This window comes from Streptomyces sp. NPDC048057 (genome assembly GCF_040653095.1).
GTDB lineage: Bacteria > Actinomycetota > Actinomycetes > Streptomycetales > Streptomycetaceae > Streptomyces.
The window spans coordinates 1-56,320 of sequence record NZ_JBEZNF010000038.1; the positions used below are offsets into that span (position 1 = coordinate 1).

50 protein-coding genes (1 of these 50 cut by a window edge) are annotated in these 56,320 nt (G+C 73.4%); 23 read left to right on the forward strand and 27 right to left on the reverse strand.

Annotated features, from left to right (window positions below; translation table 11 throughout):
* Together AB0E05_RS32365 and AB0E05_RS32370 are read left to right on the forward strand one after the other, a co-directional pair.
* Positions 1-1,118: transketolase C-terminal domain-containing protein (locus AB0E05_RS32365; RefSeq protein WP_361970430.1), on the forward strand; the 1,118-nt coding region annotated here is incomplete at its 5' end.
* A gap of 159 nt (positions 1,119-1,277) precedes the next feature.
* Positions 1,278-2,798, forward strand: a complete 1,521-nt coding sequence (locus AB0E05_RS32370; protein ID WP_361970432.1) for an amino acid permease — start codon at positions 1,278-1,280, stop codon at positions 2,796-2,798.
* Between the two features lie 398 nt (positions 2,799-3,196).
* Here the strand turns inward: AB0E05_RS32370 and AB0E05_RS32375 are convergent, their stop codons facing one another.
* From AB0E05_RS32375 to AB0E05_RS32400, 6 genes are all read right to left on the reverse strand, one after another.
* The gene (locus tag AB0E05_RS32375) at positions 3,197-3,574 is read right to left on the reverse strand and encodes an NTP pyrophosphohydrolase (protein ID WP_361970434.1); all 378 of its coding nucleotides are present in this window, start codon (positions 3,572-3,574) and stop codon (positions 3,197-3,199) included.
* 68 nt (positions 3,575-3,642) lie between these two features.
* Positions 3,643-5,769, reverse strand: a complete 2,127-nt coding sequence (locus AB0E05_RS32380; protein WP_361970436.1) for a 3-hydroxyacyl-CoA dehydrogenase NAD-binding domain-containing protein — start codon at positions 5,767-5,769, stop codon at positions 3,643-3,645.
* On the reverse strand, positions 5,766-6,983 hold the full coding sequence (locus AB0E05_RS32385) for an acetyl-CoA C-acyltransferase (protein ID WP_361970437.1): 1,218 nt from the start codon (positions 6,981-6,983) through the stop codon (positions 5,766-5,768). Before AB0E05_RS32385 ends, AB0E05_RS32380 begins: the two co-directional genes overlap by 4 nt.
* Before the next feature lie 407 nt (positions 6,984-7,390).
* A complete protein-coding gene (locus AB0E05_RS32390; RefSeq protein ID WP_361970439.1) occupies positions 7,391-8,674 on the reverse strand; it encodes a ribonuclease D in 1,284 nt (427 codons plus the stop codon).
* An 89-nt stretch (positions 8,675-8,763) separates the two neighbouring features.
* Positions 8,764-9,429 carry a response regulator transcription factor gene (locus AB0E05_RS32395; protein ID WP_361970441.1) on the reverse strand — a complete coding sequence of 222 codons (666 nt, stop codon included), beginning with the start codon at positions 9,427-9,429 and terminating at the stop codon, positions 8,764-8,766.
* A gap of 314 nt (positions 9,430-9,743) precedes the next feature.
* The gene (locus AB0E05_RS32400) at positions 9,744-10,433 is read right to left on the reverse strand and encodes a DUF3000 domain-containing protein (RefSeq protein ID WP_361970443.1); all 690 of its coding nucleotides are present in this window, start codon (positions 10,431-10,433) and stop codon (positions 9,744-9,746) included.
* A 91-nt stretch (positions 10,434-10,524) separates the two neighbouring features.
* Between AB0E05_RS32400 and hemE the strand changes: the two genes are divergently transcribed.
* On the forward strand, positions 10,525-11,604 hold the full coding sequence (gene hemE, locus AB0E05_RS32405; RefSeq protein WP_361970445.1) for a uroporphyrinogen decarboxylase: 1,080 nt from the start codon (positions 10,525-10,527) through the stop codon (positions 11,602-11,604).
* Between the two features lie 411 nt (positions 11,605-12,015).
* Here hemE and AB0E05_RS32410 read toward each other — a convergent pair whose 3' ends face one another.
* A complete protein-coding gene (locus tag AB0E05_RS32410) occupies positions 12,016-13,392 on the reverse strand; it encodes an FAD-dependent oxidoreductase (protein WP_361970446.1) in 1,377 nt (458 codons plus the stop codon).
* Positions 13,393-13,419: 27 nt separating this feature from the next.
* Positions 13,420-14,388: a DUF4349 domain-containing protein gene (locus AB0E05_RS32415; protein WP_361970448.1), complete on the reverse strand. Its 969-nt coding sequence runs from the start codon at positions 14,386-14,388 to the stop codon at positions 13,420-13,422.
* A gap of 185 nt (positions 14,389-14,573) precedes the next feature.
* Between AB0E05_RS32415 and hemG the strand changes: the two genes are divergently transcribed.
* The gene (gene hemG, locus AB0E05_RS32420; RefSeq protein WP_361970450.1) at positions 14,574-16,040 is read left to right on the forward strand and encodes a protoporphyrinogen oxidase; all 1,467 of its coding nucleotides are present in this window, start codon (positions 14,574-14,576) and stop codon (positions 16,038-16,040) included.
* The gene (hemQ, locus tag AB0E05_RS32425; RefSeq protein ID WP_361970452.1) at positions 16,037-16,750 is read left to right on the forward strand and encodes a hydrogen peroxide-dependent heme synthase; all 714 of its coding nucleotides are present in this window, start codon (positions 16,037-16,039) and stop codon (positions 16,748-16,750) included. Before hemG ends, hemQ begins: the two co-directional genes overlap by 4 nt.
* A gap of 175 nt (positions 16,751-16,925) precedes the next feature.
* Here hemQ and AB0E05_RS32430 read toward each other — a convergent pair whose 3' ends face one another.
* From AB0E05_RS32430 to AB0E05_RS32455, 6 genes are all read right to left on the reverse strand, one after another.
* A complete protein-coding gene (locus AB0E05_RS32430; protein ID WP_361970454.1) occupies positions 16,926-18,548 on the reverse strand; it encodes an alpha/beta hydrolase in 1,623 nt (540 codons plus the stop codon).
* 132 nt (positions 18,549-18,680) lie between these two features.
* Positions 18,681-19,676, reverse strand: coding sequence for a TIGR04222 domain-containing membrane protein (locus AB0E05_RS32435; protein ID WP_361970456.1), 996 nt, complete (start codon positions 19,674-19,676; stop codon positions 18,681-18,683).
* Between the two features lie 129 nt (positions 19,677-19,805).
* Complete coding sequence (locus AB0E05_RS32440) at positions 19,806-20,792, reverse strand: TIGR04222 domain-containing membrane protein (protein WP_361970458.1); 987 nt, start codon at positions 20,790-20,792, stop codon at positions 19,806-19,808.
* 2 nt (positions 20,793-20,794) lie between these two features.
* Positions 20,795-22,108, reverse strand: a complete 1,314-nt coding sequence (locus AB0E05_RS32445; RefSeq protein WP_361970460.1) for a DUF692 domain-containing protein — start codon at positions 22,106-22,108, stop codon at positions 20,795-20,797.
* A 139-nt stretch (positions 22,109-22,247) separates the two neighbouring features.
* Positions 22,248-23,081, reverse strand: a complete 834-nt coding sequence (locus tag AB0E05_RS32450; protein ID WP_361970461.1) for a DUF4142 domain-containing protein — start codon at positions 23,079-23,081, stop codon at positions 22,248-22,250.
* A 155-nt stretch (positions 23,082-23,236) separates the two neighbouring features.
* Positions 23,237-23,893 carry a peptidyl-tRNA hydrolase gene (locus tag AB0E05_RS32455; RefSeq protein ID WP_361970523.1) on the reverse strand — a complete coding sequence of 219 codons (657 nt, stop codon included), beginning with the start codon at positions 23,891-23,893 and terminating at the stop codon, positions 23,237-23,239.
* A 165-nt stretch (positions 23,894-24,058) separates the two neighbouring features.
* Here AB0E05_RS32455 and AB0E05_RS32460 point away from each other — a divergent pair, with 165 nt between their 5' ends.
* The 3 genes from AB0E05_RS32460 to AB0E05_RS32470 are packed head-to-tail and all read left to right on the forward strand — an operon-like array spanning position 24,059 to position 26,252.
* Entirely contained in the window at positions 24,059-24,733 is a 675-nt protein-coding gene (locus AB0E05_RS32460; RefSeq protein WP_361970463.1) for an AIM24 family protein, read from the forward strand.
* A complete protein-coding gene (locus AB0E05_RS32465) occupies positions 24,733-25,593 on the forward strand; it encodes an ATP-binding cassette domain-containing protein (RefSeq protein WP_361970465.1) in 861 nt (286 codons plus the stop codon). Before AB0E05_RS32460 ends, AB0E05_RS32465 begins: the two co-directional genes overlap by 1 nt.
* Positions 25,590-26,252: an ABC transporter gene (locus tag AB0E05_RS32470; protein ID WP_361970467.1), complete on the forward strand. Its 663-nt coding sequence runs from the start codon at positions 25,590-25,592 to the stop codon at positions 26,250-26,252. Before AB0E05_RS32465 ends, AB0E05_RS32470 begins: the two co-directional genes overlap by 4 nt.
* A gap of 304 nt (positions 26,253-26,556) precedes the next feature.
* Here AB0E05_RS32470 and AB0E05_RS32475 read toward each other — a convergent pair whose 3' ends face one another.
* Entirely contained in the window at positions 26,557-27,414 is an 858-nt protein-coding gene (locus AB0E05_RS32475) for a polysaccharide deacetylase family protein (protein ID WP_361970469.1), read from the reverse strand.
* Positions 27,415-27,555: 141 nt separating this feature from the next.
* Here AB0E05_RS32475 and AB0E05_RS32480 point away from each other — a divergent pair, with 141 nt between their 5' ends.
* Positions 27,556-28,068, forward strand: a complete 513-nt coding sequence (locus AB0E05_RS32480; protein ID WP_361970471.1) for a cupin domain-containing protein — start codon at positions 27,556-27,558, stop codon at positions 28,066-28,068.
* Positions 28,069-28,210: 142 nt separating this feature from the next.
* Here AB0E05_RS32480 and AB0E05_RS32485 read toward each other — a convergent pair whose 3' ends face one another.
* The 3 genes from AB0E05_RS32485 to zapE form a co-directional block, all read right to left on the reverse strand.
* Positions 28,211-29,572 (reverse strand): alkaline phosphatase PhoX, encoded by a 1,362-nt coding sequence (locus AB0E05_RS32485; protein ID WP_361970473.1) that lies wholly within the window; start codon positions 29,570-29,572, stop codon positions 28,211-28,213.
* Positions 29,573-29,834: 262 nt separating this feature from the next.
* Complete coding sequence (locus AB0E05_RS32490) at positions 29,835-30,260, reverse strand: OsmC family protein (RefSeq protein ID WP_361970475.1); 426 nt, start codon at positions 30,258-30,260, stop codon at positions 29,835-29,837.
* Between the two features lie 78 nt (positions 30,261-30,338).
* On the reverse strand, positions 30,339-31,412 hold the full coding sequence (gene zapE, locus AB0E05_RS32495; protein ID WP_361970478.1) for a cell division protein ZapE: 1,074 nt from the start codon (positions 31,410-31,412) through the stop codon (positions 30,339-30,341).
* A 37-nt stretch (positions 31,413-31,449) separates the two neighbouring features.
* Here zapE and AB0E05_RS32500 point away from each other — a divergent pair, with 37 nt between their 5' ends.
* The 7 genes from AB0E05_RS32500 to AB0E05_RS32530 all read left to right on the forward strand — a co-directional run bounded on the left by AB0E05_RS32500 (position 31,450) and on the right by AB0E05_RS32530 (position 37,979).
* Positions 31,450-32,244, forward strand: a complete 795-nt coding sequence (locus AB0E05_RS32500; RefSeq protein ID WP_361970480.1) for a pyrimidine reductase family protein — start codon at positions 31,450-31,452, stop codon at positions 32,242-32,244.
* Positions 32,245-32,369: 125 nt separating this feature from the next.
* Positions 32,370-32,822, forward strand: coding sequence for an indole-3-glycerol phosphate synthase (locus AB0E05_RS32505; protein ID WP_361970482.1), 453 nt, complete (start codon positions 32,370-32,372; stop codon positions 32,820-32,822).
* Between the two features lie 59 nt (positions 32,823-32,881).
* Positions 32,882-34,282 carry a UDP-N-acetylmuramate--L-alanine ligase gene (gene murC / locus AB0E05_RS32510; RefSeq protein ID WP_361970484.1) on the forward strand — a complete coding sequence of 467 codons (1,401 nt, stop codon included), beginning with the start codon at positions 32,882-32,884 and terminating at the stop codon, positions 34,280-34,282.
* 13 nt (positions 34,283-34,295) lie between these two features.
* Positions 34,296-34,703, forward strand: coding sequence for a peptide-methionine (R)-S-oxide reductase MsrB (msrB, locus tag AB0E05_RS32515; protein ID WP_361970486.1), 408 nt, complete (start codon positions 34,296-34,298; stop codon positions 34,701-34,703).
* A gap of 318 nt (positions 34,704-35,021) precedes the next feature.
* Complete coding sequence (locus tag AB0E05_RS32520) at positions 35,022-35,675, forward strand: nucleoside/nucleotide kinase family protein (protein WP_361970488.1); 654 nt, start codon at positions 35,022-35,024, stop codon at positions 35,673-35,675.
* Between the two features lie 78 nt (positions 35,676-35,753).
* On the forward strand, positions 35,754-36,764 hold the full coding sequence (locus tag AB0E05_RS32525; RefSeq protein ID WP_361970490.1) for a hypothetical protein: 1,011 nt from the start codon (positions 35,754-35,756) through the stop codon (positions 36,762-36,764).
* Positions 36,765-36,833: 69 nt separating this feature from the next.
* Positions 36,834-37,979, forward strand: a complete 1,146-nt coding sequence (locus tag AB0E05_RS32530; protein ID WP_361970492.1) for a M24 family metallopeptidase — start codon at positions 36,834-36,836, stop codon at positions 37,977-37,979.
* A 438-nt stretch (positions 37,980-38,417) separates the two neighbouring features.
* On the opposite strand, the gene AB0E05_RS32535 is transcribed toward AB0E05_RS32530, so the two are convergent.
* The 3 genes from AB0E05_RS32535 to AB0E05_RS32545 form a co-directional block, all read right to left on the reverse strand.
* A complete protein-coding gene (locus tag AB0E05_RS32535) occupies positions 38,418-39,416 on the reverse strand; it encodes an aldo/keto reductase (protein ID WP_361970493.1) in 999 nt (332 codons plus the stop codon).
* Between the two features lie 51 nt (positions 39,417-39,467).
* Positions 39,468-41,231 (reverse strand): malto-oligosyltrehalose trehalohydrolase, encoded by a 1,764-nt coding sequence (treZ, locus tag AB0E05_RS32540; RefSeq protein ID WP_361970495.1) that lies wholly within the window; start codon positions 41,229-41,231, stop codon positions 39,468-39,470.
* Positions 41,232-41,466: 235 nt separating this feature from the next.
* Entirely contained in the window at positions 41,467-42,372 is a 906-nt protein-coding gene (locus AB0E05_RS32545) for a GNAT family N-acetyltransferase (RefSeq protein WP_361970497.1), read from the reverse strand.
* 314 nt (positions 42,373-42,686) lie between these two features.
* Here AB0E05_RS32545 and AB0E05_RS32550 point away from each other — a divergent pair, with 314 nt between their 5' ends.
* Positions 42,687-43,250, forward strand: a complete 564-nt coding sequence (locus AB0E05_RS32550; protein ID WP_361970498.1) for a DUF1707 and FHA domain-containing protein — start codon at positions 42,687-42,689, stop codon at positions 43,248-43,250.
* A 33-nt stretch (positions 43,251-43,283) separates the two neighbouring features.
* On the opposite strand, the gene treY is transcribed toward AB0E05_RS32550, so the two are convergent.
* Positions 43,284-45,620, reverse strand: coding sequence for a malto-oligosyltrehalose synthase (gene treY / locus AB0E05_RS32555; RefSeq protein ID WP_361970500.1), 2,337 nt, complete (start codon positions 45,618-45,620; stop codon positions 43,284-43,286).
* A gap of 90 nt (positions 45,621-45,710) precedes the next feature.
* A complete protein-coding gene (gene glgX, locus AB0E05_RS32560) occupies positions 45,711-47,858 on the reverse strand; it encodes a glycogen debranching protein GlgX (protein WP_361970502.1) in 2,148 nt (715 codons plus the stop codon).
* A 374-nt stretch (positions 47,859-48,232) separates the two neighbouring features.
* Between glgX and AB0E05_RS32565 the strand changes: the two genes are divergently transcribed.
* On the forward strand, positions 48,233-49,468 hold the full coding sequence (locus tag AB0E05_RS32565) for an SAV2148 family HEPN domain-containing protein (protein WP_361970504.1): 1,236 nt from the start codon (positions 48,233-48,235) through the stop codon (positions 49,466-49,468).
* Positions 49,469-49,531: 63 nt separating this feature from the next.
* Positions 49,532-50,254, forward strand: coding sequence for an exonuclease domain-containing protein (locus AB0E05_RS32570; protein WP_361970506.1), 723 nt, complete (start codon positions 49,532-49,534; stop codon positions 50,252-50,254).
* A gap of 282 nt (positions 50,255-50,536) precedes the next feature.
* On the opposite strand, the gene AB0E05_RS32575 is transcribed toward AB0E05_RS32570, so the two are convergent.
* Complete coding sequence (locus tag AB0E05_RS32575; protein WP_361970508.1) at positions 50,537-50,875, reverse strand: hypothetical protein; 339 nt, start codon at positions 50,873-50,875, stop codon at positions 50,537-50,539.
* 148 nt (positions 50,876-51,023) lie between these two features.
* A complete protein-coding gene (locus AB0E05_RS32580) occupies positions 51,024-51,890 on the reverse strand; it encodes an aminoglycoside phosphotransferase family protein (RefSeq protein ID WP_361970510.1) in 867 nt (288 codons plus the stop codon).
* Between the two features lie 237 nt (positions 51,891-52,127).
* Between AB0E05_RS32580 and AB0E05_RS32585 the strand changes: the two genes are divergently transcribed.
* The 4 genes from AB0E05_RS32585 (at position 52,128) to AB0E05_RS32600 (ending at position 55,812) form a co-directional block, all read left to right on the forward strand.
* Positions 52,128-52,994 (forward strand): sugar ABC transporter permease, encoded by an 867-nt coding sequence (locus AB0E05_RS32585; RefSeq protein ID WP_361970524.1) that lies wholly within the window; start codon positions 52,128-52,130, stop codon positions 52,992-52,994.
* Between the two features lie 110 nt (positions 52,995-53,104).
* Positions 53,105-53,902, forward strand: coding sequence for a carbohydrate ABC transporter permease (locus tag AB0E05_RS32590; RefSeq protein WP_361970526.1), 798 nt, complete (start codon positions 53,105-53,107; stop codon positions 53,900-53,902).
* A gap of 14 nt (positions 53,903-53,916) precedes the next feature.
* Entirely contained in the window at positions 53,917-55,224 is a 1,308-nt protein-coding gene (locus tag AB0E05_RS32595; protein ID WP_361970527.1) for a sugar ABC transporter substrate-binding protein, read from the forward strand.
* A gap of 36 nt (positions 55,225-55,260) precedes the next feature.
* Complete coding sequence (locus AB0E05_RS32600) at positions 55,261-55,812, forward strand: DUF1697 domain-containing protein (RefSeq protein WP_361970512.1); 552 nt, start codon at positions 55,261-55,263, stop codon at positions 55,810-55,812.
* Positions 55,813-55,820: 8 nt separating this feature from the next.
* Here AB0E05_RS32600 and AB0E05_RS32605 read toward each other — a convergent pair whose 3' ends face one another.
* Together AB0E05_RS32605 and AB0E05_RS32610 are read right to left on the reverse strand one after the other, a co-directional pair.
* A complete protein-coding gene (locus tag AB0E05_RS32605) occupies positions 55,821-56,012 on the reverse strand; it encodes a DUF4236 domain-containing protein (protein ID WP_361970514.1) in 192 nt (63 codons plus the stop codon).
* 102 nt (positions 56,013-56,114) lie between these two features.
* On the reverse strand, positions 56,115-56,320 hold the end of the coding sequence (locus tag AB0E05_RS32610; protein WP_361970516.1) for a sirohydrochlorin chelatase. It continues 751 nt past the right edge of the window; 206 of the gene's 957 nt are visible here — the last part of the coding sequence; its start codon lies beyond the right edge, outside the window — the gene reads right to left on this strand; it ends in the stop codon at positions 56,115-56,117.

The following is a 56,320-nucleotide window of genomic DNA, read 5'->3' on the forward strand; positions in this document are numbered from 1 at the left end:
TCGGCGGGCCCGTGATCGTGCACTGCCTCACCGAGAAGGGCCGCGGCTACCAGCCCGCCCTCCAGGACGAGGCGGACCGCTTCCACGCCGTGGGCAAGATCCACCCCGACACCGGTCTGCCGATCGCCAGCTCCGGCCTCGACTGGACCTCCGTCTTCGGCGAGGAGATGGTCAAGCTCGGCGAGGAGCGCCCCGACGTCGTGGCCATCACCGCGGCCATGCTCCAGCCCGTGGGCCTCGACAAGTTCGCCAAGGCGTTCCCCGACCGCGTCTACGACGTGGGGATCGCCGAGCAGCACGGCGCGGTCTCCGCGGCCGGGCTCGCCACCGGCGGCGTCCACCCGGTGTTCGCGGTGTACGCCACCTTCCTCAACCGCGCCTTCGACCAGGTGCTGATGGACGTGGCCCTGCACGACTGCGGCGTCACCTTCGTGCTGGACCGCGCCGGCGTCACCGGCACCGACGGCGCCTCCCACAACGGCATGTGGGACATGTCCATCCTCCAGGTCGTCCCCGGTCTGCGCATCGCCGCACCGCGCGACGCCGACCAGGTCCGCGCCCAGCTCCGCGAGGCCGTCAGCGTCGACGACGCCCCCACCGTGGTCCGCTTCTCCAAGGGCGCGGTCGGCCCGTCGGTCAAGGCCGTCGGACGGATCGGCGGCATGGACGTGCTCCGCGAGCCCGGCACCGACCGGCCCGACGTGCTCCTGGTCTCCGTCGGCGCGCTCGCCCCGATGTGCCTGGAGGCCGCCGACCTGCTCGACGCGCAGGGCATCTCCACCACCGTCGTCGACCCCCGCTGGGTCAAGCCCGTCGACGAGGCCCTCGCCCCGCTCGCGGACACCCATCGCGTCGTCGTCACCGTCGAGGACAACGTCCGCGCCGGCGGCGTCGGCTCCGCGGTCGCCCAGTCGCTGCGCGACGCCGGCGTCGACGTGCCGCTGCGCGACTTCGGCATCCCGGCGCGCTTCCTCGACCACGCCTCGCGCGCCGAGGTGATGGCGGAGATCGGCCTGACCGCCCCGGACATCGCCCGCCAGGTCACCGGCCTCGTCTCCCGGCTCGACGGCCGCTTCGGGGACACCACCAGCGAGGCCGTGGAGCCCGTCCGCGACTGATCCCGCTCAGGGCCGTGCGGCCCGCCGCCGGACACGGGCCGGAAGGACACCCTGGACGGGTGGACCTTCCGGCCCATTCGCGTGAAACCCACCCGTATGGACCCCTGCGGCCCGCACCGCTTCCCGATCATGTCGGGACGACGAGTGTGGAGGTCCACGGTGAGCACAGAGACAGGCCCCGAGTCCAGGACGAGCGCCTTCCGTACGAAGAGCGTCGAGCAGTCCATCCGGGACACGGAGGAGCCGGAGCACGCACTCAAGAAGTCCCTCTCCGCACTGGACCTCACGGTCTTCGGCGTCGGCGTCATCATCGGCACCGGCATCTTCGTCCTCACCGGCGCCGTCGCCAAGGAGAACGCCGGACCGGCCACCGCCCTCGCCTTCGTCGTCGCCAGCGCCGTGTGCGGGCTCGCGGCGCTGTGCTACGCCGAGTTCGCCTCCACCGTCCCCGTCGCCGGCTCCGCGTACACCTTCGCGTACGCCTCCCTCGGCGAACTTCCGGCCTGGATCATCGGCTGGGACCTGGTCCTCGAATTCGCCCTCGGCACGGCCGTCGTCGCCGTCGGCTGGTCCGGCTACCTGCGCTCCCTGATCGACAACGTCGGCTGGCACCTGCCCCCCGAGCTCTCCGGTACGAACGACGTCACCGGCTTCGGCTTCGACCTGCTGGCGTTCCTGCTGGTCCTGGCGCTCACCGTGGTCCTCGTCATCGGAATGAAGCTGTCCGCCCAGGTCACCTCGCTGATCGTCGCCGTCAAGGTCGTCGTGGTGCTCATCGTGATCGTCGCCGGCGCGTTCTTCGTCAAGGCGTCCAACTACGACCCGTTCATCCCGCCGTCGGTCCCGGCGACCGGCGAGTCCGGGCTCCAGCAGCCGCTGGTCCAGGTGCTGTTCGGCTACGCGCCCACCAACTTCGGCGTGATGGGCATCTTCACCGCCGCGTCCATCGTCTTCTTCGCCTTCATCGGCTTCGACGTGGTCGCCACGGCGGCGGAGGAGACCAAGCTCCCGCAGCGCGACATGCCGCGCGGCATCCTCGGCTCGCTGTTCATCTGCACGGTGCTCTACGTCGCGGTGTCGATCGTGGTCACCGGCATGCAGAAGTACACCGAACTGTCCATCGACGCACCGCTCGCCGACGCGTTCAAGGCCACCGGGCACCCCTGGTACGCGGGCGTCATCAGCTTCGGCGCGGTCATCGGCCTGATGTCCGTGTGCCTGATCATGCTGCTGGGGCAGACCCGGGTGTTCTTCGCGATGAGCCGAGACGGGCTGCTGCCGCGGTTCTTCTCCGTCACGCATCCGCGCTTTCGCACGCCCTACCGGGCGACGGTGCTCCTGGGCGTGGTGATCGCGATCATCGCCGGCTTCACCAACATCGAGGAACTCGCGGTCCTGGTGAACATCGGCACGCTGTTCGCGTTCGTGGTCGTGGCCCTCGGCGTGATCTTCCTGCGCCGCACCCGCCCCGACCTCCCGCGCGCCTTCAGCGCCCCCCTGGTGCCCTGGCTCCCGATCGCCTCGGTGGCCGCGTCGCTCTGGCTGATGCTCAACCTGCCGACGGAGACGTGGCTGCGGTTCGGGGTGTGGATGGCGCTGGGGGTGGTGGTGTATTACGCGTACGGCCGCAGCCACAGCCGCGTGGGCCGCGCAGAGCGCGGCGACGACCTGGGCGCGTAGGGGGTCGCCCCGCGCCTTCGCCGTGCGGCGGGCGTTGGGGGGCGTCTGCGGCCCGTGTGCGCCGGAGGGCGTGGGATGCCTCCGGGCCCCTGGACACGCGCGCCGTAGCCCTGCGGGTGCGTTGGTTTCCGCGGGCCGTTGGTGGTTTGTCGCGCAGTTCCCCGCGCCCCTGATGTGCTTCCCCCACCCTTCGGCTGCGGGCCAAAGTGCCCGACAACCCGCAGTCGAACGACGGCAGGTGCATTGAGGGGCGCGGGGAACTGCGCGATCAGCCATGCATGGTCCGCAGGGACCAACGCACCCCGGGGCTACGGCGCGCGTGTCCAGGGGCGCTGAAGGTGCCCCGTGTTCGCAGGGCACAGGAGGCGGAACCGGGGCGCCGGGAAGGCGCGCGGCGCTCAGGGGGCGTACACCGTGCGGGGGCCCAGGTGCGTCGCGCCCGTCACGGCCACGCGGGCGCGCAAGCCGCGGTCCGCCGTGACCACCGCGCACGCGCGTCCCTCGCGCCCCGCCTCCGACGCCAGCTCCGCGATCAGGTCGTCGCCGCTGCCGGACGCCTCCTCGATCCGTACGCCGTCCACGGGCGTCACGCCCCGCGCCGCGCCCTCCACCACCAGGACCACCTCCAGGGGCCCCGGCAGGCCGGGGACGCCCGCGGCGGCGAGCGGGGCAAGCCGGTCCCGCAGCCGGCCGGCTGCGGCGCGACGGTCGCGCCACCAGCCGTCGGGCACGGAGCCCACGACGTTCGCACCGTCGACGATCAACAGGGTCCGCATCGTCGTCTCCTCGTCGAGGGAAGGGGGCCGTACGGAACGATTCCGTACGGCCCCCTTCGTACACCACGTCAGGCGGGGACGCTCGCCACCCCGTTCGCGAGGAACGGCTTGCCGTTCACCCGCTCCGAGACGCCCTCACGGTCCAGGTACGGCGTGATGCCGCCCAGGTGGAAGGGCCAGCCCGCGCCGGTGATCAGGCAGAGGTCGACGTCCTGCGCCTCGGCCACGACGCCCTCGTCCAGCATCAGGCCGATCTCCTGCGCCACGGCCTCCAGCACCCGTGCCCGCACCTGCTCCTCGGTCAGGACGGCGTCGCCCTGCACCAGCAGCGCGGCGACCTCGGGGTCCAGCTCCGGCCTACCGGAGTCGTACACGTAGAAGCCCCGCTTGCCCGCCTCGACGACCGCCGCCAGGTTCGGCGAGACCGTGAAGCGGTCCGGGAAGGCGCGGTTCAGGGTCTCGGAGACGTGCAGCCCGATCGCCGGACCCACCAGCTCCAGCAGCACCAGCGGAGACATCGGCAGGCCCAGCGGCTCGACCGCCTTCTCCGCCACCGCCACCGGGGTGCCCTCGTCGATCACGTTCTGGATCTCGCCCATGAAGCGGGTCAGGATCCGGTTCACGACGAACGCCGGGGCGTCCTTCACCAGCACCGCGGTCTTCTTCAGCTTCTTCGCCACCCCGAAGGCGGTGGCGAGGGAGGCGTCGTCCGTCTTCTCCCCGCGGACGATCTCCAACAGCGGCAGCACCGCGACCGGGTTGAAGAAGTGGAAGCCGACGACCCGCTCGGGGTGCTTCAGCTTCGAGGCCATCTCGCTCACCGAGAGCGAGGAGGTGTTGGTGGCCAGGATCGCGTGCGCCGGCGCGACCGCCTCGACCTCCGCGAACACCTGCTGCTTGACGCCCATCTCCTCGAAGACGGCCTCGATGACGAAGTCCGCGTCGGCGAAGCCCGCCGCCTTGTCCAGCACACCGGTCACCAGCCCCTTGAGGCGGTTGGCCTTGTCCTGGTTGATCCGGCCCTTGCCGAGCAGCTTGTCGACCTCGCCGTGGACGTACGCCACGCCCTTGTCGATGCGCTCCTGGTCGATGTCGGTCAGCACGACCGGCACTTCGAGGCGGCGCAGGAACAGCAGCGCGAGCTGCGAGGCCATCAGGCCCGCGCCGACGACGCCGACCTTGGTGACCGGGCGGGCCAGGTTCTTGTCCGGCGCGCCCACCGGCCGCTTGCCGCGCTTCTGCACCAGGTTGAAGGCGTAGATGCCGCTGCGCAGTTCGCCGCCCATGATCAGGTCGGCCAGCGCCCGGTCCTCGGCGTCGAAACCGGCCTGGAGGTCGCCGTCCTTGGCCGCGGCGACGATGTCCAGCGCGCGGTACGCGGCCGGGGCGGCGCCGTGCACCTTGGTGTCGGCGATCGCCCGGCCGCGCGCCACGGCGGCGTCCCAGGCCGCACCGCGGTCGACCTCGGCGCGCTCCACCGCGGTGGCGCCGGTGAGCACGGACGCGGTCCACAGCAGCGACTGCTCCAGGAAGTCCGCGCCCTCGAAGACGGCGTCGGCGATCCCCAGGTCGTGGACCTGCTGGCCCTTCAACTGGCGGTTCTGGTTGAGCGAGTTCTCGATGATCACGGACACGGCGCGGTCCGCGCCGATCAGGTTCGGCAGCAGCGCGCAGCCGCCCCAGCCGGGCACCAGACCGAGGAAGACCTCGGGCAGCGAGAAGGCCGGGATCGCCCGCGAGACGGTGCGGTACGTGCAGTGCAGACCGACCTCGACGCCGCCGCCCATCGCCGCGCCGTTGTAGTACGCGAAGCTGGGCACCGCGAGGGAGGCCAGGCGCTTGAAGACGTCGTGACCGCTCCTGGCGATGGCGAGCGCGTCCTCGTGGCGGGCGACCCGCTCCACGCCCTTGAGGTCGGCTCCGACGGCGAAGATGAACGGCTTGCCGGTGATGCCGACGCCGACGATCGAGCCCTCGGCCGCCTCCCGCTCGACCTGGTCGAGCGCGGCGTCCAGGTTGGCCAGCGACTGCGGGCCGAAGGTGGTCGGCTTGGTGTGGTCCAGGCCGTTGTCCAGGGTGATCAGCGCGAACCGGCCGGCCCCCGGCAGGTCCAGATGACGTACGTGCGCGCTGGTGACGACCTCGTCCGGGAAGAGTTCGGCCGCACCCTTCAGCAGTTCAGCGGTGGTGCTCACTTGTCCCCCTCGAAGTGCGGGTTCTCCCAGATGACGGTCGCGCCCATGCCGAAGCCGACGCACATGGTGGTGAGGCCGTAGCGGACCTCGGGCTGAGCCTCGAACTGGCGGGCGAGCTGGGTCATCAGCCGGACGCCGGAGGAGGCCAGCGGGTGGCCGTAGGCGATGGCCCCGCCGTACTGGTTGACCCGCGGGTCGTCGTCCGCGATGCCGTAGTGCTCCAGGAAGGCGAGCACCTGGACGGCGAACGCCTCGTTGATCTCGAACAGGCCGATGTCCTCGATGGACAGGCCCGCCTGGGCCAGCGCCTTCTCGGTCGCCGGGATCGGTCCGTACCCCATGACCTCCGGCTCGACGCCGGCGAAGGAGTACGCCACCAGGCGCATCTTGACCGGGAGGCCGTTCTCGCGCGCGAAGTCCTCGGAGGCGATGACGGCGGCGGTGGCGCCGTCGTTCAGCCCGGCGGCATTGCCGGCGGTGACCCGGCCGTGGGTGCGGAAGGGGGTCTTCAGCCCGGCGAGGTTCTCCATCGTGGTGCCGGGCCGCATCGGCTCGTCCTGGGTGGCCAGGCCCCAGCCGGTCTCCCCGCCTTCGGGGGTGGTGCGGCGGATCGCGATCGGCACCAGGTCCTGCTGGATCGTGCCGTCGGCGTACGCCTTGGCCGCCTTCTCCTGGGAGCGGACGGCGTACTCGTCGGCGCGCTCCTTGGTGATGGAGGGGTAGCGGTCGTGGAGGTTCTCCGCGGTCATGCCCATGAAGAGGGCGGACTCGTCGACCAGCTTCTCGCTGACGAAGCGGGGGTTGGGGTCGACGCCCTCGCCCATCGGGTGGCGGCCCATGTGCTCCACGCCGCCGGCGATGACCACGTCGTACGCCCCGAAGGCGATCGAGCCGGCGGTCGTCGTCACGGCCGTCAGCGCACCGGCGCACATCCGGTCCACCGAGTAGCCGGGGACGGACTGCGGCAGACCCGCGAGGATGCCGGCGGTACGGCCGATGGTCAGGCCCTGGTCGCCGATCTGGGTGGTCGCGGCGATGGCGACCTCGTCGATCTTCGCGGGGTCGAGGGCCGGGTTGCGGCGCAGCAGCTCCCGGATCGCCTTGACGACGAGATCGTCGGCGCGGGTCTCGTGGTAGATGCCCTTCGGGCCCGCCTTGCCGAACGGGGTGCGGACGCCGTCGACGAAGACGACGTCCCTGACGGTACGAGGCACGATGGCTCTCCTCCAGGGTGCGGGATGGCACTGCTGCGGGGCGCGTGCCGAGCGTGGCTAAGCGCGCGCTTCCTCCTCATGCTACTTACGGGTAACCCTAGTGCCCACCCCTCACGCGTCGAGCGGCGAACGTCACACCCCCGCGGACGCGCTGGCGGGACGTGGTGAGTGCGGGCTCCCGTGCCATCTGTGCCATCTGGACGTGCTCGCCGTGGCCCCTGCGGGCGGTATGGGCCCGTCCTGCGGGCGGTGGGGATGCCCACGGGCCCCAGAACGCCCGGTAGGGCGCTCCAGGGGCGTGGGGAACTGCGCGACAAGCCACCCACCGGCCGGTGGGGACCCGCACTCCCGCGGGGGCACGGCGGGTGCATCAGGGGCGGGGCGCCCCGCGCACGTTCGGCGCGGGGCTACTTCGGGGTGGACAGGGCGCGGGAGAGCGGGGGGGCGACCAGCGCCGCCTGCCACGCCCGTGCCCCCAGCAGCCGCAGCGCGGACGTCACCGACTCCGGCGAGCGATCAGCCGGCGGCTCCCAGCAGATCCGCCGCACCGTGTCCGGCGAGATCAGGTTCTCCTGGGGCAGGTGCAGCTCCTCCGCCAGCGCCGAGACCGCCGCCCGCGCAGCGGACAGCCGGGCCGCTGCGACGGGGTCCTTGTCCGCCCAGGCGCGCGGCGGCGGCGGTCCGTTCAGCGGCTGCCCCTGCTGCGGCAGCTCCAAGTCCGGCAGCGCCTTCGCCCGGTCGATCGCCGACTGCCACTGTTCCAACTGCCGACGGCCCATCCGGTGGCTGAAACCGGTCAGTCCGCTCAGCGCGTGGACGTGCGCCGGCAGGGCCAGCGCCGCCTCGACGATCGCGGCGTCGCTCAGCACCTTGCCCGGCGAGACGTCCCGCCGCTGGGCGATCATGTCGCGCGTGGTCCACAGCTCCCGTACGACCGCCATCTGCCGGCGTCGGCGCACCTTGTGCATGCCGGAGGTGCGGCGCCAGGGGTCCTTGCGGGGCGCGGGCGGCGGGGCGGAGGCGATCGACTCGAACTCCTGGTGCGCCCACTCCAGCTTCCCCTGCCGGTCCAGCTCCATCTCCAGGGCGTCCCGCAGGTCGATCAGGAGCTCCACGTCGAGTGCGGCGTACCGCAGCCAGGGCTCGGGGAGCGGGCGGGTGGACCAGTCGACGGCGGAGTGGCCCTTCTCCAGCGCGTAGCCGAGGACGGACTCGACCATCGCGCCCAGGCCGACCCGCGGGAACCCGGCGAGCCGACCGGCCAGCTCCGTGTCGAAGAGCCGGCTGGGAACCATGCCTATCTCCCGGAGGCAGGGCAGGTCCTGCGTCGCGGCGTGCAAGATCCACTCGGTGTCGCCGAGCGTGCTGCCGAGGACGGAGAGGTCGGGGCAGCCGACGGGGTCGATCAGCGCGCTGCCGGCGCCCTCGCGGCGCAGCTGGACCAGATAGGCCCGCTGACCGTAGCGGTACCCGGAGGCCCGCTCGGCGTCCACCGCGACCGGGCCGCTGCCCGCCCCGAAGGCGGCGACGACCTGGGCGAGCGCCTGGGTGTCGGCGACCACGGGCGGAATGCCCTCACGGGGCTCCAACAGGGGGATCGGGGCCTCTTCGGCTGCGACGCCGGCGTCCGGGGGAGCGCCCCCGGCGGTTCGCAGTGCGGTCTCTGCTGCGGTGTTTCGGGCGTCGGTCACGTGTCAAGGGTATCCGTGAACGGCGTGCGCCTGTCGACGGAAACGATCCGTCGACAGGCGCACGGGGGAAGCGCGGGGGAGCGGGCGGGTCAGTGGATGATGCCGGTGCGCAGCGCCACCGCGACCATGCCCGCCCGGTCACCGGTGCCGAGCTTGCGCGCGATGCGCGCGAGGTGGCTCTTGACGGTCAGCGCGGACAGGCCCATGGAGACGCCGATGGCCTTGTTCGACTGGCCCTCCGCCACCAGCCGCAGGACCTCGACCTCGCGGCCCGACAGCTCCCGGTAGCCGCCCGGGTGGCTCGGGGCGCCCGGGGGACGGCGGTGGCCCAGCCTGGCGGCTGCGGACCCGATGGGGGCTGCGCCCGGGCGGGTCGGGTGGCCGATGTTCGTACGGGTGCCGGTGACGACGTAGCCCTTGACCCCGCCCGCGAGGGCGTTGCGCACGGCGCCGATGTCGTCGGCCGCGGAGAGCGCGAGACCGTTCGGCCAGCCCGCGGCGCGGGTCTCCGACAGCAGGGTCAGCCCCGAGCCGTCGGGCAGGTGGACGTCGGCCACGCAGATGTCGCGGGGGTTGGCGATGCGGGGGCGGGCCTCCGCGATGGACGACGCCTCGATGACGTCCCGTACGCCGAGGGCCCACAGGTGGCGGGTGACGGTGGAGCGGACGCGCGGGTCGGCCACCACGACCATGGCCGTCGGCTTGTTCGGACGGTAGGCGACCAGACTTGCGGGCTGCTCAAGAAGGACGGACACCGGGCTCCTCCTGGGGGGAAGGTGCGGGGACGGGGCCGGCTCGGGGATGAAGCCGGGGCGTTCCGTGAAGGTAGGGTCACTGACCTCTTCGGCAGCCCGACGGGCGTCCTTTAGGGAATGATCACGATTTGGTGAGTAACAATTAGTGCAATTCGGACGCGTGATCGATCATCCTACGAGTGAGCTGACGGTCCGTCGGGTGGCGGTTCGGGCAGTGCGGGATGGACGGCCCACCGCGGCCCTGACAGCGGTGCGGCCCGGGACCAGTGTCCCGGGCCGCACGAGGCGCCGCGCACCGCGTGCGCGGGCGGGCATCAGCGGTGCTGCGGTCCCCGCCGCTGCGGAAGCGTCACCACGCCGGTCGCCATGTCCGCCGCCCCCACCGGCGCCGGCGGCAGCCCCGCGATCTGACACAGCAGGTCACACCAGGCGGCGAGGTGCGCCGCCGCGTCCGGTGTCCCGCAGTGCGCCTCCCTCGGGGTCCACGAGGCGCGGATCTCGATCTGCGTCGCCGGGCGCCGCTGGGCGAGTCCACCGAAATAGTGAGAGCTCGCCCGGGTGACGGTGCCGCTCGGCTCCCCGTACGACAGGCCGCGCGCCTCCAGCGCACCCGTCAACCACGACCAGCACACCTCCGGCAGCAGCGGATCCGCCGCCATCTCCGGCTCCAACTCCGCCCGCACCAGGGTCACCAGACGGAAGGTGCCCTGCCAGGCTTCGTGTCCGTCGGGGTCGTGCAACAGCACCAGCCGGCCGTCCGCCAGGTCCTCGCCGTCCTCGACGACCGCCGCCTCCACGGCGTACGCGTGCGGGGCGAGCCGCTGCGGGGGGCGGGCCGGGTCGAGTTCGACCTCGGGGCGCAGCCGCGCGGTCCGTAGCGCTTCGACCGCCAGCCGGAACGCCCGGGGGACGGCGTTCTGCTCGGCGCCCGACGACGAGTCGGCGCTCCCTGGAGGTCCAGCATGTTCAGCATGATCGGAAAAACGTCCCTGAGCCGCAGCCATGCGGGGAAGACTAGGCGGAACGGGGCGTGCGTGCAGGGAAGGACACCCCGCACCCGACGGCCGCTTTCCGGGCACGTGCGAAGATTTGGGCGTGAGCGCCAACGACCGCCCCTCGGGCCCCCAGCCGAAGACGCACGACTCCGCCTTCCTGAAGGCGTGCCGACGAGAGCCGGTGCCCCACACCCCGGTGTGGTTCATGCGCCAGGCCGGGCGCTCGCTGCCCGAGTACCTCAAGGTGCGCGAGGGCATCCCGATGCTGGAGTCCTGCATGCGGCCGGAGCTGGTCAAGGAGATCACGCTCCAGCCGGTGCGGCGCCACGGGGTCGACGCGGCGATCTTCTTCAGCGACATCGTCGTCCCGCTCAAGGCCATCGGCGTCGACCTCGACATCAAGCCGGGCGTCGGGCCGGTCGTCGCCCAGCCGATCCGCAGCCGCGCCGACCTGGACCGGCTGCGGGAGCTCACCCCGGACGACGTCCGGTACGTCACCGAGGCGATCGGGCTGCTGACCGACGAACTGGGCGCCACCCCGCTGATCGGCTTCGCCGGCGCGCCCTTCACGCTCGCCAGCTACCTCGTCGAGGGCGGCCCCTCGCGCAACCACGAGCACACCAAGGCGCTGATGTACGGCGACCCGGAGCTGTGGGCGGACCTGCTGGACCGGCTCGCCGAGATCACCTCCGCGTTCTTGAAGGTGCAGATCGAGGCGGGGGCGAGCGCGGTCCAGCTCTTCGACTCCTGGGTCGGCGCGCTCGCCCCGGCGGACTACCGGCGCTCCGTGATGCCGGCGTCCACGAAGGTCTTCGACTCCGTCGCCGGCTACGGAGTGCCCCGCATCCACTTCGGCGTGGGCACCGGTGAACTCCTCGGCCTCCTCGGCGAGGCCGGCGCGGACGTGGTCGGCGTCGACTGGCGCGTCCCCCTCGACGAGGCGGCCCGCCGCGTGGGGCCGGGCAAGGCGCTCCAGGGCAACCTCGACCCCGCGGTCCTGTTCGCGCCGACGGCGGCGGTGGAGGAGAAGACGCGGGAGGTGCTGACTGCGGCGGAGGGGCTGGAGGGGCACGTGTTCAACCTGGGCCACGGTGTCCTCCCGACGATGAACCCGGACGCGCTGACCCGCCTGGTGGACTTCGTCCACACGCAGACGTCGGGCGGCCCGACCCCCGCGTGACGCCCTGCGGCGCGCTCTCGACCGTTTTCGCCGTAGCCCTGCGGGTGCGTTGCCCTGCGGCCCGGTGGGGCGTGTTCGCGCAGTTCCCCGCGCCCCTAGGGCCTGTCTTACGGATCTTGCTGGGCTCGCGTGCCCTGGCACCATGCCTCTCCACGTTGTCGTCGGTCGCCAATGCTCCGCATTGGCTCCCTCCTCCGCCTTGAGATCCACGGCACCAGACCCCGCTCCCTGATCCAGCCTGATCCGTAAGACAGGCCCTAGAAACCTCCGCCGTCGACCGGCCGTGGGTTGCCAGACACTCCGGCCCGCACACAACGGACGGGGAAAGCCAATCAGGGGCGCGGGGAACTGCGCGAACAGCCCCCGCCGGGCCGCAGGGACCAACGCACCCGCAGGGGCGCGGCGGAAACGTCAGGGGCGTTCGGAGAGGCGCTTCGTGGCGCGGCGGGCCGCCACCAGGACCGGGTCCCAGACCGGGGAGAAGGGCGGGGCGTAGCCGAGGTCGAGCGCGGTCATCTGCTCGACGGTCATCCCCGCCGTCAACGCCACCGCCGCGATGTCGACCCGCTTCGCCGCACCCTCGCGGCCCACGATCTGGAGGCCCAGCAGCCGCCCCGTGCGGCGCTCCGCGATGATCTTGACGGTCATCAGGCCGGCGTCGGGGTAGTAGCCGGCGCGCGCGGTGGACTCGACGGTGGCGGTGACGTACTGGAGGCCCACCGCGGACGCGTCCTTCTCCCGCAGTCCGGTGCGGGCGATCTCCAGGTCGCAGACCTTGCTGACGGCGGTGCCGACGACGCCGGGGAAGGTGCCGTAGCCGCCGCCCACGTTCGCGCCGATGATCTGGCCGTGCTTGTTGGCGTGGGTGCCCAGCGGGACGTGCCGCTCGCGCCCCGAGACCAGGTCCAGCACCTCCACGCAGTCGCCGCCGGCCCAGATCGCGTCCTGTCCGCGCACCCGCATCGACAGGTCGGTGAGCAGCCCGCCGTACGCGCCGAGCGGCAGCCCCGCCGCGCGGGCCAGTTCCGTCTCCGGCTCGACGCCGATGCCCAGCACCACCACGTCCGCCGGGTACTCGGCGTCCGCGGTGGTGACCGCGCGCACCCGGCCGTCGGGGCCGGTCAGCACCGCGGTGACCTCGGCACGGTCGACGGTGGTGATGCCGAGCCAGTCCATCGCCGTGTGCACCAGCCGGCCCATGTCGGGATCGAGCGTGGCCATCGGCTGTTCGCCGCGGTTCAGGACGGTGACCTCGAAGCCGCGGTTGAGCATCGCCTCCGCCATCTCGACGCCGATGTAGCCGGCGCCCACGACCACCGCGCGGCGGCCCTCGGTGGCCCCGATCGTGTCGAGGAGCGCCTGGCCGTCGTCGAGGGTCTGGACGCCGTGGACCCCGGGCGCGTCGATGCCGGGGATCGGCGGGCGGATCGGGCGGGCACCGGTCGCGACGACGAGCTTGTCGTACCCCGTCCAGACCTCCGCGCCGCTCTCCAGGTCGCGCGAGCGGACCCGGCCGCGGGCGGTGTCGACCTCGGTGACCTCGGTGCGCATCCGCAGGTCGATCGCGCGCTCGCGGTGCTCGGCGGGCGTACGGGCGATCAGGTCGTCGCGCTCGGCGACCTGGCCGCCGATCCAGTACGGGATGCCGCACGCCGAGAAGGAGCTGAAGTGGCCGCGTTCGAACGCGACGATCTCCAGCTCCTCCGGCGAGCGGAACCTGCGTGCCTGCGACGCGGCCGACATGCCCGCCGCGTCGCCCCCGATGACCACCAGTCGCTCTGCTGTCATGGCCCCTACGCTACGGGGAGGGCGAGGTCAGCCCTCCTCACCCCCGTCCCCCGCGGGCGGCTCGGGCCGCCGCGGCAGCAGGGGGCGCACCAGCCAGCGCCAGACCGCGTACACCGCACCGGCCGCCACGGCGAACGGCAGCAGGGCGCTGAGCACGATGCCGATCCAGAGCGCCGTCGACTTCAGGGCCTCCCAGCTGCCGCCGAGGGCGTCCAGCAGGCCCGGGTCGCCGTCGTCGCCCTCCTCGTCTTCCTTCTTCGCGGGGGCGGAGACGTCGAGGGTGATCGTCGACAGCGACGTCCGGTCCTTCAGCGACGACCGCCGGGCCAACAGCGACTCCAGGTCCGCTTGGCGCCGGCCCAGTTCGGCCTCCAGCGTGACCACGTCGGACAGCTTCTCCGCGCGGTCCATCAGCTCCCGCACCCGCGCCACGCTCGCCCGCTGGGAGGCGATCCGGCTCTCCACGTCCACCACCTGGTCGGTGACGTCCTCGGCGCTCGCCGTGCGGGAGAGCACCTCGCCGCCCTTCTCCAACTGCGCCAGGGCGTCCGCGTACTTCTCCTGCGGCACCCGCAGCACCAGCCGCGAGGTGAGCCCGGTGGCGTCACCGCCGTGCGCCTGCTCGGTGGTCTCCTCGGAGACGAAGCCGCCCGCCCCCTCCACGACCCGGCGGGCGTGCGCCACGGCCCGCGCCGGGTCCTTCGCCGCCAGCCGCAGCTCCGCGGTGCGCACGACGTACGACGTCACCGGCGGGGCCGAGGCGCCCGCGCCCTTGCCGCCGTCCCGCGCGTCCGGCGTCGTGGACCCGTCCCCGGGGCGCGACCCGTCCGCGCGCGCCGCCTCGGGCGCCTTGGCGCCCGCCTTCTCGTCCGTCTCGGCCGCGGCGCGCTGCGCGCTCCCGCTGCTCTTGTCGCCGGAGTCGTCCTCCGCGCTGCACCCCGTCACCGCGACGCCCGCCGCGATGACCAGTGCAGCGAGCACCCGTCGTGCCCGCATGTCCGCCCCCATGTTCCGTCGTCCGCCTTCCGCCGTCGTCCGGTCGGGTTTCGGCCAACCGACGGATGTCAGCCGGTCGTTGCCCGATGCTCCTTGGACGTGCGAAGAGGCCCGAAACGTTTGCGCGGACCGGTTCCGAACCGGTCACGTTCAGGACTCGGAACGGGGTCTGAGACAGTGGAGCCATGTCTTCCCAGCATGTGGACACCGCACCCGGGTCGGGACCGCCCGCCCGTCACGTCGTCGTCATCGGAGGCGGCATCTCCGGGCTCGCCGCCGCCCATCGGCTGGTCACCGCGGGGGCCCGGGTGACCCTGCTGGAGGCCGGCGGCCGGCTCGGCGGCAAGCTCCACCGCGGCGAGATCGCCGGCGCCCCGGTCGACCTGGGCGCCGAGTCGATGCTGGCGCGCCGCCCCGAGGCCGTCGACCTGGCCCGCGCCGTCGGACTCGGCGACCGGCTCCAGCCGCCCGCCACCAGCACCGCGTCCATCTGGACCCGCGGCACGCTGCGGCCCATGCCGCGCGGCCACGTGATGGGCGTTCCCGCCACCCCCGACGCCCTCGCCGGACTCCTCTCCGACGAAGGCGTCGCCCGGATCGCCCGGGAGCCCGAACTCGCCCCGGCCGACCTCGGCGACGACGTCGCCATCGGGCAGTACGTCGCCGACCGCTTCGGCCGCGAGGTCGTCGACCGGCTCGTCGAACCGCTGCTCGGCGGGGTCTACGCCGGCGACTCGTACCGCATTTCGATGCGGGCGGCCGTCCCCCGGCTCTTCGAAGCCGCCCGGCAGCACCCCTCGCTCCTGGACGCCGTGCGCGAGGTCCAGGCCGAGGCACGGGCACAGCAGCAGGGCGGGCCCGTCTTCCTCGGCATCGACGGCGGCGTCGGCACCCTGCCGCTCGCCGTCGCGGAAGCGGTCCGCGCCGCCGGGGGCGAGCTGCGCACCGGGACGCGCGTCCTCGGCCTGGCCCGCGCGGGCGCCGACGGCTGGCGGGTGCGCACCGACAGCGACCGCCTCACCGCGGACGCCGTGATCATCGCCACCCCCGCCTGGTCGGCCGCCGAACTGCTCTCCGGCGAGTCCCCGGCCGCCGCCACCGAGCTGGGCTCCATCGAGTACGCCTCGATGTCCCTGGTCACCCTGGCCTTCCGCCGCTCCGAGCTGGGCGCGCTGCCCGCCGGCAGCGGTTTCCTCGTGCCGACCGTCGACGGCCGGTCGATCAAGGCGTCCACCTTCTCCAGCCAGAAGTGGCAGTGGGTGGCTGACGGCCCGGCCGACCTCTTCGTGCTGCGGACCTCCCTCGGGCGGTACGGCGAGGAGGAGCACCTGCACCGCGAGGACGCCGAGCTCGTCGAGGCGTCCCTGCGGGACCTGGGCGACGCCGTCGGGCTCGCCGCCCGGCCGGTGGCCACCGAGGTCACCCGCTGGATCGGCGGCCTGCCGCAGTACCCCGTCGGCCATGCCGCGCGCACCGCCCGGATCCGCGCCGAGGTCGCCAAACTGCCGGGCCTGCGGGTCTGCGGCGCGGCGTACGACGGCGTCGGCATCCCCGCCTGCATCGCCGACGGACAGCGTGCCGCGGACGAGGTCCTCCAGCAGGACCACCCTGCTGACGGACGCGGATCGGGACGCGGGACAATGGCCTCATGAGTGCGCCAGAAAAGATTCCGAACGCGGGCAAGAAGGCCAAGGACCTCAACGAGGTCATCCGGTACACGCTGTGGTCGGTCTTCAAGCTGCGCGACGTGCTGCCCGAGGACCGCACCGGCTACGCCGACGAGGTCCAGGACCTGTTCGACCAGCTCGCCGCCAAGGACGTCACGATCCGCGGCACGTACGACCTCTCCGGGCTGCGCGCCGAGGCCGACCTCATGATCTGGTGGCACGCCGAGACCGCGGACCAGCTCCAGGAGGCGTACAACCTCTTCCGTCGCACCCGCCTCGGGCGCGCGATGGAGCCCGTCTGGTCGAACATGGCGCTGCACCGCCCCGCCGAGTTCAACAAGTCGCACATCCCGGCGTTCCTCGCCGACGAGACCGCGCGCGACTACGTCAGCGTGTATCCCTTCGTGCGCTCGTACGACTGGTACCTGCTCCCCGACGAGGAGCGCCGCCGGATGCTCGCCGAGCACGGCAAGATGGCCCGTGGCTACCCGGACGTGCGCGCCAACACGGTTGCGTCGTTCTCCCTCGGGGACTACGAGTGGATCCTCGCCTTCGAGGCGGACGAACTGCACCGCATCGTCGACCTGATGCGCCATCTGCGCGCCTCGGACGCCCGGATGCACGTCCGTGAGGAGATCCCGTTCTTCACCGGGCGGAGGAAGTCCGTGGCCGAGCTGGTGGCGGGCCTTGCGTAGTCCTCGGCCGGGGGTCCGGGGGTTGTCCCCCGGGGGATGCAGCACGGGGCGTCGGAAGTCCGTGGCCGACTTGGTGGCGGGACTGGCGTAATCTTCGGGCTGCGGCCCGGGGATTCCCCGGGCGGTGATGTGGTGGCGGAACCGGACTGCGGTCCCGCCACCGGGACCCGGAAGATCAGACGGTGGTGCGCGGCAGCACGGGCTGCGGCGCGCTCCGGTCCAGCGACACCGGGTCGGGCTCCGGGTGCGGCGCGCACGACGCGCGCCGCACCGGCGCCTCGCCGCGCAGGAGGTAGTCCTCCAGGTAGGCGTGGACGCAGTCGTTCGGTCCACCGCCGATGCCGTGGGTGCCGGCGTCCTCCTCCGTGATCAGCACGGCGCCCTTGAGCCGCCGGGCCAACTCCTTCGCCCCCGCGTAGGGCGTCGCCGCGTCCCGCTCCGCGGCCAGGATCAGCACGGGCGGTAGCTGGCCCCAGCGGGTGCGCACCTGAAGCGGCTGCTGCCGGGGCGCGGACCAGAAGGCGCACGGCAGGTTCAGCCAGGCGTTGTCCCAGGTCTCGAACGGCGCCCTGCGCGCCAGTTCGGTGTTGTCGCGGTCCCAGACCTCCCACTGCGTGGGCCAGGGCGCGTCGTTGCACTCCACGGCCGTGTACACCGCGTTCGCGTTCTCCGCCGCCTTCGCCTGCTCGCGCCGCGGCGCGGCCTGCGCGATCAGCGGTTCGTCGTTGCCGCGCAGGTACTCGGAGAGCGCGGTGGCGCGCGGCACCCAGTAGTCGTCGTAGTAGCCGGCGCCCAGGAACGCCGACTGGAGTTGGCCGGGGCCCACCACCCCGCCCGCGGGCTCCTCGGCGAGCTTCGTCTTCGCCTCCTCGTAGCGCTCGGCGACCTCCTCGGGCGTGCTGCCCAGGCCGAAGTCGGCGTCGTGCCGGGCGACCCACGCCCGGAAGTCCGCCCAGCGGCGCTCGAACGCCAGCGACTGGTCGAGGTTGTTGCGGTACCAGATCTTCTCCCGGGCCGGGTGCACCGCCGAGTCGAAGACCATGCGCCGTACGTGCGAGGGGTACAGGGTCGCGTACAGCGCACCGATGTAGGTGCCGTACGAGGCGCCCATGAAGGTCAGCCGCTCCTCGCCGAGCGCCGCGCGCAGCACGTCGAGGTCCCGGGCGTTGTTGAGGGACGTGTAGTGCCGCAGGGCGTCACCGGTCCTGCGCGCGCAGCCGTCCGCGTACGTCCGCGCCTCGGCGATCCGCTCCCGCTTGAACGCCTCCGACGGGACCGTGGGGGAGTCCGTCGGCGCTTTCACGTGGTCCTCGGGGTCCTGGCAGGACAGCGGCGCGGAGCGGCCGACGCCCCGCGGCGCGTAGCCGACCAGGTCGTACGCGCGGGCGAGCCGCCGCCACTTCGGCAGTTCCGCGTACAGCGGGAAGTGCATGCTGGACGCGCCGGGGCCGCCGGGGTTGTAGACCAGGGAACCCTGGTGCTCGGTGGTCTCGCCGGCGGCCCGCGCCCGGCTGACGGTCAGTCGGAGCGTCCGGCCGTCGGGCCGTGCGTAGTCCAACGGCACCTCGACCGTGCCGCAGGAGACGGAGGACGGCAGCGACTCCTCCTTCGGACAGGTGCCGAAGGAGACGCCGGCCGCCGCGGCGCGTTCGGCGGCGACCGCCGTGCCGCGGGACTCGGCGTCGGGCGGGGCCTCGCGGCCGGGGGTCAGGCCGTCGGCGGTCGGCACGGCGAGTGCGGAGACCACCAGCGAGCCGAGTCCGGCCACGAGTCCGTACGCCAACCCTGCTCTCGTCACGTTCCGTTCCCTTCGTGCGGACGGCAGTGCAGTCCAGGGATTTTTCGGGGAATGTGTCGAGCTGTAAAGCACCATTGTGCGGGTGTCGCAGCCAATGCCTCCTATGCGCCGTACGCCCGCCGTGCGCGCCCGTCAGCCGCCGCCCCCGCCTCCGCAGCCACCACCGCCACCTCCCCCACCACAGCCTCCGCCGCCTCCTCCTCCACCGCCGCCGTCGCCGCCCCCGCCTCCGCAGCCACCGCTCATGCCGCAGCCGGAACCGCCGCCCCAGCCGCCCGCGTCGCCACCGCACCAACTCGCCCCGGCCGAAGGGGTGACGGAATCGACGGAGGACGAGACGGGGCCCGCGGTCACGACGGCGAGCGGAGCCGCCGCCGCGGTGGCCATCAGCACCCGCACGTCGGGGTCGGGCACCATGCGCGGGCCGAGGAGCGCCACCCGCACCGTGGTGGCCCGCGTGGCGCTGTGCGCCTTGCGGTACTTCCGCAGCGCGGCCCGGCCCGGACCGGTCACCCGGCGCCGTACGCGCCGGTGGACCACGCCCGCGATCAGCGCGCCCACGAGCAACTGCGGCAGCACGGACAGCACGACCGACTCGTCCGGCAGCGTGACGAAGGTGACGGCGACGGCCACGACGAGGCCGAGCAGGCACCCGACCCACTGGATCCGGGCCCATCGGCCCACGACCCGGCGCTGCCACGAGGGCCGGACCATCAGCCCCTGGTCGGCGAGCCGATGGCCGATCTCCTGCACCACGGGCACCGTGACCGCCGCGTTCCGCACGGTCTTCAGCTCGCCGTGGTCGTACTGCCGGGCGACGTCCAGGACGCCCTGCTGCACGGCGCCGCGACCGCGGGAGCCGCGGACCGTGACGACGCCGGGGCCCGAGACCCGCGCCGGTCCGGTGATGTCGAGCTTCCCGTCCTCGTTGAGGCCGGCGAAGGCCGTGTCCACGACGCGCGGCGGGCCGCCGCTGAGGAACGCCGCCTCGTACGCGTCGCGGACGGTACCGGCGCCGCCGCGGGGCGCCCGCGGCGCACGTACGGAGATCGCCGCGGCGACCAGGACGACGGTGAGGCCGCCGACGAGTCCGTAGAGGACGAGGGCGAGCGTGGGATGGTCGTTCATGATTCCCCCCTGGGTGGCGCAGCGCCGCCGCGCCCGACGAACCGTCAGTGTGTGAAGCGCTGCCGGGGCTGCCCCCGACCCTTCCCACCCCCTCCCGAGGGATCCTCGACGCCGTGGCGCCGCTACGGATCAGCCGCCGCAGCCTCCACATCCGCCGCAGCCGCCGCCTCCGCAGCCGCCTCCGTCGCCCCCGCAACTGCCGCCGCCCCCGCTGCAGCTCGAACCGCCCTTCTTGTCCTCGCTGCCGCCGCAGCTCGTCGTCTCGCCCGAGCCGCACCACGCGGCCTGCTGTGAGCCGTCGGCGGCCATGGCCGCGGGGGCGGCGACCGCGACGAACGCCACCGCGGCCGCGGCCACCATCAGCTTCTGGACCGCGGGGTCCTCGATGCCCTTCTTCAGGCCCTTCACCACCACGAGGCCCGCGGGGGACTCCGTCTTCTCGTTCCGCACCCGGTGGTCGGCGAGCGCCTTGAGACCGGCCTTGGTGGTGCGGCTGCGGACCTTGCGCCGGACGATCCCCGCGATGACCGCGCCCACCAGGAGCAGCGGGCCGACGTGGAGGACGAACGGTCCGGTCACGCCCGGCACGTCGTAGTCGTAGTTCGCCGCGGTGAGCGCGAAGGAGGCGAACAGGGCGAACAAGAACACCGTCTTCTGCGTCAGTGCCCAGTACCGCAACGTCCGGCGGTCCCGGGTGGGCGTGACCATCAGTCCCTGTCCCGCGAGCCGGTGCCCCAGCGACTGGACCGTGGCCGAGCCGGCGGCCCTGTGCCGCAGCGTGGACAGCGAGCCGTTCGGTGCGTTCTCGGCGGCGTCCAGCACCGCCTGCTCCACCGCGTCGCGGGCCTCGGCCCGTACGACCGAGACGATGCCGGGGTCCGCCAGCCGGACCCGTTCGTCGGCGATCAGCTCGACCAGCGCGGCGTCCACGACGCGCAGCGGGCCGCCGCTGAGGAACGCCGCCTCGTACACGTCGTCGACCCGGGCGTCCTTGACTTCGACCGTGGTCATGCCCCGCCGGCGCTGGCGGCGGGACACCGACGCCTCGACGAGCAACCAGACGGTGAGGACCCCCACGACGACGTTCACCAGCACGGCGACGGTGCTCAGCTCCACGACTACCTCCCCACGAGTGCGGCCCGGGCCGCACGGACGATGCGGGCGGCGCGGCGCGGACGACGCGCCCCGGTCCGCTCCTGCCACCAACGCGACAGCTGCCGGCGGGCCCGCTCGTCCTCGGGACGGCCGGCGACCAGCAACTGCTCGACGAAGTCCAGCGCGTCCCGACGGTACCCCGCGCGCATCGGACGCTTCGCGGCGTACGCGAGGAAGGCGGCGCGGTACCCGTCGCCGAGGATCTCCGGCAGCTCCGGCGCGATCTTCGCCACGACCTGCGCCCGCTTGACGGTCAACGCACGGCTCTGCACCCGCAGTCGGCGCTGGTCGAACTCCTCCGGCGCGGGCGTCCCGGCGACCAGCGCGGACAGCAGCGCGGCCTGGGAGATCGCCAGCCGCTCCCGGGCGGGCTCCGTCGCCCCGTGAGGCTCCGCACCCTGCTCCGCGGGCGCGCGGCCCTCGGCGGCAGCGGCCTCCGGCTGGGGGCGGGCCGAACCCAGCACCGTGCGGATCGCGGTCAGCTCCGCCGCCAACTCCTCCTGCGGCGGGAAGTCGTCGTCCCGCTCCAGCAGCACCCCCGGCGGCGCCACCCGCGACACCAGCTCGCGCAGCACGTCGAGCACGGGCTCGGGGACGGGGTGGGCGTGGGTGTCGTGCCAGACTCCGTCCCGCTCCACGCCGCCGGCGACGTGCACGTACGCGATCGCCTCCACGGGCAGCTCGGCCAGGGCCTTCACGGGGTCCTCGCCGCGGTTGACGTGGTTGGTGTGGAGGTTCGCCACGTCGATCAGCAGCCGCACCCCGGTCCGCTCCACCAGCTCCGCCAGGAACTGCCCCTCCGACATCTCCTCGCCGGGCCAGGCGATGAGGGCCGCGATGTTCTCCAGCGCGAGCGGTACGGGCAACTGGTCCTGCGCGATGCGGACGTTCTCGCACAGCACGGCCAGCGCGTCGCGGGTGCGCGGCACCGGCAGCAGGTGGCCGGCCTCCAGCAGCGGGGACGCGGTGCGCGCGCCGCCCGCCCGGACGAACGCGATGTGCTCGGTCACCAGCGGCGCCTCCAGGGCGACGGCGCGCTCCGCGAGGTCCTTCAGCTTCTGCTCGCCGGGACGGTCCGCGCCGCCCAGGCCCAGGGACACGCCGTGCGGGACGATCGTGGTCCCGCGGGCCCGCAGCCGGGTGAGGGACGCGGGCAGATGGCCGGGGCACACGTTCTCCGCGACGACTTCGACCCAGTCGACACCGCTGAGGTGCTCCACCGCCTCCGCGATCTCCGGTCGCCAGCCGATCCCGGTGCCGAGCGTGCTGTGTCGCATCGTTCCTCCCCCTGGTGACTGCGCCGTGCGACGGTGCGTGCAGGGGTCATGGCCCCGTGGTCCGGCGGTGAATCCCCGAAGAGGGACGTTCAGAGGAGGATTTGAGGTTCCCGCCGAGCGCGGTCAATTCCGCGCTGGTTCAGGACGGCGCGGGCGCGAGCGTGGCGGGAGCCTCAACGAGTTCGTCGGTCAACGGTGCGCCGGACGGCGCCGGGCGGTCGGTGTTGACGGCCGTGGGCGCCCCGGGCCCGGTCGACGGACGGGAGGTGAAGGTGTCGCCCCCGGTCGGCTGCGCCGCGTCCGGGGCCGCCGGCACGCCGCCGTCGGGCGGCGGCGGACCGGTCGGGCTCGCGGTCGTGCCGTCCGCCGCCTCGCCCGCGATCGCGCCGAAGTCCACCAGGCCCGTGGCCTCCAGCATGGTGATGTGGTCCAGCACGGTCTGGTTGGCGTCCGTCGCCAACTGGCGGATCAGGGAGTTGCGGGTGGTGTGCCGGACCTGGGCGATCAGGGCGAACACCTTGCCGTGCGCGTTGCGCAGCAGGTTCGCGAACTTCCACTCGTACTCCCGGCCGCTGGCCGCGGACAGCTCCCGCAACCAGCCCTGCTGCTGCTCGTTCGGCTGGTTCGGCAGCGCGACCCCGAGCTTGGCCGCCACGTCACGGGCGCGCGCGTCCAGGTCGGTGTGGCCGACGACGAGGTGGTCACCCGCGTCCCGGATGGCCCGGGTCGGCGCCCGCTCGACGGCCTGCTGGCCCGCGGGCAGCTCCCACAGGCCGGCGAGGCGGACCTTCACCAGGAAGTCGCGGTCGGTGGCGGACAGCGGCCCGTACGGGGTCGCCACGGTGGCGGCGGCCAGCTTGTCCTGCCCGGTGCCCGACCGGTCCGCGTACGACCACACCGGGAACGCCAGCGCCCCCGCCGTGGCGAGCAGGGCAGCGATGATCAGGGCCGTTCCGTTGACGCGCCGCTGCAAGGTGCCTCCCGAGCCGATGTGCCCCCGGCGCGCACGACCGCCGGACCGGCCGCCGCACCGAATCCGGACTCGTTGGCTGCGTCGGCTTCGTCGGTGCCACGGCAGGGAGAGGTACGCACACGGGCCGGCCGGCGTTCAACGGTCGCGGCCCGGCGTCAGCGGGGAGCGAGCCGGGCCCGTAGGGCGTGATGGTCGGCGACCACCGTGCAGGAGCCGGCCGCGATCTCCGTGAACCCGGCGTCCCGCACGACCGGGAGGCCGCTCGCGACGAGCGCGTCCCACTGTCCGGGCTCCGCCGTCCGCACCGCGAGGGCGAACCCGGACGCGGCCCACGCCGTGCGCTCCGCACCGCTCAGCTCCCACCAGGCGAGCTGGGCGCCGTGCCCGGACTGTGCCATGGCCTTGCCCGCCGACATGTCGAGCCCGGGGCTCAGCCACAGCACCGGCGCACCGGGGGCGGGCGCGGCCGGCGGCTCGGGGTCCGTGAGGTCGGTCCCGGACACCTGGAGCCGCGCCAGGTCCTTCGGCCAGCCGTCGAGCGGTACGGGCGGACAGACCCGGACCTCCGCGGTCGCGCCGCTCACCGTGATGCCCGGCAGCGCCGAGGCCCGCCGCCACTCGGCGCCGCGCGCCCGACGGACCACCTTGCGGATCCGTGCGTCCTGCCAGTCCCGTACCGCCCCCGCCCACTCCCCGTCGCCGAGGGACCGCTCGTCGGCCAGGAGCGTCAGCACCGCGCGGGCGGCTGTCTCCAGGGCGTCCGTACGGGCCGGGGGAGCGGCCTTCTCGATGCGGGCGACCATCGGCAGCAGGAACTGCGGCGCCGCGTCACGGTCGGCGCTGGCCGTACTGGCTGCGGTGGTGGTGCTGTGGGGCTCGGGGCTGAGGGCTTCGCTGCTCACCCCGCCCAGTGTGCCAGCAGGCCACGATCGGTGATTCTTTGGTCAAACAGGGCCGTCTGGGTGAGGATGCACCCCATGAAAAGCGACCTCTTCGCCTCCGAGAACATGGCCCAGCCGGCGTCCGCCCCGGGCATGTTCCAGCAGAACGCCAAGTCCATCAAGTACGTCGTCAACGGTGAGATGTACGCCCGGCAGGGCTCGATGGTCGCCTACCGCGGCAACCTCCAGTTCGAGCGGAAGGGCCAGGGCCTGGGCGGCATGCTGAAGCGCGCCGTCACCGGCGAGGGACTGGCGCTGATGACGGTGAGCGGGCAGGGCGAGGTGTGGTTCGCCCACGAGGCCGCGAACTGCTTCATCGTCGAGATCGAGCAGAGCGACTCGCTGACCATCAACGGTCGCAACGTGCTCTGCTTCGACCCGACGCTCTCCTACGAGATCAAGACGGTCAAGGGCGTCGGCGCGGCCGGCGGCGGGCTGTTCAACAGCGTCTTCTCCGGATACGGCAAGCTCGCCGTCATCTGCGAGGGCACTCCGATCGTGATACCGGTCTCCGGCCAGCAGCCCGTGTACGTCGACACGGACGCGGTCGTCGGCTGGAGCGCCAGTCTCCAGACCTCGCTGCACCGCTCCCAGTCCGTCGGCTCGATGATCCGCGGCGGCTCCGGCGAAGCGGTCCAACTGGTCCTCCAGGGCGAGGGCTTCGTCATCGTCCGCCCCAGCGAAGTGGTCCCCACCAAGTCGGGCAGCTGATGTTAGAAGGCGTGGGCCGGCGCTACGGCGTCCGGGGGCCGTGGGTGCTGCGCGGGGTCGACCTCGCGCTGCCCGCGGCCACCCTGACCCGGATCGTCGGCACGAACGGCACCGGCAAGTCCACGCTGCTGCGGTTGCTCGCCGGGATCGACGCGCCGACCGAGGGCCGGGTCACGGCCCGGCCGCGCACCGCGTACGTACCGGAGCGCTTCCCGCCCGCCCTCCCCTTCACCGCGCTCGACTACCTGACGCGGCTGGGCCGCGTGCACGGCCTGACCCGGGCGGCGGCCCGTCGGCGCGCCACGGGCTGGCTGGCCCGGCTCGGCGCGGCCGAGCACGCCCGTACACCGCTCGCCGAACTCTCCAAGGGCACCAGCCAGAAGGTCGCCGTCGCCCAGGCGTTGCTCGCCGAGCCGGAGCTGCTCGTCCTCGACGAGGCGTGGACGGGGCTCGACACCGGCGCCCGCGCGGAGTTCGACCGCGCCGTGGCCGAGCGGACCGCCGACGGGGGCGCCGTGGTCTTCGTCGACCACGACCCGCAACGGCTCGCGGGGCGCGCGGACGCGGTGTACGAGGTGGCCGGCGGGACCCTCGTCACCCGGCCCGACCTGCGAGGGCCCGCGGCGGACCGTGGTGGCCGGGTGCGGATCGTGGCGTCCGGGGCGGGCGGCCCCCTTCCCGAAGGGCTGCCCGGCGCGCCCCGCCGGGAGCCGGGACCGGACGGCGCCACCGTACTGACCGTGCCGGCCGCGCACGGCGACGATCTGCTGCGCGCGCTGCTGGGGGCGGTTCCGCCGTGGCACATCCGGCACGTCGCCCCCGTCGAACCCGTGGCGGCGCCGGAGGACGGTGACCGGTGACCGCGCTGATCGGCTACCAGACCGCCCTGCTGCTGGGCTCCCAGCGCTGGCTCGCCCCGCTCGTGCTGTACGCGGTCCTCATCGCGGACGGCGTGCTGTCCGGTCGCCCCCTGGAGTCCCTGGGGTACGCAGCGGCGGCCCTGCTCCCCGTCACCGCGTGGCTCGTCCGGCTCTGCGCCAACCAGGAGCCGGCCGCGGCGCGCGACGTCGTGGCCGCGCCGAGCGGTCCGGCCCGTGCGCACGCGGCGGCGCTGCTGGCGGCGACGGGCTGCGCGGGGGTGCTGGGCGTCCTCGGGACCGCGGCGGTCCTCCTCGGCAAGGCCGCGGATCCGCCGCGCGGGCCCACGGTTCCGCTGGCGGAGGCGGCTGTCGCGGGGCTGCTCGCGGCGGCGGCGTGCGCCGTGACGGGTGCGGCGATCGGGGCGGTGTGCACACGGCCGGTGCTGCGGCACGCGGGCTGGTCGTGGGCGGCGACGGCGCTGTTGTCGCTCCTGGCGCTGGTGGTTCCGTACTCGCCGGCGAACCGTGCGGTGTTCGACATGGTGGACGCGTCGGGCGCCTCGGCACCGCTGCCGGTGCTCCCCCTGGCGGCAGCGACGCTCCTCGCCTGCGCGGCGCTCGCCCTGACGTCCCACGTCACCCGCATCGGCGACCGTTAGCACGTCGAGCCGCTTGGCCACACTCGCCGTAGCCCGGCGGGCGCGTTGGTCTCTGCGACCCGGTGGGGCTTGATCGCGCAGTTCCCCGCGCCCCTAAACCCTCGTTCGTCTGCGGCCCGTGGTGGGTTCCCACGCCTCTGCCACGTGCGGCGCCGAGCAGAGCAACCCAGGGGCGCTCGGGGTCCCCCCCCCGTGCCCACAGGGCACAGGGGGCGGAACTGCGCGACAAGCCACAGACAAGCCGCAGGGGGACCGACACGCCCGCAGGGCAACGGCGAACACGTCAGAGGTGCGAGGGGGCGGCTCAGGGCGCGGGTTGCATCAGGGTGGAGACCTTGGTGAAGACGTAGCCGCGTGCTCGAAGCGCGGGGACGATCTCCCGGACCGCCTCCTCCGTCACCGGCGCCGCACTCCGCGTGCAGTGGAGCACCACCACCGACCCCGGCCTCACCTGGGTGAGGACCTGCTCCGCGACCTTCTTCGGGTCCTCCGCGAACGCGTCACCGCTGACGACGTCCCACTGCACCGCCGTCACCTTCCCCGGCGCGATCGCCCGCAGCGCCGCGTCGTCGTAGCAGCCGCCCGGGAAGCGGAAGTACGGCACGACGTTGCGCGCGCCCGCCTTCCGGAACGCCGCGAAGGCGCGGTCCACGTCCGACGCCATGTCCCGCTGCGCGACCGTCGGCAGGCCGTAGCAGGGCGTCTTGAAGGCGTGGTGGCTGTACGAGTGGTTGGCGATCTCGAAGAGCGGGTCGGTGCCGATCGACCTGGCCTGGTCGGGGTACTCCTCCGCCCAGCGGCCGGTCATGAAGATCGTCGAGGGGACCTTCAGGGTCCGCAGCGCGTCGATGAGCCCGGGGTTGTCGAAGCGTTCGCCCGCCGCCGCCCGCGGGCCCTGGTCCGCGGTCATGTCGGCGTCGAAGGTGAGGGCGACCGTCCTGGGCGCCCGGTCCGGCGGGACCGCCGAGCGTTCGAAGACGGGGGTCACCCCGCCGGGGCCGGGCGCGAGGTTCGGCGGCGCCCCCGCGCCGGGGCTCTTCCCGCCGGACGCCGCCGGGGGGCCGACCGGGGCGCGCCCGGCGCCGTCCCCGCCGCAGCCGACGAGGACGGCGACCGAGGCGCCCAGCGCGATCGCAGCCGTGAGCATGCGTACGTTGATCATCACATAACGGAAAATATGTGATGATCTCACCGTTCGGTGGACGTGTTGCGGGGGTGTCGGGAACCCGGCCAGGCTGTCCACCCGAGCGGGTCAGACCCCGGGGCGGCCCCGGAGCGGAACCCGCGTCGAGGAGGAAGACCGATGGACCAGTTGCCGGCGGCGGGAGTGCTGACAGGGCCCGTCCACGTGCGGGCCGTGGGGGCCGTGCCCGACGACCGCGGCGGCGCGCTGTGGCGGCTCGCCGCCGCGGGGCGACAGTTGGACGCCAACGTCGTCCGGGTGCGCCCCGGGACGCGCATCGACACCCACGTCGAGCCGGACCTGGACGTCCTGCTGTGCGTCCTCGGCGGCGGCGGTGAGCTGGAGAGCGCCGCGGGCCGGCAGCCGCTGGAGCCCGGCTGCGTGGCCTGGCTCCCGCACGGCACGCCCCGCGCCGTGACCGCGGGGGACGACGGACTCGTCTACGTCACCGCGCACCGCCGCCGCCCCGGGCTCGCCGTCCGCGGCACGGGCCGCGCCGCGCCGGTCGACGCGGTGGACGAGGGCGGCGAGGGGGCGTGTCTGCTGCACCGGATCTGCCCCGGCTGCGACCGCCCCTCGGACGACGCGACGGCGGCGTACTGCAGCCGCTGCGGTACGCCCCTGCCGTCCTAGGCGAAGAGGCGCACCGGGCGTTGAACGCCCCGGGCGCCCCGTGCGTATCAAGGGGCGGAGCGCCACACGGGCGCTCCGCCCCCCCCCACGGGACGTCGGGCGGACCGGACTCCGGTCCGCCCGACGTCTTCTTCCGTCCGGCTCAGTCCTGCCAGGGGCCGGTGACCGCGAAGGTCGTGCCGGGCCGGTAGCAGTTGACGTACATCGTCTCCCCGTCGGGGGAGAACACCGCCCCGGCGAACTCGCCCCACTCGGGGGCCTCGGGGGTGCCGATGTTCTGGCGGTTGCGGGCCATCTCGTACAGCTCGCCCTTCCGGGAGAGCCCGTACACGTGCTGCGCGCCGTCGCCGTCCTCGCACACCATCAGGTTCCCGCCGGGGGCGAGGCAGATGTTGTCGGGGGACTCGCCCGGCAGCTGGATGTCCGTGCTCGGGCCGAAGACCACCACGAGGGTCAGCCGCCGGCGGGCCGGCTCGTACTTCCACACCTGGCCGAAGTGGTCGCCGGCGGAACCCTGGCTGCTGCGGGCGTAGCTGGAGACGAAGTACACCGAACGCCCGCCCCACCAGGCGCCCTCCAGCTTCTGGGCGCGGGTGATGCCCTTCGGGCCGAAGTCCTGCTTGCGGACGGAGGTCTGGACCGCCTGGCCGTCCGGGACGGGGACCCACTCGACGCCGTCGAACGCGGCGCCCGGCTCGGCGACGGCCGCGAGGTCGGGCACGCCGGGCACCCGCATGGCCTCCAGCGCGCCGCCGGCCCGCAGGGAACCGGGGCCGCCCAGGGGCCGGTTGGGCAGGAAGCGGTAGAAGAGGCCGAAGGGGTTGCGGGCGTCCTCCGTCTCGTACACGATCCCGGTCTTCGGGTCGACGGCGACCGCCTCGTGCGCGAAGCGGCCCATCGCGGTCAGCGGTACGGCCCCGGAGCGGTGCGGGTCGGCGCCGTCGACCTCGAAGATGAAGCCGTGGTCCTTGGTGTAGCCGTTGGTGCCGGCCTTGTTCTCGTTCTCCTCGCAGGTCAGCCAGGTGTTCCAAGGGGTCGGGCCGCCGGCGCAGTTCACCGCCGTACCGGCGATCGCCACCCGCTCCGAGCGCACGTTGCCCCGGCTGTCGAGCTCCAGGACCGTACAGCCGCCGCGGGCCGCCGGGTCGTACGTCAGGCCGGCGACGGTGGGCACGGCGAGCGGGTCGGCGTGGTCGTTCTCGTGGTTGCGGACGAGGTGGACCCGGCCGCGGCGGCCGGCGAGGGCGGCCATGCCGTCGTGACAGCCGGGGACCGCGCCCTCGCCGGAGCGCAGCGGCTCGCCCTCGCGGGACAGGACCCGGTAGCGGAAGCCCGCCGGGAGGTCGAGCAGCCCCGCGGGGTCGGGGACAAGCGGGCCGTAGCCCCGGCGACCATGGGCGGCGGCCGTGCCCGCGAAAAGTTCGGAGACGGCGCCGGCGAAGGCGATGGAGGCGCCGAGCGCCCCGGTGCGGGTGAGGACCTGGCGTCTGGTGCTTTCGGACATGAGGCAACTCCCTGTTGGCGGACAGAGAAATGACGGTCGGTCAGACGTCCCGTGGCGAGGACCGGTGCGGCCGGTGTGTCGTACGGGACGGTGAACAGGCGCGGGGAGGCGGGGAGGTGAGGGTGGCGCACGGGTCAGGAGAAAGAAGTGACCCGCACGTGTGTAGCACGCACCTGGTGGGTGCGTGAACCGTGCGGGTCACCGATGTTCGTGTGTCGTCTGAAACTCTACGTTTCCCTGGCCAAAGGCCCGGGACGGAACGTCAGGCCAGTTCGGCGGAGAGCGTGATCGTGGTGCCGGTCAGCGCCTGGCTCACCGGGCAGTTCTTCTTGGCGCCCTCGGCCGCCGCGACGAAGGTCGCCTCGTCGATGCCGGGCACCTCGCCGCGCACCGACAGGTGGATGCCGGTGATGCCCTCGCCGGGCTGGAAGGTGACGTCGGCCTTGGTCTCCAGCCGGGTGGGCGGGGTGCCGGCGCCGGTCAGGCCGTGCGAGAGCGCCATCGAGAAGCAGCTGGAGTGCGCCGCCGCGATGAGCTCCTCCGGGCTGGTCTTGCCATTGGCCTGCTCGGCGCGGGACGGCCAGGAGACCGGCTGCGTGCCGATGCCGGAGGAGTCGAAGGTGACTTCGCCGGACCCCGTGAGCAGCTCGCCCTGCCAGATCGTGTGCGCCGTGCGAGTGGTGGCCATGGTGTGGATCCCTTCTCAAGAACAGTGGTTACGCTCCCCGAACCTACTGGTCGCGCCCCGTGTCCGGGAAACGCGCCGCTACAGGAGCGGCTTCGCGTCGCGCGCCAGCGCGGTGAGGCGGGAGATCGCCCGGAAGTACTTCTTGCGGTAGCCGCCCCGCAGCATCTCCTCGCCGAACAGCTGGTCGAAGGGGAGCCCGGAGGCCAGGACGGGGACCTCCCGGTCGTACAGCCGGTCGGCGAGCACCACCAGGCGCAGCGCCGTCGACTGGTCCGGGACCGGGCCGACGCCGGTCAGGCACACCGCGGTGATCCCGTCGGTGAGCGCCCCGTACCGGCTGGGGTGCACCTTCGCGAGGTGCTCCAGCAGGGCCGGGAAGTCGTCCAGCGACGAGCCCGGGGTGGCGTACGCGGCCTTCGTGACGACGTCGTCGGCGTACGGCGCGGGGGCCTCGGGCAGCCCGCGGTGCCGGTAGTCCTCGCCGTCGATGCGCAGCGGATGGAAGTGCGCGGACAGGCCCTGGATCTCGCGCAGGAAGTCGGCGGCGGCGAACCGGCCCTCGCCGAGCTTGCCCGGCAGGGTGTTCGAGGTGGCGGCCAGGGCCACGCCCGACGCGACCAGCTTCGCCAGCAGCGACGACACCAGGACCGTGTCGCCCGGGTCGTCCAGCTCGAACTCGTCGATGCACAACAGCCGGTGGCCGCCGAGGGTGCGCACGGTCTCCTGGAAGCCGAGCGCGCCGACCAGGTTCGTCAGCTCCACGAAGGTGCCGAACGCCTTGAGCGCCGGTTCGGCGGGGGTGGCGTGCCACAGGGACGCCAGCAGGTGCGTCTTGCCGACCCCGTATCCGCCGTCCAGGTACACGCCCCGCGGGCCGGTGGGGGCGGCGGGTTTGCGGGCGAACCAGCGGCGCTTGCCCGCGCCGCTGGCGTGGGCCCCGCCGAGCCCCGCCGCGAAGGAGGACAGGACGGAGACGGCCTCGCGCTGACTGGGCTGCGCCGGGTCCGGCAGATAGGTGTCGAAGCGCACGGCGTCGAAGCGCGGCGGCGGTTTCAACTCGGCCACCAGCCGGTCGGCGGGGACGTGCGGCTCACGCTCGCACAGCGACTGCGGCGAGTCGTGGGCTATGGGACTGGTGACAGGTGACGACACAGTTCACCACTGTAAACGCCGTGTAAGACTGCACGTCATGCGACGCCTGTTCCCTGTGACCGATTCGACAGTGCCGACGGCCGGACTCGACGACCGCGAGTGGTCGCTGGACGAGCTGGCGGATGCGTACGCGTATCCGGAGGCATCCTCCGCGGGTGACGGCGCCCCCGCCGTGTGGCTGCGGGCCAACATGGTGTCCTCGCTCGACGGCGCCGCGCAGCACGAGGGGGCGTCGCAGCCGTTGTCGAGCGGCGCGGACATGCGGATCTTCGGGGTGCTGCGGGCGCTGAGCGACGTGGTGATCGCCGGCGCCGAAACGGTACGTCGAGAGGGGTACCGGGCGGCGCGGGCCCGGGACGCCTTCGCCGCGCGCCGTGCGGCGGCCGGTCAGCGGCCCGCCCCGGCGATCGCGGTGGTGAGCGCCTCCCTCGACCTGGACTTCGGGGCTCCGCTTTTCGCCGACGCACTGGTGCCCACCCTGGTGCTGACGGGCGCCGCCGCGCCCCCCGAGCGGCTGCACGCGGCGCGCAAGGAGGGCGTCGAGGTCGTGGTCGCGGGGGAGGGCGCCGGGGTGGATCCGGCGTGCGCCGTGCGGGCGCTGGCGGAGCGCGGAATGACCCGGCAGCTCACCGAGGGCGGGCCCAGGCTGCTGGGGCAGTTCGTGGCGTCCGGGGTGCTGGACGAGCTGTGCCTGACCGTGGCGCCGCTGCTCACGGCGGGTGGCGCGCAGCGGATCGCGGGCGGTCCGGAGGTCGCCGTCCCGGAGCGGTTCGCACTGGCGTCCGTCCTGGAGGAGGGCGGCTTCCTTTTCACCCGTTACCACCGCATCTGACAATCAGCGGAATTTCTCGTTCCGGTTAGCTTCGGGCGGGCACACTTACTCCTGCAGACCCCGTGCGGGCACGGGGAAGGATGGTTTCCGCAGAAGGGCTCCTGAACGTGTTCACAACCGTACTGATGATCGAGAAGCCTCTGACCCCTGACGACGTGGACTTCGTGACGACCCTCCACGGGGACGAGGGCGTTTCCTTCGTCGTGCTGTTGCAGCCCCGCGGCGACCAGGCGGACGCATTGCTGCGCGCCATCGACGACGTGGCGCTCGGCGAGCTGAAGGACGCCGTCCACGAGGGCGAGGAACCGGAGGGCGAGGACGCGCACGCCCCCGCCGAGCTCGCCCTGGAGCACTCCGTGCGCGCGCTGCGCGACGCCGGCTCCGAGGCGGTCGGACAGGTCATCGAGCGCCACCCGCTCGACAAGCTCAAGTCGGTCGTCGAGGAGGCCAACGCCGACGAGGTGATCGTGCTGACCGCGCCGCACTACGTGGAGGAGTTCTTCCACCGCGACTGGGCGTCCCGGGCGCGCCACAAGGTCGGCGTCCCGGTGCTCAAGCTCTTCGCGCACAGCGAATAGGGTGGTCCCCGGCCGGAAGAGCGACCGGCCAAAGGCTTGCACCAGAGAGGCAGACACGCATGGCATCCGCCCTTCCCACGGCCATGGAACGCCCGCACTTCATCGGCATCGGTGGCGCTGGGATGTCCGGCATCGCGCAGATCCTCGCCCGACGCGGTGCCCAGGTCGCGGGCAGCGACGCCAAGGAGTCGCCCACGGCGGATGCCCTGCGGGAGCTGGGCGCCACGGTCCACATCGGCCACGCGGCCGGGCACCTGGCCGACGACGCGAGCTGCGTCGTCGTCTCCAGCGCCATCCGCGCCGACAACCCGGAGCTGCTGCGCGCGGCCGAGCTGTCCGTACCGGTCGTCCACCGCTCCGACGCCCTGGCGTCCCTGATGCTCGGGCGCCGCGCCATCGCGGTGGCCGGCACCCACGGCAAGACCACCACCACGTCCATGCTGGCCGTGGCCCTCGGCGAGCTGGACCTCGACCCCTCGTACGCCATCGGCGGCGACCTGGCGGGGCCCGGCACCAACGCGCGGCACGGCGACGGCGAGATCTTCGTCGCCGAGGCCGACGAGAGCGACCGCAGCTTCCACAAGTACGACCCCGAGGTCGCGATCGTCCTCAACGTGGAGCTGGACCACCACGCCAATTACGCCTCGATGGACGAGATCCACGAGTCCTTCGAGACCTTCGTCGGCAAGGTCGCCCCCGGCGGCACGCTCGTCGTCTCCGCCGACCAGGAGGGCGCCGTCGAGCTGACCTCCCGGCTGGGGGGCCGCGCGGACCTGCGGATCGCCACGTACGGGGAGTCGCCGACCGCGGACGTCCGTGTCCTGAGCATCGTCCCGCACGGCCTGACCAGCGACGTCACCGTCTCGCTCGACGGTGCGGAGCTGACCTTCACGGTCTCCGTGCCCGGCCGCCACTACGCCCTGAACGCGGTCGCCGCGCTCACCGCCGGCGCCGCGCTCGACGTCCCCGCGGCCGACCTGGCGCGCGCGCTCGGCGCGTACACCGGCGTCAAGCGCCGCCTCCAGCTCAAGGGCGAGGCCGAGGGCGTCCAGGTGATCGACTCCTACGCCCACCACCCCACCGAGATGGCCGCCGACCTGGAGGCCATGCGGGGCGCCGCGGCCGACTCCCGGCTGCTCGTCGTCTTCCAGCCGCACCTCTTCTCCCGCACCCAGGAGCTGGGCAAGGAGATGGGTCAGGCGCTGGCCGCGGCGGACGCCTCCGTGGTCCTGGACATCTATCCCGCGCGCGAGGACCCGATCCCCGGCGTCACCAGCGACATGATCGTCGAGGCGGCGCGCGCGGCGGGCGCGGACGTCACTCCGGTCCGCTCCGCCGACGCCGCCTCGGTCGTCGAGGTGGTGGCGGGAATGGCGAAGCCCGGTGACCTCGTTCTCACCATGGGTGCGGGTGACGTGACGGACCTCGGTCCGCGCATCCTGGCCCGTCTGTCGAGCTGAGGAAGCGGTTTTCATGGCGTACGACATCGAGAAGCCGGACGAGCAGTGGCGCGCGGAGCTGAGCCCCGCGGAGTACCAGGTCCTGCGGCAGGCGGGCACGGAGCCCGCGTTCACCGGGGAGTACACCGACACGACGACGGAGGGCGTGTACGAGTGTCGGGCGTGCGGTGCGGAGCTGTTCCGCTCCGACACCAAGTTCGCCTCGCACTGCGGCTGGCCGTCCTTCTACGACCCCAAGGACTCCGACGCGGTCGAACTCCTGGAGGACCGCTCGCACGGCATGGTGCGGGTGGAGGTGCGGTGCGCGCGGTGCGGGTCGCACCTCGGACACGTGTTCGAGGGTGAGGGCTATCCGACGCCGACGGACCAGCGGTACTGCATCAACAGCGTCTCCCTGCGGCTGACCCCGACGGAGAGCTGACGCGTCGCCCGACGGGACGTCCCGCTGTGGCCTTGCGGCCCGGTGGTGGGCTTGTCGCGCCGTTCCCCGCGCCCCTACGCCCTTCGGGCACGAGGGGGACGCCCAGCGCCACCAAGGCCGCACCGCACCACGTTCCCCGTGGAAGTCGGGCGGGTGCGGGCCGCAGAGACCATAGCGCCCGCAGGGTCACGGCGGGGTGGTCAGGGGCGCTGTGGTCCCCCACAGGGGGGCGGAACCGCGTGAGAAGCCGCAGACGGGCCGCAGGGGCGTGACAGGGACGTCCGGGGCGGCCCGGCGCGTGGGTGGGACAATGCGCGTATGCGTTCGTCGTTGCAGGGGGAGACGCTTCGGCGCGCTCGCGCCCTCGTCGCCCGCGGACCCCGCCGGATCCTCGGCATCGCCGGTGCGCCGGGCGCCGGGAAGTCCACGTTCGCGCGGCAGCTCGTCGAGGCGCTCGGCGGGGGCGCCGTGCTCGTGCCCATGGACGGGTTCCACCTCGCGCAGGCCGAGCTCGAACGGCTCGGGCGCGCCCACCGCAAGGGCGCGCCCGACACCTTCGACGTCGAGGGGTACCTCGCGCTGCTCGCCCGGCTGCGCACCCCCTCCGCCGGCGTCACCGTGTACGCGCCCGCCTTCGACCGGGACCTGGAGGAGCCGGTCGCAGGGAGCATCGCCGTACCTCCGGACGCACCCCTGATCGTCACCGAGGGCAACTACCTGCTGCACGACGTCGGCCCCTGGGCCCGGGTCCGGTCGCTGCTCGACGAGACGTGGTACCTGGAGCTCGACCGGGACACCCGGGTGCGCCGGCTGGTGGAGCGACACGTCGCGCACGGCAAGGAGCGCGGGGACGCCGAGCGCTGGGTGGCGCGGTCCGACGAGGCGAACGCCCGGCTCGTCGCCCCGGGCCGGCACCGCGCCGACCACGTGGTGCGGTCGGGCCCGCCCGCACGCCACGGCGCCCCGAGTTGAACCCCGCTTTGCCTGGTCGGACGATCGGGGTGGGTACGCTCGAAGAAGGGCACGGCAGTCGAGTGAAGGGCGGATGACGTGGGGTTCTTCCGGCGAGGGCCGAAGCGCGACGGACGCGACGCGCCCCGGGACCCCGAGTTCTCCTACTTCTCCGTCGACGAGGGCTCCCGCTTCCGTTCCCACGTGCGGGAAGCCTTCGCCGAGCAGGGCCTGGAAGTGACGGTGTACGCGGGCGTCGTCTCCGACAGCGCGGGCCGCCAGTTCGGCCTCGCCAACCTCGCCGCCGTGGTGCACAACGACGACCGCGGCCCCCGTGCCTGGCCCGAACTCGTCCGCAAGCACGTCGGCATGGTGCTGCGCACCATGGAGGCGCCGTCCGCCCTCGACACGCTCCCCACCGAGCAGATCCGGGCCCAGCTCTATCCCCGCGTCCTCGGCGCCGAGGGCTTCGACCCGGCCGGCTTCGAGTACGCCCGCAGCCTCGGCCCCGGCCTGTGGGAGGTCATCGCGCTCGATCTGCCGGAGAGCGTCATGATGCTCACCGACGAGGCCCTCGCACCCCTCGGAGACCTGCGCTACCTGCGGGAACAGGCCCTGTACAACCTCCGCGGACTGCCCATCGAGAGCCACGAGTCCGTCAAGGGCGAGGACGGCGTGCGCTTCGAGGTGGTCGTCGGCGACTCCTTCTACACCGCCAGCCGGGTGCTGGTGCTGGAGAGCGTGGTGCGGGAGTTGACGGGGGAGACCCTGCCGCCGGAGGGAGCCCTGGTCGCCTTCCCCTTCCGGCACCAGCTCGCCTTCCACGTCATCCGGGACGTGAGCCTGATCCCCGCGCTCAACGCGCTCGCCGGCTTCGCCGCGTCCGGTTTCGCCGACACCCCCGGCGCGATCAGCCCGTACGTCTACTGGTGGCGCGACGGGACCCTCACCCAGCTCAGCGACCGCGACGACGAGGGCGACGGCGAGGGGATGCGGATCGTGGTCGGCCGGGAGTTCCAGGAGCTGCTGGAGCGGCTGATCGCCGAGGACCAGGGGATCCCGGGCGACGACGACGGCGAGCGCGGCGACGGCCCCGGCGGGGGGCGCTGACCCCACGGGCCGTTCCGCAGCGCCCGGACAGGGGTCGCGCCGGTCACCGGCCGCGGGCACGATGGGTCCATGTCCACCGAACCCGTGTCCACGACTCCCGTGCCCGCGCCCTTCACCGCCGACGACTACCGCGCCCGCATGGACCGGGCCGCCCGGGCCGCCGCGGCCGCCGGACTCGCCGGACTGCTCCTCGCCCCCGGGCCCGACCTCGTCCACCTCACCGGCTACGGGCCGCCCGCGGACACCGAACGCCTCACCCTCCTCGTGCTGTCCGAAGGGGCCGACCCCGTCCTCGTCGTGCCCGCCCTGGAGGCCCCGGACGCCGCGAAGGCCGTGGCCGCCCCCGCGCTGGCGCTGCGCGACTGGACCGACGGCATGGACCCGTACGCCATCGCCGCGGACCTCCTCGCGCCCACCGGCCGGTACGCGGTCAGCGACAACACCTGGGCCCTGCACGTCCTCGGGCTGCAAAAGGCGCTGCCGAACACCTCGTACGCGGCGCTCACGGACGTCCTGCCGATGCTGCGCGCCGTCAAGGACGCCCACGAACTGGCGCGGCTGGCCGCGGCCGGCGCCGCGGCGGACGCCACGTACGAGGAGATCCTGAAGGTGCGGTTCGCCGGTCGCCGGGAGTCGGAGGTCGCCCGTGACCTGGACGCGCTGCTGCGGCAGTTCGGCCACTCCCAGGTGGACTTCACCATCGTCGGCTCCGGCCCCAACGGCGCCAACCCCCACCACGAGGCCGGTGACCGCACCATCGAGCACGGCGACATGGTCGTGATGGACTTCGGCGGCCTCAAGGACGGATACGGCTCCGACACCACGCGCACCGTCCACGTCGGCGAGCCGACCCCGGCCGAGCAGCACGTCCACGACGTGGTGCGCGAGGCCCAGCAGGCCGGCTGCGAAGCGGTGCGGCCCGGCGTGCCGTGCCAGGACGTCGACCGCGCGGCCCGCGAGATCGTCGAAGAGGCCGGCTACGGGGACCTGTTCATCCACCGCACCGGCCACGGCATCGGCGTCACGACCCACGAGCCCCCGTACATCGTCGAAGGGGAGGAGCAGCCGCTGGTGCCCGGCATGTGCTTCTCCGTCGAGCCGGGGATCTATCTGCCGGGCCGGTTCGGCGTCCGCATCGAGGACATCGTGACGGTCACCGAGGACGGTGGCCGCCGGCTGAACGACACCGACCGGACGATGGCGATCGTCGAGTAGGCGCCTCCGGCACGGCGCCGGCCGGGCCGTGGCAGGGAGCGTTGGTCCCCGCGGGTGCGTCGTGGTTGTTCGCGCAGTTCCGCCCCCTGTGCCCTGCGGGCACGGGGGGACCCCCAGCGCCGCTGTTTCGCTGCCCCCGCATCTCGTCCGCGGGCAGCGGCAGAGGTCTTCTGGGGGCGCGGGGAACTGCGCGACCAACCCACCACCGGGGTGACGCCATCACCGCGTGGCCCCCGACGACGCCACCGCGCCCGCCAAGGTCCTAGGGCGTGTCTGACAAATCCCGTCTGGGCCGCGACGTCCGGCACGCACACTCGCCGCGTTGTCGGATCTCCCTCGTACCACCAGTACGAGGAAGACCCTCCGCCTTGCGATTGCACGCACCGGACGCCGCGGCCCCCGCCCCAAGGGCGGACGACGCTATTTGTCAGACACGCCCTAGCGGTTGTCCCCGAGCCGGGACTGCATCTCGTACGGATACGGCAGCGGTCGGGCGCTCGCCCCGTCCAGCCGGGCCCGCTGTTCCTGCGTCAGCTCCCAGCCCACCGCGCCGAGGTGGTCCGCGAGCTGCTCCGCGGTGCGCGGCCCGAGGATCGGCGCGGTCACCCCGGGCTGCTCCGCCAGCCAGCGCAGCGCCACCTGGGACGGGGTCCGGCCGGTCTCCTCGCCGACCTCCTCCAGCGCGTCCAGCACCCGCCAGGTCTCTTCCGTCGCCTTGGAGCGCCAGCCCTCCTTGCCGCTCTGCCGCTGCCAGTACGCCTCGCGCGAACCCTCGGGCACGGACTCCATGCCCCGCCGGTACTTGCCGGTCAGCCAGCCGCCGGCCAGCGGCCCCCACGGGATGACGCCGACGCCCTGTTCGGCGCAGAGCGGCAGCAGCTCCCACTCCGTCTCCCGGCAGAGCAGGTTGTAGCGCGGCTGGAGGCAGACGTACGGCTCCCAGCCCGCGTGCCGCGCCAGGTCCAGGGAGCGCTGGAGCTGGGAGGGCGTCACGTTGCTGGTGCCCAGGTAGCGCACCTTGCCCGCGGTCACCAGGGCGTCCAGGGTCGCCAGGGTCTCCTCCAGCGGGGTCCAGGCGTCCCAGATGTGGGTCTGGTACAGGTCGACGTAGTCGGTGCCCAGCCGCCGCAGGCTCGCCTCCACCGCGGCGACGAGGTGCTTGCGGCCCAGCCCCTGGTCGTTCGGCGCGTCACCCATGCGCCCCCACACCTTCGTCGCGATGACGAAGTCCTCCCGCCGCCGCTTGGCGAGCCAGCGGCCGAGGATCTCCTCCGATGCGCCCCGTGCGTACATGTCGGCGGTGTCGATGAACGTGCCGCCCGCGTCCGCGAAGGCGTCGAGGACGCGGTGGCCGTCCTCGTCGCCGCTGAAGCTCATGGTGCCGAGGGCCAGTTCGCTGACGCGCAGGCCCGTCCTGCCGAGGTTCTTCTGCTCCATGGCACCGACCCTATGGTCAGCGGAGGCGACCGTCACGTGATCACGCAGCGGTCACGGGACGAGGACGACGGCGCAGGTGTGCGGGCCGAGCCGCAGCCCGCCCGAAGCGTCGGGCGCCCCGGCCGCGTCGGGTGGATCCCAGGAGGCCAGCACCCGGGCGCCCGCGCCCACCTGCACGCGCACCGGCTCCGTCCCGAGGTTGTAGACGATCCGCAGGTCCCCGCGGCGCACCACGAACCGGCCCGACCCGTCGTGTGCCGCCCGCACCGTCGCCAGGTCCGGGTCGGTGAGGTCCGGTTGGGCGCGGCGCAGGGCGATCAGCTCCCGGTACCAGGCCAGCAGCCGGTCGTGTGGCGGGCGGGTGCGCTCGGCCCGGTCCAGGCAGGAGCGCCGACGGGTGGCGGGGTCCTGCGGATCCGGCACGTCCCCGGCGCCCCAGCCGTGCGCCGCGAACTCCTGCCGCCGGCCCTCCTGCGCGGCCCGCGCCACCTCGGGGTCGGTGTGGTCGGTGAAGTACTGCCAGGGCGTGCGGGCGCCCCACTCCTCGCCCATGAACAGCATCGGGGTGAAGGGGCCCGTCAGCACCAGGGCCGCCGCGCACGCCGACAGGCCCGGCTCCAGCGACGCCGAGAGCCGGTCCCCCGCCGCCCGGTTGCCGATCTGGTCGTGGGACTGGGCGAAGCCGACGAAGCGGTGGGCCGGGGCGCGCGTCAGGTCCACCGGGCGGCCGTGGGTGCGGCCCCGGAAGGCGGAGTACGTGCCGTCGTGGAACCACACCCGGGTCAGCGACTTGGCGAGCGCACCCGCAGCGCCGCCCTCGGGGTGGGCGGCGAAGTCGGCGTAGTAGCCCTGGGACTCGCCGGTGAGGGCGGTGTGCAGCCCGTGGTGGAAGTCGTCGTTCCACTGGGCGTGCAGCCCGAGGCCGCCCGCGTCGCGCGCCGCGGTGGTGCGCGGGTCGTTCCGGTCGGACTCGGCGATCAGGAACAGCGGTCGGCGCAGCTCGTCGGCGAGCCGGTCCACCGCGGTCGACAGCTCCTCCAGGAAGGTGCGGGCGCGGTCGTCGACGAGCGCGTGCACCGCGTCCAGCCGCAGCCCGTCCAGGCGGAACTCCCGCAGCCACCGCAGTGCGCTGCCGAGGAGGTACGCCCGCACCTCGTCCGAGCCGGGGCCGTCCAGATTGACCGCGGGGCCCCACGGGGTGCGGTGCGCCTCCGTCAGATACGGGCCGAAGGCGGGCAGCCGGTTCCCCGACGGGCCGAAGTGGTTGTGCACGACGTCCAGGACGACGCCGATGCCGTGCCCGTGCGCGGCGTCGACGAACCGCTTGAGCGCGGCCGGCCCGCCGTACGGCTCGTGCACCGCCCACGGCAGCACCCCGTCGTACCCCCAGCCGTGCACCCCGGGGAAGGGGCACAGCGGCAGCAGCTCGACATGGCTCACCCCCAGCTCCGCGAGTTCGCCGAGCCGGTCCGCCGCCGCGTCCAAGGTGCCCTCGACGGTGTACGTGCCGATGTGCAGCTCGTACAGGACGGCGCCGCGCAGCCCGCGCCCCGGCCAGTCGTGCCGCCAGTCGTACGCGTCGGGGAGTACGACCGCGCTCGGACCCTCGGGGCCGTCGGGCTGGCGGCGCGAGCGCGGGTCGGGCAGCACCGGGCCGTCGTCGAGCGCGAAGCCGTACCGCGTGCCGTCGTCCGCGTCCGCCTCGGCGCACCACCAGCCCGGACGGTCCTCGTCGCGCTCCGTCGCCCGCCGCTCGCCCGCCAGCCACAGCGTGACCCGCTCGCGAGCGCGGGGCGCCCACACCTCGAACAGCACCGCATCCCCTCGTCCTCGACGCCGTACGCAGCCCGTACGACGGACCCGGGCCGGGCCGCCGGGGCCGTACGGCCTCCATCCTGACAAGCCCGGGGCCCGGAGGGGCGGTCGGTGCGGCCAGTGGGGTCACGGGCCACGCCGATGGCTCGCCCGGTGCGCGTGCGGCACGGGGGTGCCCGGAACTCGCTGGACACCCCCGCGCACGATCAACGCTCAGGACGGGACCGCGTACGGATCACACGGAGGTGGGCGCCGACCCCGGCAGCAGGTCGATGCGCTCCTGCACGACCGGATAGCCGGCCCGGGCGAAGTTCTTCGCCATGGGCACGTTCGGCTGGTCCGTGGCCGCGGCGATCTCCCGGGCCCCCTCCTCGACGAGCCGGTGGGTGCACTCCACCAGCAGGTCGTAGGCGTAGCCGTGGCCGCGGGCCTCGGGCACCACCCCGATGAAGCCGACGCACGGCCCGCTCGGGTTGTGGGCGGGCACGTGCAGCCCGACCAGTTCCCCGTCCGGGGCGTACGCGAACTGCAACCACTCGCGCGGCGAGGGGCACCAGTGGAAGAACTCCAACTCCTCACGGGCCGCCTGCTCCAGGCCGCCCTCCTCGATGGCCCGCAGCGCGTGCGCGTCCAGGGTGCCGGTGTGGACCCGCCGCAGCACGTCCAGCACGACCTCGTCGTCCGGCTCCGGCCGGAACACCAGCCGGCCCGGCCGCTCGGGGAGCCCGCGCTCGGGCGTCCACAGATAGCGGTACCGCTCGACGAGGACGCTCATGCCGGCGGCTTCGGCGGCCCGGATCCGGGCTTCGCCGGCGGCCTTCAGCGCCGGGTCGGCGCGCCAGTCGGCGGGCAGCACCAGTTCGTAGTCCACCTGGTGGGGAGAGGTGCGCAGCAGTTCGGCGCCGGCCTCCTCCTCGCCTTCGGCGACGTCGAACCAGTTGACGTTGAGGGGGGAGGTGTCGTCGGGGCCGCCCCACCAGGCGGCGCGGGCGACGACCCTGCCGTCGCGCAGCGCGACCCGCTTCCACTCGGGGCGGTAGGTCCTGCGGGCCATCGCCTCGGTCATGCCGAGCGGGTCGGGCAGGGTGTCGAAAAGATGGGCGTCGCCCTCGGAAAGGGCACGGATGACCAGAGAGGTCATGGAAAAAGCCTCCGGGATGCACAACTACGGATGAAGTGCGCTCCCGGTCAGCTGACGAACGCGCGAAGGTGCGGAAGGGAGCGCGAGAATGCGATGGACTGCACGGCACTCGCCTCCTTCCGATCCGGTCTCTTCGGCGTCGTGAGCACGCTAACCCGAGAGACCTCCGGCCGTCCAACGGCTTTTCCCGGGGCGCCCGTGTTTCCGAGCCGTACCGGAACCGTAGCTTCCGTGCAGGTCAACACCCGGACCGTGGCGGTCGAAGCGGCCGATCGTGTGGACACCTCGACCGTGCCGGACCGACAATTGACGGCGTGACGTCGTCCACCGAGTTCCCCGCGCTGCCCGCCGGCCCCGTACCCCCGCGTCCCACCGACGCCGAGCGGGACCGGGTCATCGGGCAGCTCACCGACGGCGCGGCCGACGGCCGGCTCTCGTACGCCACGTTCGAGCGCCGGATGGAACTGGCCCTGGCCGCCCGCGATCCGGACCAACTCAAGTCCCTCACCGCCGATCTGCGCGGCGACGGCGACCTCGCCCACCGGCTGGTCCGCTCGGTGGGCGGGGTGTCCGCCTTCTTCGTACGGCTGCGCAGGGCATGGCACGCCGAGAAGCTCCCGGCGCTGCTGCTGCCCGAGCCGGGGCCCGACGCCCTGCGGATAGGCCGCGACCCGGGCAACGGCCTGCGGCTGAGCCATGAGAGCGTCTCCCGGGCGCACGCGGAGCTGAGCCTGCGCCACGGCGTGTGGATCCTGCGGGACCTCGGCTCCACCAACGGCACCACCGTCAACGGCCGCCGGGTGACCGGCGCGATCCCGGTGCGCGCCGGCGACGCGGTCACCTTCGGCAACATCGCCTTCCGCCTCACCGCCCGCTGACGCCACGTCATCCGGCCGCGTGCGCCGTGGCGTTCAGTCGCGCGGGCGGGCCAGCAGCGCCACCGGGCCCTCCAGGAACAGCTCCGCCACCGCCACCCGCCCGCCGCGCACCGCCCGCCCTGCGAGCACGTCCGCCCACGGCCCCTCCGGCAGCTCCACCTCCGTCCCGCGCCACCCCCCGGCCCGCTCCAGCCGCAGCGCCAGCCGGGTGACGGCCACCACCACCTCGCCCTTGCGGCAGTACGCCACGCAGTGCTCGGCCGCCGGCCCGCTGACCTCCAGCGGTGCGTACGCGCCCGACGCGCCGAACACCTCCGGGCGCTCCCGGCGCAGCCGCAGCGCCGCCCGGGTCAGTGCCGTCTTCTCGTCGCCCGCACCCTCGTCGAACGGCGCACGGTTGTCCGGGTCCACCAGCGCCAGGTACTCCCGCTCCGTGCCCTGGTACACGTCCGGCACGCCCGGCATCGTCAGGTGCAGCAGCGCAGCGCCCAGTGCGTTCGCCCGCGCCCACGGCTCCAACTCGCGGGCGAACTGCGCCACCGTGTACAGCGGGGGACCGGCCGGGCCGGCCGCGACGAAGGCCGCCAGCGCCCGCTCGTACGTCTCGTCCGGCTCCGTCCAACTGGTGTGCAGCGCCGCCTCCCTGGCCCCCTTCAGCAGCGCCGCCCGCAGCCGGTCCTCGTACGGGAAGCCGAAGCCGACCGCGGTCTGCCACGCGGCCCACGCCACCTGAGCGTCGGGCGCCCGCCCGCCATCCGTGCGCGCCGCCTCCTCGGTGACCTGCGCCAAGAAGGCGTCCCACCGCTCGGGGCACTGGGACAGCACCGCGATCCGCGCCCGCACGTCCGCGCTGCGCTTGGTGTCGTGTGTGGTGAGCACCGTGCCCGTGGTCGGCCAGTCGCGGGCGATGCGCCCGCAGTGCTCGTGGAACGCGGCCGGAGTGAGGGCGGGCTCGCCCGGGTCCCCGCCGACCTCGTTCGCGCTCAGCAGCGGGACGTACCGGTAGAAGGCCGTGTCCTCCACCGACTTCGCCCGCAGCGCGGACGCCGTCTGGGCGAACCGGGCGCGGAAGGCGTCGTGGTCCGCGCCCGCGCCGAGCCGCCCGAGCGCCAGGTCCCGTACGACGTCCACCGCGGAGCTCTCCGCCAGCACCGGGAAGGTGGCCTTCGCCACCGCCGCGGCCCGCAGCGTCAGCACCTCCTCGCCGCCCACCCGGTACGGCCGGTACACCGGCAGCCGCACCAGCAGCTCCCGGACCGCGGCCCGCAGCGCCCACGGCGCGTGGTCGCGCAGCGCCGGCTCCCCGGCGCACACCCGCACCGCGAGCCGGGTCAGCGCCGCGGTCTCCGACGCCAACGCGTGGGTGACCACCCGGTGGGCGGCGCGGCGGGCCGTCGCGTCCCAGTGGCCGCCGCGGTCGCCCGCGACGTCGGTGAACCGCCGGTAGGAGGTGGTGAGTTCGGCCGCACCCTGCGGATCGGTGAAGAGGCCGTCCACGTACCGCAGCGCGTCGTACCCCGTCGTGCCGGCGACCGGCCAGGACGGCGGCAGGTGCTCGCCGCCGGCGAGGACCTTCTCCACCACCGTCCAGCACGCCCCGCCCGTCGCCTCGTCGAGCCGCGCGAGGTACGCCTCCGGGTCCGCGAGTCCGTCGGGGTGGTCCACCCGCAGCCCCTCCACCACCCCGTCCCGGACCAGCTCCAGGATCTTCGCGTGGGTGGCGTCGAAGACCGCCGGGTCCTCCACCCGCACCCCGATCAGCTCCGCGACGGTGAAGAAGCGCCGGTACGTCAGCTCGGTGCGGGCCAGCCGCCACCAGCCGAGCCGGTAGTGCTGGGCGTCCAACAGCTCCACCAGGTCCGCGTCGGGGGCGGGCCCGTCGGCGCGCAGCGGGAAGCGGTGCTCCCCGTACTCCACCGCGTCGCCGTTCACCCGTACGGCCGCCAGCTCCTCCCCGAACGGCCCGGCCAGCACCGGCAGCAGCACCCGCCCGCCGCCCGCGTCCCAGTCGACGTCGAACCAGCGGGCGTACGGCGAGGCGGGGCCGGAGCGCAGCACCTCCCACAGCGCGGGGGAGTGGCGCGGGCAGAGTGCCATGTGGTTCGGCACGACGTCCACCACCAGGCCCATGCCGTGCTCCCGCGCGGCCCGCGCCAGTGCCCGCAGGCCGTCCTCGCCGCCGAGTTCGGCCCGCACGCGGGTGGGGTCCGTGACGTCGTAGCCGTGGGTGGAGCCGGGCACGGCCTCCAGCACCGGCGACAGGTGCAGATGCGAGATCCCCAGCCCCGCGAGGTACGGCAGCACGGCCGCGGCCCGCGCGAAGGGGAAGTCGGGCTGGAGCTGGAGCCGATAGGTGGAGGTCGGGTTCATGGTGGCGTACGTACCCGCGCGGACGGCACCTGTGTCAGTGCCACCGCTCCGGGCATCCCCCGGTGGAGTGACCCCGCACCCGGTCGGCCGCTACGCGGGCCGCCGCAGCACCGTCAGACTGCGGTTCAGCAGCCGGATCCGCTGGCCGCCCACCACCTTCGTGCCGCCGCCCGGAGGCACCCCCGCCGTCCGGGCGGTGTCCACCACCACCTGCCACTCGCGGCCGTGGTGCACGGGCACGGTGAAGTCGAGGTCCGCGTCGCCGGCGTTCACCATCAGCAGGAACGAGTCGTCCCGGATCCGCTCCCCGCGCGGGCCCGGCTCGGAGATCGCGTGCCCGTTGAGGAACACCGACATCGCCCGGGCCTGCGCCGACTGCCAGTCCCGCTGCCGCATCTCCGTGCCCTGCGGGGTGAACCAGGCGATGTCCGTCAGCTCGTCGTGGGTGCCCTGCACCGGCCGGCCGCGGAAGAAGCGACGACGGCGGAAGACCGGGTGGTCGCGCCGCAGCCACACCATCGCCCGGGTGAACTCCAGCAGCGACCGCCGCGCGAGACCGTCGTCCTCCGCACCGTCCTCGGCCGGGTCGGACTGCGGCCAGTGGACCCACGCCAGCTCGTCGTCCTGGCAGTACGCGTTGTTGTTGCCGCCCTGGGTGCGGCCGAACTCGTCGCCGTGGCTGAGCATCGGCACGCCCTGCGAGAGCATCAGCGTGGCGATGAAGTTCCGCATCTGCCGGGCCCGTAGCTCCCGCACCCCGGGGTCGTCGCTCTCGCCCTCCACCCCGCAGTTCCAGGAGCGGTTGTGGCTCTCGCCGTCCCGGTTCTGCTCGCCGTTCGCCTCGTTGTGCTTCTCGTCGTACGACACCAGGTCCCGCAGCGTGAAGCCGTCGTGGCAGGTGACGAAGTTGATGGAGGCCAGCGGGCGCCGCCCGTCGTCCTGGTAGAGGTCGGACGAGCCGGTGAGCCGGGAGGCGAACTCGGCGAGGGTGCGCGGCTCGCCGCGCCACAGGTCGCGCACCGTGTCGCGGTACTTGCCGTTCCACTCGGTCCACAACGGGGGGAAGTTCCCCACCTGGTAGCCGCCCTCGCCCAGGTCCCACGGCTCCGCGATCAGCTTCACCTGGCTGACCACCGGGTCCTGCTGCACCAGGTCGAAGAAGGATGACAGCCGGTCCACCTCGTGGAACTGCCGGGCCAGCGTCGCCGCCAGGTCGAAGCGGAACCCGTCGACGTGCATCTCGGTGACCCAGTACCGCAGCGAGTCCATGACCAGCTGGAGGACGTGGGGGGAGCGCATCAGCAGCGAGTTCCCGGTCCCGGTGGTGTCCGTGTAGTGCCGCCGGTCCTCCGCCAGCCGGTAGTACGACGCGTTGTCCAACCCCCGGAAGGAGAGCGTCGGGCCGAGGTGGTTCCCCTCCGCGGTGTGGTTGTAGACCACGTCGAGGATGACCTCGATGCCCGCCTGGTGCAGCGCGCGCACCGCGTGCTTGAACTCCAGCACCTGCTCGCCCCGGTCGCCCCAGGAGGCGTACGCGTTGTGCGGGGCGAAGAACCCGATCGTGTTGTAGCCCCAGTAGTTGCGCAGCCCCGCGTCCACCAACCGGTGGTCGTGCACGAACTGGTGCACCGGCATCAGCTCCAGCGTGGTGACGCCCAGCTCCGTCAGGTGCGAGACCACCGCCGGGTGGGCCAGCCCCGCGTACGTGCCGCGCAGCTCCGGCGGCAGCTCGGGGTGGAGCATCGTCAGACCCTTCACATGGGCCTCGTAGATCACCGTGCGGTGGTAGTCCGTCCGGGGCGAACGGTCGTCGCCCCAGTCGAAGTACGGGTTCACCACCACCGAGCTCATGGTGTGCGCCGCCGAGTCCAGGTCGTTGCGGGAGTCGGGCCGGCCGAAGCGGTATCCGTAGACGGACTCGTCCCACCGCACGCTTCCGCTCATCGCACGGGCGTACGGGTCGAGCAGCAGTTTGGCGGAGTTGCACCGCTGCCCGCGCTCCGGCGCGTACGGGCCGCACACCCTGAAGCCGTACCGCTGCCCCGGCATCACCCCCGGCAGGTAGGCGTGGCGCACAAAGGCGTCCGTCTCCCGCAGCTCCACCGCGGTCTGGGACCCGTCGTCGTGCAGGAGGCACAGTTCGATGCGGGACGCGGCCTCCGAGAACACCGCGAAGTTCGTGCCGGCGCCGTCGTACGTGGCACCGAGGGGATACGCCTGCCCCGGCCAGACCTGCATGGATCGACTCTGCCCCTTCTGATCCGGGCGGGTGGGGGACGCGGGGCCCGGTTCCCGACCGAACGTACCCCGAGCACCCCCCGACCGCCCGCGGACGGCGCCGGACGGCGCAGGTCAACACGGAGCGCGTGCCGTCACCCGCAAGGCGCCCCGGACGGCGGCCGACCGTCCGCCCCGACCGCTCCGGCGGGCACCCCGGCCCGCCGCGCCGGTCCCACCGCTATGAATCCGCTCACTCCCCGGACCGCGGCCGAGGAGAACGTCCGCAACCCGGGCGGGAGTTGGGAAAGGAGCCTGTGCATCCGGCTGCACCTTCTCACGCTTGCGGAGTAGTCTTCGGTGATCTTTGGTGGGGGACGGGAAGGGGCACGCCGGTGAGCTCGGGAGGGCTGGAGCTACCCCCCGGTGACGGTGGTCACGAGGGGGACACCGCCGACGTACCGCCGGGCGCGGTCTCCCTCGCCAGACCGGTGGAGATCGGGGCGGAGCTGGAGTGGGACGCGGAGTCCTGGCGCGAGGTGCGCACCCGCGCCCAGCGCGCCGGCCGCGCCTACATCTGGCTGAACCTGGTGGAGCAGCGGCTGCGGGCCGTGGTCGCCGCGGTCCTGCGCCCCATCTACGAACCCGTGCACGGCGACGACTGGGTCGTCGCCGCGGCCGGCCCCGCGGGGCAGGAGTGGGTGCAGCGGGCCGTCGCCGTCCGGGAGGTCTCCCGGCGCAAGGGCTACCTCCTCGACCCCGCCGACGACAACGTCCTCTCCTTCCTGACCCTGCCGCAGCTGCGCGAGCTGATGGTGCAGCACTGGCCCTGCTTCGAGCCGTACTTCGACGACCGGCGCGACGTGGAACTCGCCCTGGACGAGCTGGAGGTGGCGCGCAACGTCGTCTCCCGCAACCGGGCCCTGAACGAAGCCGTCCTCGCCCAGGCCGAACGGGCTTCCGCCCGGCTCCTGGAGATGCTCGGCACCGGCGCCCGCTCCGTGGACCGGCTGCCCGTCGACGCCGTCGAGGACCTCGTCGGAGACCGGTACGCGGACGTCGTCTCCGTCCACCCCGACCGGGTGCGCCTCCAGCGCCAGATCCCGGCGGAGGACCTGTTCGGCGGGGCGCGCCGGCTCGACGCCGTCGGCATCGGCCTCAACCTGCTCGTGCAGAACTTCTCCGGCCGCCGCCTGGTCCGGCTCGCCGAGGCGGGCGCCCGGGTGCGGCTGCTCTTCCTCAACCCGGCGAGCAGCGCGGTCAAGCGGCGAGAGCGCGAACTGGGCCTCAAGAAGGGCGAGCTGAGCCGGACCGTGGAGATGAACATCCTCCACGTGCGCCGGGTGCGCTCGCGGCTGCGGGACCCGGGGGCGTTCGAGATCCACGTCTTCGACGAGACGCCCCGCTTCACCGCCTACCTCGTCGACGGCGACGGCCCCGACGGCGTCGCCGTCGTCCAGACGTACCTGCGCAAGGCCCGCGGCATCGAGGCGCCGGTGCTGGTGCTGCGCGGCGGCGGCCGGTCGGTGGTGCGGGCCACGGATCCGGACGACCCGGGGGAGCACGGACTGTTCCAGATCTACCGCGAGGAGTTCGAGTCGGTGTGGGCCGACTCCCGCCCGGTCTCCTGAATGTCAGTGCGGCATGCGAGGGTGAAGGGCAACTGGGGGAGCGTCATGGAGAAGGGGCCCGGGATGACTTGGCACACGCAACCACTGGTCGGCTTCGACCTGGAGACGACGGGCACGGAGCCGTTCCAGGCCCGGATCGTCACGGCCGCGATCGTCCACATGGGCGTGGCGGGGCCCGTGGACCGCCGGGGCTGGCTCGCCGACCCCGGGGTGCGGATCCCGGAGCAGGCGTCCGCGATCCACGGCATCACGACGGAGCGGGCGACGGCGGAGGGCCGCCCCGCGCGCGAGGTCGCGGACGAGGTCGCCGCGGTCCTCTGTGAGCACTGGGAGCGCGGCACCCCCGTCGTCGCGTACAACGCGGCGTTCGACCTGACCCTGCTCACCGCGGAGCTCCAGCGCCACGGCCTGCCGACGCTCTCGGAGCGCCTCGGCGGTCGCGACGCGGCGCCCGTGATCGACCCGCTCACCATCGACCGCGCCGTCGATCGCTACCGCAAGGGCAAGCGCACCCTGGAAGCGGCCTGCGCGGAGTACGAGGTCGTGCTCGCCGACGCCCACGACGCGACGGCGGACGCGGAGGCGGCGGTCCGGGTGGCGCGCGCGGTGGCGTCGCGCCACGCTTCGGTGGCGGCGAGCACGGCGACCGATCTGCATGCGCGTCAGATCGTGTGGTACGCGGCGTGGGCGAAGGACTTCGAGTCCTTCCTCCGCCGCAAGGGCAACGCCTCGGCGGACGTGGACGCGTCCTGGCCGTTGCGCGCCCCGGCCCCGGCGTCTCGCTGACGCGCCGACCGGACCGGACCCACCACCGTATCGCTACGGGCGTTCGGTCACTGCGGACCGTGCCTGGCTTGTCGCGCAGTTCCCCGCGCCCCTGAAACCCCTCGCCCTACGGGCGAGGAGCAGCACCGACGCAGTACGCCCGCAGGGCGTGGTTCTTGGGGGCGCGGGGGTGCCAACACGCCCTCCGGGCGTAGGGGAGGAACTGCGCGACAAGCCACCCGCCGGGCCGCGGGGACCAACGCTCCCACCGGGCAACGGCGGGTCAGGGGGCGACGCCCGGCGTCAGGGGGTGGAGCAGACCGCGAAGGGGCGGAAGTTCGCCGGCTGGCCGCCGATGTTGCGGTACGTCACGATCCACTCGTCGCCGTCCGCGAAGGACTCCGTCATCACCAGGAAGTCGTTCGGGGACTTGCCGCCACCCCCCGTGGGCACCGTCCCCGGAGGACAGTGCACCCCCTGGCCGTGGATCGTGTTCGGCAGTACCTGACGCAGATCACCCTGTACCTGGGTGAAGGGGGCCCGCGCCTCCGTGCCGCTCTCGTTCTGTGCGACCGCCACGGTCGTCATGCAGGCCGCGGCGAGCGCCAGGGCCACCAGCGCGGGGATTCGGAAACGTTTCATCGCTACCTCCGAGGGGTGGGGGGAATGCGGGTGCGACGCTTGGATGCCCCGTGTCACCCGCCGCCCGCGCCTTCCCCACCCCACCGGGGCAAGCAGAAACGATTGCTCGCCCCGCAGTGGAGTGGCCCCGCCCCGGTGGGAGCACGGCTCAGAAGGGGTACCAGCGGACCTCGGCCCGCTCCTCGCGCAAGGACGCCACCCGGCGGGAGAACTCCTCGCGCGCCTTCGGGTTCGTCGGGGCGTGCTGCGCCACCCACGCGCAGCTCGCCGTCTCCCGCGCCCCGCGCAGCACCCCGCAGCCCTCCCACTCGCGCACGTCCCAGCCGTACGCCCGGGTGAACGCGTCGTACGCCGCCGAAGGCAGGCCGTACCGGTCGCGGGAGAGCGCCAGCACCACGAGGTCGTGTTCGCGCAGGTCCGCGGAGAACGTCTCCAGGTCCACCAGGACCGGTCCGTCCGGGCCGACGTGGACGTTGCGCGGCAGGGCGTCGCCGTGGACGGGGCCCGGCGGCAGATGCGGCGTCAGCGCCGCCGCAGCCACCGCGAAGCCGTCCCGCCGCGACCGCAGGTACGCCGCGTCCGCCGGGTCGATCGCGTCGCCCGCGAGCCGCAGCCACCGCTCCACCCCGGCCAGCAGCTCACGGGGCGGCAGCGCGAAGTCGGGCGCCGGCAGGGCGTGCACCTGCCGCAGCAGCGGCGCCAGGTCGGCCGGCTCGGCGGGGCGCACCGCGGCCGGCAGCCGGTGCCAGAGCGTCACGGGGTGCCCCTCCACCAGCCGTGCGCCGCCCTCAGCAGGCCGTACCGCCGGGACACCTGCCGCCGCCAGCCACGCCCCGACGGCCACCTCGCGCTCCGCGCGCTCGAACAGCTCGTGCGAGCGGCCGACCTTGACGACCACGTCGTCGACGGCGAACACCGCGTTCTCGCCCAGCGCGATCAGCTCCGCGCCGCCCGACGACCCCGCCGCCCGCAGCCCCGCCGTGTCCAGAACCTGCCGTGCCCGTGCCTCGTCCATCCCTCGCGTCCCGCGCCTTCCGTACTCACCTGTGCGAACTCGCCAAAGTGTCGCATTCGCGGCAGGCGTCCTTGACGCCCGGTGGGGCCGTCACGACGATGTCACAGGCCCGCAGGAGCAGGCCGCAAAGGCAGCCGCGGCGCAGGCCGGCGCAGAACCGAAGGAGTCGTAACCGTGACAGCGGCGACCGCGGCTCCCAGCACCGACACCGACACCCGCCCCCCGAAGCGCCGGCACCTGGACCACGGCGCCTGGTTCCTCGTCCTGCCCGCGCTGCTCCCGATCCTCGTGCTGAGCGTCGGTCCGCTGCTGTACGGGATCTCCCTCGCCTTCACCGACGCCCAGGCCGGCCGCACCCAGCCCACCCAGTGGATCGGCACCCTGAACTTCCAGGACCTGCTCAAGGACACCCTCTTCTGGGAGTCGTTCGGCATCGGGCTGCTGTGGGCCGTCGGCGTCACCGTCCCCCAGTTCGCCCTCGCCCTCGGGCTCGCCCTGCTGCTCAACCAGGACCTGCGGCTGCGCTGGCTGGCGCGCGCCCTCGCGATCGTCCCGTGGGCGATGCCGGAAGTCGTCGTCGGCATCATGTGGCGCCTGGTCTACAACCCGGACGCCGGGATCCTCAACGAAACCGTCCGCGACCTCGGCCTCGGCGACGGCCAGGCATGGCTCACCGGCCTCGGCACCGCGCTGCCCGCCGTGATCGTCGTGGGCATCTGGGCGGGCATGCCGCAGACCACGGTCGCCCTGCTCGCCGGCCTCCAGAACACCCCGCAGGAGCTCCACGAGGCCGCCGCCCTCGACGGCGCCGGGGCCTGGCGCCGCTTCCGCACCGTGACCTGGCCGGCGCTGCGGCCCGTCGCCCTGGCGATCACCGCGCTCAACTTCATCTGGAACTTCAACGCCTTTGCCCTGGTGTGGGTGCTCACCGCCGGCGGCCCCGGCGGTCGCACCCGGCTCCCGATGCTCTTCGCGTACGAAGAAGCCTTCCGCTACGGCCAGTTCGGCTACGCCGCGGCCATGGGCTGCGTCATGGTCGCGGTCATCTCGGTGCTGCTCGCCTGCTATCTGGTGGGCCGGCTCAAAGGAGGCGACGAGCGGTGAAGCAGCCCAGCGGCACCATCGACCCCGCCCGCACGGCCGCCCGGGCGCCCCGCCCGGCCCGCCGCCGTCGCCGCGGTGCCCGGGCGACGGCCGGCCGCGCCGGCCAGTACCTGGCCCTCCTCGGCTATCTGCTCTTCCTCGCCCTGCCGTTTCTGTGGCTGGTGTCCACCGCCTTCAAACCGGCCCGCGAACTCGGCTCGCTGCACCCCACCTGGATCCCGAAGGACCCCACCCTCGACAACTTCCGCCAGGCGTTCGACGAGCACCCGCTGCTGCGGGCCGCCGGCAACAGTCTGCTCGTGGCGATCTCGGCGGCCCTGATCGCGGTGGTGATCGCCACCCCGATGGCGTACGTCATCGCCCGCGTCCGCACCCGGCTGGCCACCGCCGCCACCGGCTGGGTCGTGCTCAGCCAGGCGTTCCCCTTCGTCCTCCTGATCATCCCGCTCTTCCTCGTCCTGAAGAACCTGCGGCTGATCAACACCCTGTCCGGGCTCGTCCTCGTGTACGTGGTGTGGGCACTGCCGTTCGCGCTGTGGATGCTCAGCGGATACGTGCGGGCGGTGCCGCGCGAGTTGGAGGAGGCCGCGGCGGTGGACGGCGCGAGCCGGGCCCGCACCCTGGTGTCGGTCACCGCGCCGCTGCTCGCGCCCGGCATCGTCGCCACCGCGCTCTTCGCCTTCGTCACCGCGTGGAACGAGTTCTTCTTCGCGCTCGTCCTGCTGAAGTCCCCGGAGAAACAGACCCTGCCGATCGTGCTGACGCACTTCATCGGCGCGGAGGGCGTCGCCGACCTCGGCCCGCTCGCCGCCGCCGCGTTCCTGGCGACCCTCCCGTCCCTGTTGGTCTTCGCGCTCATCCAGCGGCGGATCACCGGCGGCGTGCTCGCAGGGGCGATGAAGTCATGACCCAGACGAAGCGAATGACCCAGACGAAGCGGACGAAGCTGCTGACCCTCCTCGCCGCGTTGGCCCTGCTGCTGACCGGCTGCACCGCGGACGACGACGGACCCGACGACGGCACGATCCGCCTCCGCTTCCTCTCCCTGGCCTGGCAGAAGGAGTCCGTCGACGCCAACAAGGCGCTGGTGCGGGAGTGGAACGCGGCCAACCCCGGCGTCCGGGTGAGGTACGTCCAGGGCAACTGGGACAGCGTCCACGACCAGCTGCTGACCTCCTTCGAGGGCGGCGAGGCGCCCGACGTCATCCACGACGCCTCCGACGACCTCGGCGACTTCGCCTACGGCGGATACCTCGCCGACCTGCGGGGACTGCTGTCCGATCGGCTGGTCGACGACATCCCCCGGGAGAGCTGGCTCACCACGACCTTCGGCGAGGGCGTGTACGGCGTCCCCTTCCTTCAGGAACCCAAGGTCCTCATCGCCAACCGGAAGCTCCTCACCGCCTCCGGCGTCCGTGTCCCCACCCCCGAAGCCCCCTGGACCTGGGAGGAGTTCCGCCAGGTCGCCAAGGACCTGACCGCCCGGATGGGCAAGGGGAAGCACGCCGTCGCCTGGCCGCTCAAGGAACCGGTCTCCATCAGCCTCAACATGGGGCTGTCGGCCGGCGGACGGCTCTTCCACCGCGAGGACGACGGCAAGGTCCGCATCCGCTTCACCGACGCGGACGGCGTGATGCCCGCCGTCGTGCGCGACCAGGTCAACCGCGACCGCACCGCGGCCCGCACCACCCTCGGCGGCGGGGGCTCCGACGCCCTGCCCGGCTTCTTCGGCGGCAAGTACGCGATGGTGCCGCTCGGCTTCTCGTACCGCCAACAGGTCGTGCAGCAGGCCCCCGAGGGCTTCGAGTGGACGGTGCTGCCGATGCCCGTCGGGCCCGGCGGTGCCGTGCAGGGCGTGAGCCCGCAGACCCTGTCCATCGCCGAGGACACCCGCCACAAGCGGGAGGCCGCCCGCTTCGTCGACTTCCTGCTCCAGCCCGAGCACGCGGTCCGACTCGCCCGCGGCGACTGGATGCTCCCGACCGGGACCCGCGCCCTGGCCGACCCGTCCCTGCGCACCGTCGAACACGGCTGGGCCGTCGGCACCGCCCTGGCGCGCGGACTGCGCCCCGCGCCCGCCCAGTCCGTCCGCGGCTACCCGGAGTGGAAGGACAAGGTGGCGACCCCGGCGTACCAGGAGTACTACAGCGGCGCCATCGACGAACGCGAGCTGCGCAAACGGCTGGTCCGCGACGGGAACCTGGTGCTCGCCCGCTACCAGCGGGACTGACCCCCGCTGTCGGACCCGGTCCCTACAGTGAGGTGCATGAGTACGAGATACGCGGCGCTCCTGCGCGGGATCAACGTCGGCGGTCACCGCAAGGTCCCCATGGCCGAACTGCGCGCCGTCATCGCGGACCTGGGCCACCGTGACGTCGTCACCCACCTCCAGAGCGGCAATGCGGCCTTCACCGCCGCCGACGACGCCGACGGCGAGGCGGTGCGCCGCGCCCTGGAGGAGGCCGTCGAGGGCCACTTCGGCTTCGCCGTCGACTGCCTCGTGCGCGACGGGGACTACCTGAGCGCGGTGGTGGCCGACTGCCCGTTCCCCGCCGATGCGCTGGAGGCCAAGCAGCTCCACGTCACGTACTTCTCCGGGCCCGTCACGCCCGAGCGTTTCGACGGCATCGACCAGGCGGCGTTCACGCCCGAGGAGTTCCGCATCGGCGACCGCGCGCTGTACCTGTACGCCCCCGAAGGGCTCGGCCGGTCCAAGCTCGCCGACGCCCTCGCCCGCCCCTCCGTCACCCGCGGCCTGGTCGCCACCACCCGCAACTGGAACACGGTGACCAAGCTGGTCGAGTTGACCAGGGCGTAAGACACGCCCTAGTGGCGGCGGGAGTCCCGGCGCAGGCTGAAGCCGCCGGGCAGCCGCACCGCGGCGCTGCGTCGGCCGTGGCTGTCCCGCGTCAGATGCGCCCGTCGGCCGCCGAGCGACCAGGACCAGCCGTGCCGACTGATCGTGACGTGCAGCAGCTTCGGGATCAGCGTGATCCGCTTGTGGTAGTGGAACGGCATTCCGGCCTCCCGCCCTCGTTCCCCCGATGGTGCCCGACCCCCGCTCCGGCCGCGTCACCGAGGTGCCACGAGCGCGTCACGGACCACCGACCGTACCGGGCGCTACGCGGAAACCTCGATCCGTGCGGGCGCCGCACGCTCGCCGCGGGCCGCGGCGACCGCCTGCTCGTACCGTTCGACGAGCAGCCGCGCCAGTTCGGGCGAGGGGCCGAGGACGTCCGCGAGGACGTCCGCCTCCCGGGCCCCCGCAGCGATCCGGTCCGGCAGCCGGCCCGGGGCGATCACGTACGGGGCGACGGCCACACGCG

What these genes read in the sequence shown, in the direction of transcription:
- AB0E05_RS32375 (WP_361970434.1), bottom strand. Translation starts at nt 3,574, where the DNA reads ATGCGGACCCTGTTGATCGTCGACGGTGCGAACGTCGTGGGCTCCGTG.
- AB0E05_RS32400 (WP_361970443.1), bottom strand. Translation starts at nt 10,433, where the DNA reads ATGGCTGCGGCTCAGGGACGTTTTTCCGATCATGCTGAACATGCTGGA.
- AB0E05_RS32410 (WP_361970446.1), bottom strand. Translation starts at nt 13,392, where the DNA reads ATGACAGCAGAGCGACTGGTGGTCATCGGGGGCGACGCGGCGGGCATG.
- AB0E05_RS32415 (WP_361970448.1), bottom strand. Translation starts at nt 14,388, where the DNA reads ATGCGGGCACGACGGGTGCTCGCTGCACTGGTCATCGCGGCGGGCGTC.
- hemG (WP_361970450.1), top strand. Translation starts at nt 14,574, where the DNA reads ATGTCTTCCCAGCATGTGGACACCGCACCCGGGTCGGGACCGCCCGCC.
- hemQ (WP_361970452.1), top strand. Translation starts at nt 16,037, where the DNA reads ATGAGTGCGCCAGAAAAGATTCCGAACGCGGGCAAGAAGGCCAAGGAC.
- AB0E05_RS32435 (WP_361970456.1), bottom strand. Translation starts at nt 19,676, where the DNA reads ATGAACGACCATCCCACGCTCGCCCTCGTCCTCTACGGACTCGTCGGC.
- AB0E05_RS32445 (WP_361970460.1), bottom strand. Translation starts at nt 22,108, where the DNA reads ATGCGACACAGCACGCTCGGCACCGGGATCGGCTGGCGACCGGAGATC.
- AB0E05_RS32460 (WP_361970463.1), top strand. Translation starts at nt 24,059, where the DNA reads ATGAAAAGCGACCTCTTCGCCTCCGAGAACATGGCCCAGCCGGCGTCC.
- AB0E05_RS32465 (WP_361970465.1), top strand. Translation starts at nt 24,733, where the DNA reads ATGTTAGAAGGCGTGGGCCGGCGCTACGGCGTCCGGGGGCCGTGGGTG.
- AB0E05_RS32475 (WP_361970469.1), bottom strand. Translation starts at nt 27,414, where the DNA reads ATGATCAACGTACGCATGCTCACGGCTGCGATCGCGCTGGGCGCCTCG.
- AB0E05_RS32480 (WP_361970471.1), top strand. Translation starts at nt 27,556, where the DNA reads ATGGACCAGTTGCCGGCGGCGGGAGTGCTGACAGGGCCCGTCCACGTG.
- AB0E05_RS32485 (WP_361970473.1), bottom strand. Translation starts at nt 29,572, where the DNA reads ATGTCCGAAAGCACCAGACGCCAGGTCCTCACCCGCACCGGGGCGCTC.
- AB0E05_RS32490 (WP_361970475.1), bottom strand. Translation starts at nt 30,260, where the DNA reads ATGGCCACCACTCGCACGGCGCACACGATCTGGCAGGGCGAGCTGCTC.
- AB0E05_RS32500 (WP_361970480.1), top strand. Translation starts at nt 31,450, where the DNA reads ATGCGACGCCTGTTCCCTGTGACCGATTCGACAGTGCCGACGGCCGGA.
- AB0E05_RS32505 (WP_361970482.1), top strand. Translation starts at nt 32,370, where the DNA reads ATGATCGAGAAGCCTCTGACCCCTGACGACGTGGACTTCGTGACGACC.
- murC (WP_361970484.1), top strand. Translation starts at nt 32,882, where the DNA reads ATGGCATCCGCCCTTCCCACGGCCATGGAACGCCCGCACTTCATCGGC.
- msrB (WP_361970486.1), top strand. Translation starts at nt 34,296, where the DNA reads ATGGCGTACGACATCGAGAAGCCGGACGAGCAGTGGCGCGCGGAGCTG.
- AB0E05_RS32520 (WP_361970488.1), top strand. Translation starts at nt 35,022, where the DNA reads ATGCGTTCGTCGTTGCAGGGGGAGACGCTTCGGCGCGCTCGCGCCCTC.
- AB0E05_RS32530 (WP_361970492.1), top strand. Translation starts at nt 36,834, where the DNA reads ATGTCCACCGAACCCGTGTCCACGACTCCCGTGCCCGCGCCCTTCACC.
- AB0E05_RS32535 (WP_361970493.1), bottom strand. Translation starts at nt 39,416, where the DNA reads ATGGAGCAGAAGAACCTCGGCAGGACGGGCCTGCGCGTCAGCGAACTG.
- AB0E05_RS32545 (WP_361970497.1), bottom strand. Translation starts at nt 42,372, where the DNA reads ATGACCTCTCTGGTCATCCGTGCCCTTTCCGAGGGCGACGCCCATCTT.
- treY (WP_361970500.1), bottom strand. Translation starts at nt 45,620, where the DNA reads ATGAACCCGACCTCCACCTATCGGCTCCAGCTCCAGCCCGACTTCCCC.
- glgX (WP_361970502.1), bottom strand. Translation starts at nt 47,858, where the DNA reads ATGCAGGTCTGGCCGGGGCAGGCGTATCCCCTCGGTGCCACGTACGAC.
- AB0E05_RS32570 (WP_361970506.1), top strand. Translation starts at nt 49,532, where the DNA reads ATGACTTGGCACACGCAACCACTGGTCGGCTTCGACCTGGAGACGACG.
- AB0E05_RS32575 (WP_361970508.1), bottom strand. Translation starts at nt 50,875, where the DNA reads ATGAAACGTTTCCGAATCCCCGCGCTGGTGGCCCTGGCGCTCGCCGCG.
- AB0E05_RS32580 (WP_361970510.1), bottom strand. Translation starts at nt 51,890, where the DNA reads ATGGACGAGGCACGGGCACGGCAGGTTCTGGACACGGCGGGGCTGCGG.
- AB0E05_RS32595 (WP_361970527.1), top strand. Translation starts at nt 53,917, where the DNA reads ATGACCCAGACGAAGCGGACGAAGCTGCTGACCCTCCTCGCCGCGTTG.
- AB0E05_RS32600 (WP_361970512.1), top strand. Translation starts at nt 55,261, where the DNA reads ATGAGTACGAGATACGCGGCGCTCCTGCGCGGGATCAACGTCGGCGGT.
- AB0E05_RS32605 (WP_361970514.1), bottom strand. Translation starts at nt 56,012, where the DNA reads ATGCCGTTCCACTACCACAAGCGGATCACGCTGATCCCGAAGCTGCTG.